Annotated in this window: 49 protein-coding genes and 1 pseudogene (1 of these 50 only partly in view); 23 read left to right on the forward strand and 27 right to left on the reverse strand. The window is 68.2% G+C overall.

Going from position 1 to position 52,408, the window contains the following annotated elements:
- Positions 1–185, forward strand: the end of a protein-coding gene (locus ON43_RS12265; protein ID WP_040807001.1) for a GlxA family transcriptional regulator. The gene continues 751 nt to the left of window position 1, outside the view; 185 of the gene's 936 nt are visible here — the last part of the coding sequence; its start codon lies beyond the left edge, outside the window; it ends in the stop codon at positions 183–185.
- 17 nt (positions 186–202) lie between these two features.
- Here ON43_RS12265 and ON43_RS12270 read toward each other — a convergent pair whose 3' ends face one another.
- Genes ON43_RS12270 through ON43_RS12285 form a run of 4 tightly spaced genes read right to left on the reverse strand, consistent with a single transcriptional unit; the run spans position 203 to position 4,160 of the window.
- Positions 203–1,729, reverse strand: coding sequence for a sodium/solute symporter (locus ON43_RS12270; protein ID WP_051178314.1), 1,527 nt, complete (start codon positions 1,727–1,729; stop codon positions 203–205).
- 23 nt (positions 1,730–1,752) lie between these two features.
- A complete protein-coding gene (locus ON43_RS12275; protein ID WP_051178315.1) occupies positions 1,753–2,118 on the reverse strand; it encodes a hypothetical protein in 366 nt (121 codons plus the stop codon).
- Complete coding sequence (locus ON43_RS12280; protein ID WP_051178316.1) at positions 2,115–2,921, reverse strand: LytR/AlgR family response regulator transcription factor; 807 nt, start codon at positions 2,919–2,921, stop codon at positions 2,115–2,117. Before ON43_RS12280 ends, ON43_RS12275 begins: the two co-directional genes overlap by 4 nt.
- Before the next feature lie 54 nt (positions 2,922–2,975).
- Positions 2,976–4,160 carry a sensor histidine kinase gene (locus tag ON43_RS12285; RefSeq protein WP_040807003.1) on the reverse strand — a complete coding sequence of 395 codons (1,185 nt, stop codon included), beginning with the start codon at positions 4,158–4,160 and terminating at the stop codon, positions 2,976–2,978.
- 230 nt (positions 4,161–4,390) lie between these two features.
- Here ON43_RS12285 and dnaE point away from each other — a divergent pair, with 230 nt between their 5' ends.
- Both dnaE and ON43_RS12295 read left to right on the forward strand, forming a co-directional pair.
- Positions 4,391–7,942, forward strand: coding sequence for a DNA polymerase III subunit alpha (dnaE, locus tag ON43_RS12290; protein WP_040807004.1), 3,552 nt, complete (start codon positions 4,391–4,393; stop codon positions 7,940–7,942).
- 69 nt (positions 7,943–8,011) lie between these two features.
- Positions 8,012–9,199 carry a hypothetical protein gene (locus ON43_RS12295; protein ID WP_051178317.1) on the forward strand — a complete coding sequence of 396 codons (1,188 nt, stop codon included), beginning with the start codon at positions 8,012–8,014 and terminating at the stop codon, positions 9,197–9,199.
- 31 nt (positions 9,200–9,230) lie between these two features.
- Here ON43_RS12295 and ON43_RS12300 read toward each other — a convergent pair whose 3' ends face one another.
- The 6 genes from ON43_RS12300 to ON43_RS12325 all read right to left on the reverse strand — a co-directional run bounded on the left by ON43_RS12300 (position 9,231) and on the right by ON43_RS12325 (position 16,779).
- Positions 9,231–10,916: an ArnT family glycosyltransferase gene (locus ON43_RS12300; protein WP_086007933.1), complete on the reverse strand. Its 1,686-nt coding sequence runs from the start codon at positions 10,914–10,916 to the stop codon at positions 9,231–9,233.
- A gap of 2 nt (positions 10,917–10,918) precedes the next feature.
- Positions 10,919–12,391, reverse strand: a complete 1,473-nt coding sequence (locus tag ON43_RS12305; RefSeq protein ID WP_040807005.1) for a glycosyltransferase — start codon at positions 12,389–12,391, stop codon at positions 10,919–10,921.
- On the reverse strand, positions 12,388–13,899 hold the full coding sequence (locus ON43_RS12310) for a hypothetical protein (protein ID WP_051178318.1): 1,512 nt from the start codon (positions 13,897–13,899) through the stop codon (positions 12,388–12,390). The genes ON43_RS12305 and ON43_RS12310 overlap by 4 nt, the downstream gene beginning before the upstream one ends.
- Before the next feature lies 1 nt (position 13,900).
- Positions 13,901–15,829: a hypothetical protein gene (locus ON43_RS12315; RefSeq protein ID WP_040807007.1), complete on the reverse strand. Its 1,929-nt coding sequence runs from the start codon at positions 15,827–15,829 to the stop codon at positions 13,901–13,903.
- 34 nt (positions 15,830–15,863) lie between these two features.
- Positions 15,864–16,475: an MspA family porin gene (locus ON43_RS12320; RefSeq protein ID WP_083913351.1), complete on the reverse strand. Its 612-nt coding sequence runs from the start codon at positions 16,473–16,475 to the stop codon at positions 15,864–15,866.
- Between the two features lie 85 nt (positions 16,476–16,560).
- Positions 16,561–16,779 (reverse strand): hypothetical protein, encoded by a 219-nt coding sequence (locus ON43_RS12325; protein ID WP_040807008.1) that lies wholly within the window; start codon positions 16,777–16,779, stop codon positions 16,561–16,563.
- An 86-nt stretch (positions 16,780–16,865) separates the two neighbouring features.
- Here ON43_RS12325 and ON43_RS12330 point away from each other — a divergent pair, with 86 nt between their 5' ends.
- On the forward strand, positions 16,866–17,303 hold the full coding sequence (locus ON43_RS12330) for a nitroreductase family deazaflavin-dependent oxidoreductase (RefSeq protein WP_040807009.1): 438 nt from the start codon (positions 16,866–16,868) through the stop codon (positions 17,301–17,303).
- A gap of 132 nt (positions 17,304–17,435) precedes the next feature.
- Here ON43_RS12330 and ON43_RS44350 read toward each other — a convergent pair whose 3' ends face one another.
- Positions 17,436–17,777: a hypothetical protein gene (locus tag ON43_RS44350; RefSeq protein ID WP_157514010.1), complete on the reverse strand. Its 342-nt coding sequence runs from the start codon at positions 17,775–17,777 to the stop codon at positions 17,436–17,438.
- Positions 17,778–18,011: 234 nt separating this feature from the next.
- On the opposite strand from ON43_RS44350, the gene ilvA reads away from it, so the two are divergent.
- A complete protein-coding gene (gene ilvA / locus ON43_RS12340) occupies positions 18,012–19,367 on the forward strand; it encodes a threonine ammonia-lyase IlvA (RefSeq protein ID WP_051178321.1) in 1,356 nt (451 codons plus the stop codon).
- Between the two features lie 108 nt (positions 19,368–19,475).
- Here the strand turns inward: ilvA and ON43_RS12345 are convergent, their stop codons facing one another.
- The gene (locus ON43_RS12345) at positions 19,476–20,156 is read right to left on the reverse strand and encodes a response regulator transcription factor (RefSeq protein ID WP_040807107.1); all 681 of its coding nucleotides are present in this window, start codon (positions 20,154–20,156) and stop codon (positions 19,476–19,478) included.
- Positions 20,157–20,345: 189 nt separating this feature from the next.
- On the opposite strand from ON43_RS12345, the gene ON43_RS12350 reads away from it, so the two are divergent.
- From ON43_RS12350 to ON43_RS12360, 3 genes are all read left to right on the forward strand, one after another.
- A complete protein-coding gene (locus ON43_RS12350; protein WP_040807015.1) occupies positions 20,346–21,497 on the forward strand; it encodes a T6SS phospholipase effector Tle1-like catalytic domain-containing protein in 1,152 nt (383 codons plus the stop codon).
- Between the two features lie 83 nt (positions 21,498–21,580).
- Positions 21,581–22,471 carry a serine/threonine-protein kinase gene (locus ON43_RS12355; RefSeq protein WP_051178322.1) on the forward strand — a complete coding sequence of 297 codons (891 nt, stop codon included), beginning with the start codon at positions 21,581–21,583 and terminating at the stop codon, positions 22,469–22,471.
- Positions 22,472–22,615: 144 nt separating this feature from the next.
- On the forward strand, positions 22,616–23,125 hold the full coding sequence (locus ON43_RS12360) for a hypothetical protein (RefSeq protein WP_218003244.1): 510 nt from the start codon (positions 22,616–22,618) through the stop codon (positions 23,123–23,125).
- 30 nt (positions 23,126–23,155) lie between these two features.
- On the opposite strand, the gene treY is transcribed toward ON43_RS12360, so the two are convergent.
- The 4 genes from treY to ON43_RS12380 form a co-directional block, all read right to left on the reverse strand.
- Positions 23,156–25,564, reverse strand: a complete 2,409-nt coding sequence (gene treY / locus ON43_RS12365) for a malto-oligosyltrehalose synthase (RefSeq protein ID WP_051178340.1) — start codon at positions 25,562–25,564, stop codon at positions 23,156–23,158.
- 11 nt (positions 25,565–25,575) lie between these two features.
- Complete coding sequence (gene glgX, locus ON43_RS12370; RefSeq protein ID WP_040807016.1) at positions 25,576–27,687, reverse strand: glycogen debranching protein GlgX; 2,112 nt, start codon at positions 27,685–27,687, stop codon at positions 25,576–25,578.
- Between the two features lie 34 nt (positions 27,688–27,721).
- Positions 27,722–28,693 carry a bifunctional helix-turn-helix transcriptional regulator/GNAT family N-acetyltransferase gene (locus tag ON43_RS12375; RefSeq protein ID WP_051178323.1) on the reverse strand — a complete coding sequence of 324 codons (972 nt, stop codon included), beginning with the start codon at positions 28,691–28,693 and terminating at the stop codon, positions 27,722–27,724.
- A gap of 85 nt (positions 28,694–28,778) precedes the next feature.
- Positions 28,779–29,708, reverse strand: coding sequence for a phosphatase PAP2 family protein (locus ON43_RS12380; protein WP_083913354.1), 930 nt, complete (start codon positions 29,706–29,708; stop codon positions 28,779–28,781).
- Positions 29,709–29,809: 101 nt separating this feature from the next.
- On the opposite strand from ON43_RS12380, the gene ON43_RS12385 reads away from it, so the two are divergent.
- Both ON43_RS12385 and ON43_RS12390 read left to right on the forward strand, forming a co-directional pair.
- A complete protein-coding gene (locus ON43_RS12385) occupies positions 29,810–30,517 on the forward strand; it encodes a TetR/AcrR family transcriptional regulator (protein ID WP_040807018.1) in 708 nt (235 codons plus the stop codon).
- A gap of 83 nt (positions 30,518–30,600) precedes the next feature.
- Complete coding sequence (locus ON43_RS12390) at positions 30,601–31,713, forward strand: beta-propeller fold lactonase family protein (RefSeq protein ID WP_083913355.1); 1,113 nt, start codon at positions 30,601–30,603, stop codon at positions 31,711–31,713.
- Here ON43_RS12390 and ON43_RS12395 read toward each other — a convergent pair.
- Positions 31,710–32,531 carry an LLM class flavin-dependent oxidoreductase gene (locus ON43_RS12395; RefSeq protein WP_040807021.1) on the reverse strand — a complete coding sequence of 274 codons (822 nt, stop codon included), beginning with the start codon at positions 32,529–32,531 and terminating at the stop codon, positions 31,710–31,712. The genes ON43_RS12390 and ON43_RS12395 overlap by 4 nt on opposite strands.
- 103 nt (positions 32,532–32,634) lie before the next feature.
- On the opposite strand from ON43_RS12395, the gene ON43_RS43340 reads away from it, so the two are divergent.
- A complete protein-coding gene (locus ON43_RS43340; protein WP_083913362.1) occupies positions 32,635–33,249 on the forward strand; it encodes a putative quinol monooxygenase in 615 nt (204 codons plus the stop codon).
- Here ON43_RS43340 and bioD read toward each other — a convergent pair.
- Both bioD and ON43_RS12410 read right to left on the reverse strand, forming a co-directional pair.
- Positions 33,246–33,938, reverse strand: coding sequence for a dethiobiotin synthase (bioD, locus tag ON43_RS12405; RefSeq protein ID WP_040807022.1), 693 nt, complete (start codon positions 33,936–33,938; stop codon positions 33,246–33,248). The two genes, ON43_RS43340 and bioD, sit on opposite strands and share 4 nt — an antisense overlap.
- Complete coding sequence (locus ON43_RS12410) at positions 33,935–35,089, reverse strand: 8-amino-7-oxononanoate synthase (RefSeq protein WP_040807024.1); 1,155 nt, start codon at positions 35,087–35,089, stop codon at positions 33,935–33,937. Before ON43_RS12410 ends, bioD begins: the two co-directional genes overlap by 4 nt.
- A gap of 104 nt (positions 35,090–35,193) precedes the next feature.
- Here ON43_RS12410 and ON43_RS12415 point away from each other — a divergent pair, with 104 nt between their 5' ends.
- Positions 35,194–35,487 (forward strand): hypothetical protein, encoded by a 294-nt coding sequence (locus ON43_RS12415; protein WP_051178326.1) that lies wholly within the window; start codon positions 35,194–35,196, stop codon positions 35,485–35,487.
- 30 nt (positions 35,488–35,517) lie between these two features.
- On the opposite strand, the gene ON43_RS12420 is transcribed toward ON43_RS12415, so the two are convergent.
- The gene (locus tag ON43_RS12420; protein WP_040807025.1) at positions 35,518–36,786 is read right to left on the reverse strand and encodes an adenosylmethionine--8-amino-7-oxononanoate transaminase; all 1,269 of its coding nucleotides are present in this window, start codon (positions 36,784–36,786) and stop codon (positions 35,518–35,520) included.
- Positions 36,787–36,909: 123 nt separating this feature from the next.
- On the opposite strand from ON43_RS12420, the gene ON43_RS42425 reads away from it, so the two are divergent.
- The 6 genes from ON43_RS42425 to ON43_RS12450 all read left to right on the forward strand — a co-directional run bounded on the left by ON43_RS42425 (position 36,910) and on the right by ON43_RS12450 (position 43,288).
- Complete coding sequence (locus tag ON43_RS42425; RefSeq protein ID WP_051178327.1) at positions 36,910–38,130, forward strand: DUF1800 domain-containing protein; 1,221 nt, start codon at positions 36,910–36,912, stop codon at positions 38,128–38,130.
- A gap of 17 nt (positions 38,131–38,147) precedes the next feature.
- Entirely contained in the window at positions 38,148–39,404 is a 1,257-nt protein-coding gene (locus tag ON43_RS12430) for a DUF1501 domain-containing protein (protein ID WP_040807027.1), read from the forward strand.
- A 26-nt stretch (positions 39,405–39,430) separates the two neighbouring features.
- Positions 39,431–40,090 carry a response regulator transcription factor gene (locus ON43_RS12435; protein WP_040807030.1) on the forward strand — a complete coding sequence of 220 codons (660 nt, stop codon included), beginning with the start codon at positions 39,431–39,433 and terminating at the stop codon, positions 40,088–40,090.
- Positions 40,087–41,490, forward strand: coding sequence for a sensor histidine kinase (locus ON43_RS12440; RefSeq protein ID WP_051178328.1), 1,404 nt, complete (start codon positions 40,087–40,089; stop codon positions 41,488–41,490). Before ON43_RS12435 ends, ON43_RS12440 begins: the two co-directional genes overlap by 4 nt.
- A gap of 41 nt (positions 41,491–41,531) precedes the next feature.
- The gene (locus ON43_RS12445; protein ID WP_040807033.1) at positions 41,532–41,999 is read left to right on the forward strand and encodes an SRPBCC family protein; all 468 of its coding nucleotides are present in this window, start codon (positions 41,532–41,534) and stop codon (positions 41,997–41,999) included.
- Positions 42,000–42,145: 146 nt separating this feature from the next.
- Complete coding sequence (locus tag ON43_RS12450; protein WP_040807035.1) at positions 42,146–43,288, forward strand: alpha/beta fold hydrolase; 1,143 nt, start codon at positions 42,146–42,148, stop codon at positions 43,286–43,288.
- 16 nt (positions 43,289–43,304) lie between these two features.
- Here ON43_RS12450 and ON43_RS12455 read toward each other — a convergent pair whose 3' ends face one another.
- The 4 genes from ON43_RS12455 to ON43_RS12470 all read right to left on the reverse strand — a co-directional run bounded on the left by ON43_RS12455 (position 43,305) and on the right by ON43_RS12470 (position 47,386).
- Entirely contained in the window at positions 43,305–44,327 is a 1,023-nt protein-coding gene (locus ON43_RS12455; protein WP_040807037.1) for an ABC transporter substrate-binding protein, read from the reverse strand.
- Between the two features lie 11 nt (positions 44,328–44,338).
- The gene (locus ON43_RS12460; protein WP_051178341.1) at positions 44,339–45,094 is read right to left on the reverse strand and encodes an ABC transporter ATP-binding protein; all 756 of its coding nucleotides are present in this window, start codon (positions 45,092–45,094) and stop codon (positions 44,339–44,341) included.
- Between the two features lie 302 nt (positions 45,095–45,396).
- Entirely contained in the window at positions 45,397–46,428 is a 1,032-nt protein-coding gene (locus tag ON43_RS12465) for a FecCD family ABC transporter permease (protein WP_040807040.1), read from the reverse strand.
- A 373-nt stretch (positions 46,429–46,801) separates the two neighbouring features.
- Positions 46,802–47,386, reverse strand: coding sequence for a TetR/AcrR family transcriptional regulator C-terminal domain-containing protein (locus ON43_RS12470; RefSeq protein ID WP_040807042.1), 585 nt, complete (start codon positions 47,384–47,386; stop codon positions 46,802–46,804).
- 110 nt (positions 47,387–47,496) lie between these two features.
- On the opposite strand from ON43_RS12470, the gene bioB reads away from it, so the two are divergent.
- The 5 genes from bioB (at position 47,497) to ON43_RS12495 (ending at position 50,283) form a co-directional block, all read left to right on the forward strand.
- Positions 47,497–48,534 carry a biotin synthase BioB gene (bioB, locus tag ON43_RS12475; RefSeq protein WP_040807044.1) on the forward strand — a complete coding sequence of 346 codons (1,038 nt, stop codon included), beginning with the start codon at positions 47,497–47,499 and terminating at the stop codon, positions 48,532–48,534.
- 115 nt (positions 48,535–48,649) lie between these two features.
- Positions 48,650–48,865 carry a biotin synthase auxiliary protein BsaP gene (bsaP, locus tag ON43_RS12480; RefSeq protein ID WP_086007938.1) on the forward strand — a complete coding sequence of 72 codons (216 nt, stop codon included), beginning with the start codon at positions 48,650–48,652 and terminating at the stop codon, positions 48,863–48,865.
- Positions 48,865–49,584: a DUF2567 domain-containing protein gene (locus tag ON43_RS12485; protein WP_051178329.1), complete on the forward strand. Its 720-nt coding sequence runs from the start codon at positions 48,865–48,867 to the stop codon at positions 49,582–49,584. The genes bsaP and ON43_RS12485 overlap by 1 nt, the downstream gene beginning before the upstream one ends.
- Before the next feature lie 97 nt (positions 49,585–49,681).
- Complete coding sequence (locus tag ON43_RS45540; RefSeq protein ID WP_167333432.1) at positions 49,682–49,846, forward strand: hypothetical protein; 165 nt, start codon at positions 49,682–49,684, stop codon at positions 49,844–49,846.
- A 53-nt stretch (positions 49,847–49,899) separates the two neighbouring features.
- The gene (locus ON43_RS12495) at positions 49,900–50,283 is read left to right on the forward strand and encodes a VOC family protein (RefSeq protein ID WP_040807051.1); all 384 of its coding nucleotides are present in this window, start codon (positions 49,900–49,902) and stop codon (positions 50,281–50,283) included.
- A 27-nt stretch (positions 50,284–50,310) separates the two neighbouring features.
- Here the strand turns inward: ON43_RS12495 and ON43_RS12500 are convergent, their stop codons facing one another.
- From ON43_RS12500 to ON43_RS12510, 3 genes and pseudogenes are all read right to left on the reverse strand, one after another.
- The gene (locus tag ON43_RS12500) at positions 50,311–50,820 is read right to left on the reverse strand and encodes an HD domain-containing protein (protein WP_051178330.1); all 510 of its coding nucleotides are present in this window, start codon (positions 50,818–50,820) and stop codon (positions 50,311–50,313) included.
- Positions 50,821–50,927: 107 nt separating this feature from the next.
- The gene (locus ON43_RS12505) at positions 50,928–51,662 is read right to left on the reverse strand and encodes a dienelactone hydrolase family protein (protein ID WP_040807054.1); all 735 of its coding nucleotides are present in this window, start codon (positions 51,660–51,662) and stop codon (positions 50,928–50,930) included.
- A gap of 277 nt (positions 51,663–51,939) precedes the next feature.
- Positions 51,940–52,408 (reverse strand): annotated as a pseudogene (locus ON43_RS12510) (Fe-S oxidoreductase); the annotation flags it as partial.

The raw sequence follows: 52,408 nt of genomic DNA on the forward strand, positions 1-52,408 counted from the left end.
CCGGTGCATGGCTGCTGAGTCGCCGTGTGTCCCAGGCCCGCACCCTCCTCGAGGAGACCGACCTCCCGGTCGAGGCCATTGCCGCCCGAGTCGGCCTCGCCTCGCCGGTCAACCTCCGCCGCCGCTTCCGCGCTCAGGTGGGCACCACCCCGGCCGCCTACCGCCGCGCATTCCGCACATCGTGATTCACCGGCGCGGCCGGTCAGGTCGAGTGGAGGCCAGGCTCACGGTCGGCGCTCAGGCCTAGGACTTCGGGGGCGTGGAGGCGGACGAAGATTCGGGCGACTTCGGGGGTGGGCTGGGCTCGGGTCAGGCGGCTGACGGCGATCATGGTCAGGAAAGACAGAGGGACACTTACGGCTGCGGGGTAGCTCAGGATTGCGGCGGGCCAGCCGTTGGCGATTCGGTCCGGGATGCCGCCTGCTACCGAAATTGCTGTTGCTGCACCGGAAGTGAGGCCGCCGGTGATCAAGCCTGCTGCTGCACCTGGGGCGGTGAGGCCGCGCCACCAGATGCCCAGGGTGAGCAGGGGACAGAGGGTCGATGCCGCTACCGAGAAGGCCAGGCCGACTGTGCGGGAGAGGTCGAGGGAGACTACGACCAGTGAAAGGGCCAGGGGGACAGCGCCTGCGATGAGGGCCGCCAGTCGGAAATCGCGGATTCGGCCGCGGAGGAGGTCGGTGCTGACTACGCCCGCGATGCTGACCAGTAGGCCGGATGAAGTGGATAGAAAAGCGGCCAGAGCACCTGCGGCGACGAGCGCGCCCAGCAGTTGACCTGCCAATCCGCCCAGTACTGATTCGGGGAGGAGTAGGACGGCGGCGTCTGAGGCGTCGGAGCCTAGGACCTGGGGTGTGAAGACTCTGGCGAAAGCGCCTAGCAGGGTGGGGAACAGGTAGAAGACGCCGACCATGCCGATTACCGTTGCGGCCGTTGCGCGGGCGGCGCGGCCGTCGGGGTTTGTGTAGAAGCGGACCAGGACGTGGGGGAGACCCATGGTGCCCAGGAAGGTCGCGACGATCAGGGAGTAGACCGCGTAGAGGGGGTGGGGGCCGCCGAAGCCGCCGCCGGGGCGCAGCCAGGGGCCGAGATCGGTTGTCGCCGGGCGGTTGCCGAGGAAGTGGGCGGCCAGCACCAGGGCGGGGAGGGCGACGGCGGTCAGCTTCAGCCAGTACTGGAAGGCTTGGACGAAGGTGATCGAGCGCATCCCGCCGCCGGCGACGGTGGCGATGACGATGGCCGCGACCGCGACCGCCCCCACCCAGCCGGGTACGCCCAGCAGGATTCGCAGTGTCAGGCCCGCGCCCTGGAACTGCGGGATCAGGTACACCGCGCAGACGAGCACCACGACAAGCGCTGCCAAACGTCGCAAACGCAAAGAGCCGAGCCGGAATTCGGTGAAATCCGGGACCGTGTACGCCCCCGAGCGTCGTAGGGGTGCCGCGACGAAGAGCAGCAAGCCCAGATAGCCCGCCGTGAAACCGACCGGGTACCACAGGGCGTCCGCTCCGTATTTGGCGATCAGCCCGGCGACGCCGAGAAATGAGGCGGCGGAGAGGTATTCACCCGAGATGGCCGCCGCGTTCCACCGGGGCCCCACACTGCGGGAGGCGACCAGGAAGTCGGAGGTGGTGCGCGCCAGCCGCACTCCGTACACGGCGATCCCGACTGTCGCCACGGCGGCGGCCAGCAGTGCGATCAGCGTGATAGGCGAGGTGTGCGAATCCATCTCAGAGTCCGGTCCAATCCATCTCAGTCCCTGGTCAATTCGTTGAAGTCGCGTTCATTGCGCTCGGCCAGCCGGGTGTAGATCCTGCCCACGACGTACAACAGCGGATACGCCGCCGCTCCCAACAACAGCCACGGCAGCCGGATTCCGAACACCGTCGCCGTCCCGAGCGGCCCCAGAAAAACCAGCGGCAGCGCACCCAGCACGACCACGGTCACCAACCCCAGCCGCGCCGCCAGCCCGAATTGCGCCCGGATCAACCCCCCGATCAGCACCGCCCCCACCTCGGTCTGCTCGGCCACCTCCACTCGCGCCCGCACCACCCGCGCCCCCCGCCGCTCGGCCAACACCACCCGTTCCCGCACCGGCTTCCGCTGCTCAGCGTTCATCGCCCGCCTCGGGTGCGGGGCGATGCGGGGATGAGGCGTTGCTTGAGTTCGCGGACCTGGCGGCGGGCTACCGGCAACTCGACGGCGGGGGAGGGGCCGACGGCGCGGAGACAGACGACCGTGCTGGTGCCGACGGTGCGGAGGCCGGTGACCTCGCGGAGGGCGACCAGGTAGGAGCGGTGGACTCGGACGAAACCTGCCTCGCGCCAGCGGTTCTCCAGTTCGGAGAGGGGGATTCGGACCAGATGGGAGGCGGATTCGGTGTGTAGGCGGGCGTAGTCGCCGTCGGCTTCTACCCAGTTCACGCTGTCGCGGGCGACCAGGGTGGTGACGCCGCCGAGTTCGACGGGGATGACGGCGTGGGGGTCGGTTGGTTCGGGCTGTGGGCGTTCGGTTGTGCGGGCGGACGGGGCGTGGCCGGTGGCGATTCGGCGGACCGATTCGGCCAGGCGGGCTTCGCGGATGGGTTTCAGGAGGTAGTCGACCGCGCCCAGGTCGAAGGCGGCCACCGCGCGGTCGTCGTGGGCGGTTACGAAAACCACGGCGGGCGGCGACGCGAATTCCGAGAGGATTCCGGCCAATTCCATGCCGTCGAGGCCGGGCATGTTGATGTCGAGGAAGACCGCGTCGACGGGGTGGGCGCGCAGGACGCGCAGGGCCGAGGTGGCGTCGGCGGCCTGGTGGATTTCGCCGACCTCGGGGCGAGTGCGCAGCAGGTAGACCAGCTCGTCCAGAGCGGGCTTCTCGTCGTCGACGGCCAGTACGCGCAGTGCGCCCGGCCCATTCACGGTGGTCTGAGTCACAACGGGGTCATCGTACGGTGCGGTTTGTCCGATAGGAGAGGGGTGGGCGAACCGTCAGGGGTGGATGCCGGCGCGGAATTTAGGAATGCGCATGATGACCTTGGTGCCTGCCCGGGGCGCGGTTTCGACGATCAAGCCGTAGTCGTCGCCGAAGGCGGCGCGCAGGCGGTCGTCCACATTGGCCAGGCCGATATGGGCGGATTCGCCGGAAGGGGCGTCGGCGGAGTTCTTTTCGACGGCATCGAGCGCGCCGGAGCGGAGCAGGTCGGGATCCATGCCGACGCCGTCGTCCTCGATGGTGATGACGCAGTCGGTGCCTTCGTCGGCGGCGATGAGGGTCAAGGTGCCGCCGGACGGTTGCGGAGCCAGGCCGTGGCGGACCGCGTTCTCGACCAGCGGCTGCAAGGCCAGGAACGGCAGGACCACGCCCAGCACCTCCGGAGCTACCTGGAGCCGGACCTGCAGGGCGTCGCCGAATCGGGCGCGCTCGAGCACCAGGTACCGGTCGATGTTCTTCAATTCGTCGGCCAGCACGGTGAATTCGCCCGCGGTGCGGAAGGAATACCGGGTGAAGTCGGCGAAATCGAGGATGAGCTCCCGCGCCCGCGCCGGATCGGTGCGCACGAACGACGCGATCGTGTTCAACGCGTTGTAGATGAAATGCGGGCTGATCTGCGCCCGCAGCGCCCGCACCTCCGCGCGGTCGAGCCGGGCGCGGGAGGCGTCGAGTTCGGCCAATTCGATGTGCCCGCAGGCATATCGGGCCACCTCCGCGACCGCGCCCAGCATCCCTGGATCGGGCTGCCCGGTGACGACCGCGCCCAGCGCACCCGCCATACCCCCGTATTCGGTGGACAGCGGCTGGGCGATGACGGTGTGCGCCCCCGCGCCGGGACCGGCGACCAGCAGCGGTCGCGCGGTGGAAATGGCCCGCCGCGCCGCATCGATGAAGATGTCCGCCAACTCCGGATGCGGCCCCTCCCAAGCCAGCAACGTGCCCTCGGCATCGGCGATGCCCAGCGCCTGCGCCCCGGTCAACGCGCGCAGATGCGGTGCGGCCTCGGCCGCGGAGTCGGCGGTCAATCCCCGCCGCAGCGGGCGCGCCGCCTCGGAGGCGGTGTGCAGGACCGTGTGCACCGCGCGTTCGGCGGGCGTGGTCACCGTGCGCCGGGTGCGCGGCCAGGCCAGCAGCGCGCCCGCGATCAGCACACCCGAGACCAGGATGGCGGCGGTAGTCATGCCGTCCCGCGCGGGCCGGTCATGCCACTCGCGCGCGGGCGATTGCGCCGCAACCTGTTCATGGCCTGATTATCACTGAGCCGTTGCCGCAGTGGCATTCACCACCTCCGGTGCGGAGTTCGCCACGTCCGCCGCCGCTGAACTGGCGACACGCGAGGACGCCACGCCGATCTTGCGACCCGCCCCGCGTGCCTTCGGAACCTGTCGGCGGGTGCACTTAAGATGGCCGGGTGTCAGCCTCGTCGGGATCATTCGTCCATCTCCACAACCACACCGAGTACTCGATGCTCGACGGCGCGGCGAAGATCACGCCCTTGTTCAAAGAGGCGACACGACTGGGCATGACCGCCGTCGGCATGTCCGACCACGGCAATATGTACGGCGCCTCGGAGTTCTACAACTCCGCCAAGAAGCAGGGCATCAAGCCGATCATCGGCATCGAGGCCTACATCGCGCCGGAGTCCCGGTTCAACACCAAGCGCGTGCTGTGGGGCGACCCGTCGCAGAAGTCCGATGACGTCTCCGGTTCGGGTTCCTACACCCACATGACCATGGTCGCCGAGAACGCGACCGGTCTGCGCAACCTGTTCAAGCTGTCGAGCCTCGCCTCCATCGAGGGCCAGCTCGGCAAGTGGGCGCGCATGGACGCCGACATCATCGCCGAGCACGCCGAGGGCATCATCGCCACCACCGGCTGCCCCTCGGGCGAGGTGCAGACCCGCCTGCGCCTGGGCCACGAACGCGAGGCCCTCGAAGCCGCGGCCAAGTGGCAGGAGATCTTCGGCCCGGAGAACTTCTTCCTCGAGATCATGGACCACGGCCTGTCCATCGAACGCCGGGTGCGCGAGGGCCTGCTCGAGGTCGGCAAGAAGCTCGGCATCCCGCCGCTGGCCACCAACGACTGCCACTACGTGCACGAGCACGACGCGGCCAATCACGAAGCGCTGCTGTGCATTCAGACCGGCAAGACGCTCTCGGACCCGACCCGCTTCAAGTTCGACGGCTCCGGCTACTACCTGAAGTCCGCCGAGGAGATGCGCGCCATCTGGGACGCGGAAGTCCCCGGCGCCTGCGACAACACGGTCCTCATCGGTGAGCGCGTCCAGTCCTACGAGGATGTCTGGGCCCACCGCGACCGGATGCCGATCTTCCCGGTCCCCGAGGGCGAGACGCAGGCCAGCTGGCTGCGCAAGGAGGTCATGCGCGGCCTGGACCGGCGCTTCCTCAAGGGTGTTCCGCCCGAGTACATCACGCGCGCCGACTACGAGATCGGCGTCATCAACGAGATGGGCTTCCCGGCCTACTTCCTCATCGTCGCCGACCTCATCACCTACGCCCGCAGCGTCGGCATCAATGTCGGCCCGGGCCGTGGTTCGGCGGCCGGCTCGCTGGTCGCCTACGCCATGGGCATCACGAACATCGACCCGATTCCGCACGGTCTGCTGTTCGAGCGCTTCCTCAACCCGGAGCGCGTGTCCATGCCCGATATCGATATCGACTTCGACGATCGCCGCCGCGGTGAGATGGTCCGCTACGCCACCGAGAAGTGGGGTACCGACCGGGTCGCCCAGGTGATCACCTTCGGTACCATTAAAACCAAAGCGGCGCTGAAGGACTCGGCGCGCGTGCAGTTCGGTCAGCCGGGCTTCGCCATCGCGGATCAGATCTCCAAGGCGCTGCCGCCGCCGATCATGGCCAAGGACATTCCGCTCTCGGGCATCATGGACCCGGAGCACGAGCGGTACAAAGAGGCCGCCGAGGTCCGCGAGCTCATCAATACGAACCCGGACGTCAACAAGATCTACGAGACCGCGCGCGGTCTGGAAGGTCTGATCCGCAACGCCGGTGTGCACGCCTGTGCCGTGATCATGTCCAGCGAGCCGCTGACCGACGCGATCCCGGTGTGGAAGCGCGCGCAGGACGGCGCGATCATCACCGGCTGGGACTACCCGTCGTGTGAGGCCATCGGCCTGTTGAAGATGGACTTCCTGGGCCTGCGCAACCTGACGGTCATCGGTGACGCGCTGGTCAATATCAAGAACAACCGCGGCATCGAACTCGACCTCGACACGCTGCCCCTGGAAGATCCCGCCACCTACGAATTGCTCGCGCGCGGTGACACTCTCGGCGTCTTCCAGCTCGACGGTGGCGCCATGCGAGACCTGCTGCGCCGCATGATCCCCACCGGCTTCGAGGACATCGTCGCCGTGCTCGCGCTGTACCGCCCCGGCCCCATGGGCATGAACGCGCACAACGACTACGCCGACCGCAAGAACGGGCGGCAAGAGGTCAAGCCGATTCACCCCGAATTGGAAGAGCCTCTGAAGGACATCCTGCGTGATACCTACGGCCTGATCGTGTATCAGGAGCAGATCATGCAGATCGCGCAGAAGGTGGCCGGGTACTCCCTCGGCCGAGCAGACATTCTGCGTCGCGCCATGGGTAAGAAGAAGGCCGAGGTCCTCGAGGCCGAATTCGAGGGCTTCGAAAAGGGCATGCTGGAGAACGGTTTCTCCAAGCCCGCCATCAAGGCGCTGTGGGACACGATTCTCCCGTTCGCCGGTTACGCGTTCAACAAATCGCACGCCGCGGGCTACGGCCTGGTGTCGTTCTGGACCGCGTACCTCAAGGCCAACTACCCCGCCGAGTACATGGCCGGTCTGCTCACCTCCGTCGGTGACGACAAGGACAAGGCCGCCGTCTATCTCGCCGACTGCCGCCGCCTGGGCATCCAGGTGCTGCCGCCCGACGTCAACGAGTCCGAGATCGAATTCGCCTCCGTGGGCAATGACATTCGCTTCGGCATGGGCGCGGTGCGCAATGTCGGCGCGAACGTGGTGTCCTCGATCATTCAGGCACGCAAGGAGAAGTCGAAGTTCACCGACTTCTCCGACTACCTGAACAAGATCGACGCCGTGGCCTGCACCAAGAAGGTCACCGAATCCCTCATCAAGGCAGGCGCTTTCGACTCGCTCGGGCACCCGCGCAAGGGCCTGCTGCTGGTGCACTCCGACGCCATCGACGCGGTCATGTCGACCAAGAAGGCCGAGGCCATCGGCCAGTTCGACCTGTTCGGCGGGCTCGACGAGGGTGACGAGTCGATCGCCAGCGTCTTCAATGTGAAGGTCCCCGACGAGGAATGGGAGACCAAGCACAAGCTCGCCCTGGAGCGGGAAATGCTGGGCCTGTACGTGTCCGGGCATCCGCTCAACGGCGTCGAACACGTGCTGGCCGCCCAGTCCGACACCCAGATCCCCGCCATCCTCGAAGGTGATGTCAAGGACGGCGCGCAGGTCACCATCGGCGGCATCTTCGCCAATGTCACCCGCCGCGTGAACAAGAACGGCCTGCCCTGGGCTTCGGCGCAGCTCGAGGACCTCTCCGGTGGCATCGAGGTGCTGTTCTTCCCGCAGTCCTACTCGGTCTACGGCATGGACGTCACCGAGGACGCCATCGTCCTGGTGAAGGCGCGCGTCAGCGCCCGCGACGATCGCGTGTCGCTGATCGCCAACGATCTTGTGGTGCCGGATCTTTCGTCCATCGGCGTGGACAAGCCGGTGTCGGTGGTCATCCCGACGCGGCTGTGCACCCCGGACAAGATCGGTGAGCTCAAGCGCGTGCTGAACCGCCATCCGGGCACCGCCGACGTCCACATCCGCCACGTCGGCTCCCGCGACCGCACCACCACGCTGAAGGTCGCCGACAACCTACGGGTCTCCCCGTCGAGCGCCCTGATGGGTGACCTCAAGGCGCTGCTCGGCCCGGGCTGCCTCGGCGGCTGATCCCCCTGATCTTCTTGGGGTGGGCTCGCCTCCGCGATTCGGGTCGATTGCGGCGGTAGGGTGCGCGGCATGCTGCGTTTGCCGCGTGTTCGCCGAATTGGGGTGCTGCTCGCTGCCGGGCTGCTGGTCGCATCCACGGCCTGCGGGCACAGCGGACCGCATTCGGTCCCGGTGAGCCCTTCGGCCGGCCCGAACGGCCGGGCGGCCGCGCCGATCCCGGAGGGTGCGCCCGCCGCGCCGGCAGCCGTCGCGGCCACGCCGACCGGGCTGCTGCTGTATGGGAAGCCCTGGTGGCCCGCGGGATTCAACGGTCCGCAGCTGGCGACCGACTATGCCGTCAACTTCGGTTGTGGGGCCGAGGTCGACCTCGACGCGTTCTTCGCCAAGGTGCCGGAGCATTCCCTCACCCGTTTCGCCATGTTCCAGGCCCTGGCGGTGAACAAGAACACTGGCGCGCTCGACTTCACCGCGGCGGATGCGGTGTTCGCGGCGGCCGAGAAATACGGCCGCATCGTGTTGCCGGTGCTGGCCGCGCAGACCGGCGACTGCGGTGACGAGATCTTCAAACAACAGCAGTGGTACGCCGAGGACTGGAAGAAGGACATTCTCGTGCCCGGCCGGACCGTCATGAGCTTTCGGGATTGGGTGCGCACCGCGGTCAATCGCTGGCGGGGTTCACCGGTGCTGGCCGGGTGGGAGCTCATCGGTGAGCCGGAGCCGAGCAATTGTCTTGGCAGCCAGTGCGACCTGCGGCTGCGCACCTGTCCCAAGGACGCCGCCCAGGTCCTGCGCACGTTCATGGACGAATCCGGGCAGATCGTGCGGGAGCTGGACCCCCGGCGGTTGATCTTCGCCGGGTACGTGGGCGGAAGCCAGTGCGGCATCGCCGGAGACGCCTTCGGCCATGTAAGCAGATCCCCGAATATCGACGTGGTGGAGTACCACGACTACAGCGAGGACGGCGACCCGCTGCCGGGCGGCCCGAACAACGGGTTGGCGCGCCGGCTGCAACAGGCGCGGGAGATCGGAAAACCCTTGCTGGTCGGGGAGATCGGCGAATATGCCGGATCCTGCGACACACTGGAGAATCGGCGAGACATCATGGACCGGCGCATCACCGGCCAGCGTGCCGCCGGGACGGCGGGCGCGCTGGTCTGGGCCTATGTTCCCGATCCACGCCCGGACCAGTGCACCTACGATGTGGGTCCCGATGATCCGCTCTGGCAGGTCGTGGAGCGGCAGACCACGTTCGGCTGAACCGATCCGGTTCTCGTGCGGGAGAATTCGGTCAGCTCCCGATCACCCGATACAGCCGCCAGTCCGGCTGACCGGCACCGTCATTGGGGATCTCCAGCTCCAAGGTGGCGATCTGCGCGCCGTTCTCGTACATGGTCGGGTAGCGGCGGTTCACCGCGTCGGAGGTGCCGCGGCCGCTATTCGGCACCGACAGAATGTATTTCACGCCGCGTTCCAGGGGGTGGTTCAGGGTATGCACGAAGTCGCGGTCGGAGGGGATGACGAAGCGATCCGGGTGTTTCGAGGCGATCTGCACCGCGAAGCCGTAGACGGTGTCCATGACGATGGAATCGCGCGGCAGGTTCATGGCGTCGATATGGTCGGCCAGGCGGCGTTCGGCGGCGAAGGTGTAGGCGATGTGCTCGGCGTCGAGGTATTTGTCGCTCGTATCCTCCGGGTCCGGGAAGAGCACCGCGCGTAATGCGTACTCCTGCACGGCCATCAGCTGGCTGTTCATGCCGCGCGCCGTGACCGGCAGCGAGACGACGAGCAGCAGGCCCGCCAGGGTGGCCCCGACGGCGCCGGTCACTCGACCGCGAGCGGCGCGCCTCGGGGGAGTGGCCGGATCGGGAGTGCCGCGCTCCTCCGCGCTCGCGAACGCCCCCAGCCTGCGACTGGGCACGACGCCCCGCGCCGGTGCGATAGTCAATGCCAGGATCGCGGTCAGCGGAATCACCGCCACATAGAACCTCAGGAACGCGAAGGTGGAACCGCTTGCGTAACTGAGCATCTGGAACCCGAGCACCGACCCGCACAGCAGCATCGGCACCAGCGGTGTCAGCTCGCGCCGCCGGATGGCCAGCGCCCCGGCGATCGGCAGCAGCAGCGGCAGCGCGGGCGCGAGGATGAGCATCGCCCCGATCGAGTACTGCGCGGCCGCGAGCGGATGGTGCGGGGCGCTCGCCCCCTCCTGCGCCAGGATCGCCGAATTGCCGTACTGCGAGGTGAACTGCTGGAACCCCTGCCCGGTAATGAGCCAGCTGGTGCCCGCCCACACCACGAACGCCAGCGCGACCGGGGCCGCGACCAGCACCAGATCCATTGCCGCACCGCTGAATCGATATTGCGCCGAGCGCCGCCGGTAATAGCTGAGCGCGAACACGAACACCCCCGCGGTGGCGGCGGGCGCCAGCGCGTCATATCGGGTCAGATAGCCCAGCCCCAGCGCGATCCCGCAGGCCACCAGATCGTGCACCCCGTCCGTGGTCACCCAGCGCATGAGCCGTCGCACCGCCCAGCACAGGCAGAACAGGAACAGCGCCTCGCTCATCCCGTTGCCGCCGTAGAACACCACCATCGGATTCAGCGCGAACACGGCGGTGACCAAGGCGCACAACCACACCGGCACACCGCGATCGCGGCCGATGCCCCACACCATGACCACCGCCCCGGCCATGAACAGCGCGGTCATCACCACACCCGAGAGCCCCCACCGGGTAATCGCCGGAACCCAGCGCCCGAGCGCCACGAACGGCAACTGCGCCAGCGCGGTCAGCGGAGTGAACACGAACCCGATGGCCGACAGATGCGGATCCCGGCTGAACAGCGCCGATTCCGTGGCCGAGACGCGACTGAGCGCATCGCCCATCAGATAGCCGCGCCCGGCGGTGAGGTACCCGCCCGTGATCACGTACAGCAGCGTCGAAGCGGCGAAGATCGCGCGCGGCACCCGGTCCATGCTCACTCGGCCGCCTCCGTGGACGTGCCCAGCCCGTGAAATGTCTTCTCCCAGTAAGACGGATTCCGGATCAGCTGCCAGCAGCCCTTGGTCGCGGCGATGGCCATCAACAGCCAGTACGCGGGCGAGAGCAGACACGCCACCAGCAGATCGGGGCGGCCGTTCTCGCGGCACGCGATCAGATTCATGTACACCGTCGTGGCATTGCCGAGCACCAGCGCGACGAGCGCCGGGAAGTACACCGCGGCCGGGAACACCTCCTCGATGATCTGCGGCTGACCGAAGATCCAGGTCAGGGTGACGAACCAGAACAGCAGATTCAGGCAGGCGATGATCGGCGTGCCCGCCAGGAACAGCGTGAACCGCAGGAACGCGATCGGCCCGATCTTGCGCCACAACTGGACCGGCCGCCGGGCGTGCACCAGCCAGCTCTGCAAATAGCCCTTGTACCAACGGGATCGCTGCCGGATCCAGTTGATCGGATCCGGATTGGCCTCCTCCAGCGTGGTCGAATCGATGACGGCCGTGGAGTAGCCGCGCGCCGCGATACGCACCCCCAGGTCCGCGTCCTCGGTGACGTTGTACGGATCCCACGCGCCGATCGCGGTGAGCACATTGCGCCGGAAGTGATTCGAGGTGCCGCCCAGCGGAATCGGCGCGCTGCTGCGCATCAGTCCCGGCAGCAGAAACCCGAACCAGAGCCCGTAATCCATGGTGAACCAGGCCGTGAGCAGATTCTGCCGGGCATTGTGGAACGCCAGCTTCGCCTGGATGCACACCACCGAGCGCGGCAGCTCCTCGAAAGCGGCGACCACCCGGCGCAATTGGAGCGGATCCGGGATGTCCTCGGCGTCGTAGATGGTGACGATATCGCCGGTCGCGGCATGCAGTCCGTAATTGCACGCCTTCGGTTTGGTGCGCGGGTCGGCGGCGGGCACCAGCACGATGGTGATGTGTTCGCTTCCGGCGGAACCGATTCCGGCGGCATGCGCGGCCTCGATGGTCGGGGTGTCGTCCTGCTCGAGCAGCAGCAGTGCCTGCAACCGGTCGCGCGGGTAGTCCAGGCCGTTGAGCGCCGCGATGAGATCGCCGACCACCTCGGGCTCACCGTAGGCCGGGACCAGGATGGTGTAGGGCGGCAGCCGATCCTCCGGAAACGCCCGGGCACGCTCGTCGTCGACATGCAGGATGGCGTCGCGCGGCATACCCCGCGCGAAGATCAGCACCCGGTCCACCAGGACCGCGGTATAGCCGAGCGTGCACGCCGCGACCAGGACGATCAGGGTCCATCGCGGCGCGAACACCGCGCACACCACCGCGACCGCGACGCCCGCGAGCAGCGTATTGCGTTGCCAGGGTAGGAAAGCCACCGCGGCGGAGGCCATCGGGTCGGTCTCGCGCAGCCCTTGCACGGCCGCGTGCAGGGCCCGCGCGCGCTCGGATTCCGTGGCGAGGCCGGGCAGTTCGGCGGTCATCCGCCGACTCCGATCCGGACGATCTCCCGGGCCACGAGGGTGAGCATGTCGCGGTCCTTGTACTCCGATTCCGCGTCGTCCTTCTCCGATTCCGGATCGAGGCTCACCGCATTGCCGCGCAGGATCTGATGCAGCAGGTTCTCGGTATTGCGCGCTACCGAGGGTTGGGGCTGGGGGAATTCCGCGTCCGGCAGGTGGTTGTCGGCGGAGATGAGGCTGACGAGTTCCGCGCCGTCCCGGCCGCGCCAGCGCCAGCTCAACCAGGTCCAGCTCAGCAGCCGCCGATCGTCGACCACGGTGTTGAGCCGCCCGGTGATGCCGTGGCCCAGGTCGATCCGGATCGGCGGGCTGATGCGCGGCTGGATGAGCGAGTACAGCGTGAACTGCGGATGCCGCTCGAGATGGTTGGGGTTGGACGAACGCGCGAAGTCGACCACCATCCGGCGGCGACGGGATTCCTTGTCCCAGTCGGGGTTACCGCGCAGCGCCACCATGGAACGGCGCGTCCACGAGGTGCCCGGTCCGAAGAAGCGCGGGGCCCAGGGATATTCGCGCTCGCTGAATACCTGCCAGCCGGGCGGCACCGCGGGCGCGTCCGCGATCATCAGCGCGGCGAACTCTGGATAGTCGACGCCGTATTCGTGCGGGATCGGAATCGGTGCGATCAAGGCCGTGGCCACCACCGCCGTCGCCAGCGCGGCGCGCGAATGCGCCGCCGTGAGCGGGCGCACCGGCCGGTCCAGCGGCTTCATCGTCGACCAGTTCCGATGGTTCAGATACATGATCGTCGTCGACAGGTACACCGCCAGAATGGTCGGCACCGCCTGATACGCCAGCGGCGACGCGCTCGGGAACCAGCGCCACAGCACCACCAGCGCGACCGCACCCAGCGCGAGGGTGAGGACCGCGGCCACCAGCGCTCGCCTCCAGGTACGGCCGGCCCCGATCGCCGCGGCCGCCGCCCCGAGCAGCAAGGTGACGACGCCGTCGGCGACCTCGCTGCCGCCCAGGGCGGCGACCAGCTCACGGTAGGGCGAGGGGAACGCCGCGAGCAGCAGCAGCCAAGCCGGCCAGAACCGGAACACCGGCCGCAGCCCGAACGCCAGGATGCTCACGCTCATCATGAACAGCGGGGCCGCGACCAGATCCCAATGCAGGACCTCGTATTGGTAGGGGTAGCGCAAGACCAGCAGACCGAGCAGCGCAGCCGTCAGCGCCAGCCCGATCAACCCCACGATGATGTCGGTCTGCCGGTCGTAGATGGGCAGCTCGTCGCGGTGCCGCAGGGCGATCCCGATCGCCGCGAAGACCGCGACCACGGCCAGCACGAAGACATAGCCGATATCGGAGTCGTGCCGCAGGTCGCCGATCAGCTCGAGCCAGGTGTAGCCGAACGCGACCAGCGTGCACAGCAGCACCACCATGAGACGCACCATGGTGCGCCACCCCACCCCGTCCCACAGGTGACGGGCCCGGGCCTGGGCCTCCAGGCTCGCGGTCACGCTCATGTCAGCGAGAACGCTTGCGCGGCAACAGGATCACCAGCGCGGCGAGCAAGCCGACCGCCAGCACGACTGCGCCCGCCAACGCGAGGCGGGCGGCCACCGGGATGGGGGAGTCGCTCTTGTCCGTCGCCGCGATCTGCTCGGCGAGCCCGGCGGCTGGATCGAAGAACTCCGGATCCCGATCGCCGGCCTGCAGCAGCACCGGACCGGAGAGGCGGAAGGACCGATCCGGGTCCGCCAGCAGCCAATTCAGCAGGCGGTCCAGGTGTTCGGGCGCCTGGGTCGAGGTGCCGACCACCACCATGCGCTTACCGGTCCAGGTGGCCTGGAGTGAACCGAACGAGAGCGGCGGCCGCAGCTCGATCTTCGTCTCCAGGTCGGCGTCGTCGCCGTAGACGATCAGGGTGTCGCCGCTGCGGTCCAGCGGCAGCACGATCGAACCCGGGACGCCGCCGTTGGTCGCCACCAGCACGGCCGGTTGGTCACTGCCCGCCGCGGTGTCGAAGGACACCAGCTCGGGCCGCAGCGGCACTGCGGTCAGCCGCTGCACCGCCACCAGAATCTGGGTGGCGCGCACGGTATCGGCGAAACCGGGCGTCTGCAGGCCCACCTGCACTTGCGGCAGCAGCGCCTGTGGCACCGCGCCCAGTCCGCCGGGCACCGGCGGCCGCGCCGCGTCGCTCTGCACCTCGCCGTCGGGCTCGATGGTCAGCGTGACCGGCTGCTCCAACCCGCACCCGTGGGTCAGACCGGCCTGCTGCAAGGTCACCGACACCGTCGTGAACCGCGACAGCAGCTCGTTGGGAATACTGACCCACTGGTCGAATCGTCCCGAGGGATCGACCGGCCACGCCGCGATCTGACGGTCGCCGACGGTCACGGCGAGCTGGCCGTTGAGGGTCTCCGGCAGCGGAGTGTGGTTGCCGTGCAGGTTCACCCGGACATTGCGGGACGGGCGGCCCAGCCGGGTCATATCCAGGGTGAAGTTCACCCGGACGTATCCGACGGCGGTGGCGCTGAGCTGGCTCTGGCCGAGCGCGGCAAGCGATATCGAATCCGGCGCGAGCTGCGGGACGGACGGAACACCCAGTGCCACCGCCGAACCGGCCATGGCCGCACGGGCCAGATCGCTGGTGATCAGGCGGATCTGGATGGGCAGCGACTTCTCGTCACCGGAGATGGTCAACGCGGGCGCGGGTCCGCCGGTGATCCGCAACCCGGGATCGGAGCCCTCACGGATCACCACCTGCCGCTCCAGGAAAGCCGGGGGATGGTCGGGAACCGTTGCGCCCGAATCGATCCGGCGCACCTCCACCGCGACCGGCTGATTGGTGTAGCGGGCGGCGGCAGCCGTGCTCAGGGCGAGCACCGCGGCGCTCTCGGTCCGCGAGGGGCTCGACGGGAGGTACACGGTGAGCTTCTGCAGCACCGGCGGCAGGAACTCGGCCACGGTGCTCGGCTGCTGTTCCTCGCCGAAGTAGGTGACCGCCGCGTCGCCGAGGGTCAGCGGCTGTCCCAACCAGTCATCGGGGCAGATGCCGGGTTCGGGCGAGAGCGCGGAGGTCAGCGTCACCGCGACCGTATTGCCCCGAACCTCCGCGCCCGCCAACGAGATCCGGATGGGGGCGCGCGGATCCCGGGGCAGCTCCACCCGATCCAGCAGCCGCTGCGCCGAACGAGCCTCCAGGGTTCCCCGCGCCAGCTGCGGCGGCAGCTGCACCGTGCCGGTGAGCGCGGCCGGTGTCAGCCCGGGCAGGATCGGCAGGGTCAGCGAGACCTCGTGCGACCGGCCCGGGAACAGCACGCTCTTGCCGAAACCCAAGCCCGCCAGGGGAATCGAGTGATCGCCCGGATCGGCCGTGGCCGATGTCGGAGCGGCGATCGGCGCCAGCGTGGCCACCAGCAGGGTGAGCAGGACAGCACGCACTCTCATGAATGGTCTCCTGTGTGGGCCGAGCGTGACGGTGTCAGAGCCAGGTGGGGTCGCCGAAAACCGCTCCGCTGTCATCGGTTTCGGCGGATTTGGCGTAGATGTAGGTGTACTGGCGGATGGAAACCGGTCCGGCGCACTGGTTCACGGCGATATGGAAATCGCGAATGATGATCTGCACCTGCTTGCCCGGAATCAGGTCTTTGTCCGCGACCGCGAGGTCCTTCACCTCGCCGGGGGCGAGGTTGATGCTCATGGGCACCTGGATATTGGGCCCGATCAGCGTGAGCGAGGGTGTGGGCAGCTGCGCGGTGGGCACGTAGACCTGGGGGATCACGCCGAGGTTGCCGGTGGGCAGGGTGACCGAGCAGCCGACGTGATAGCCGGTCTTGAGCTGGCCGCCCGCGATACCGTCTACCCGGGCGTAGGACATATTGCTGACCATGGCTTCGCGGGTGGTGCCCACTTGGTTCAGGGGCGCGATGCGGTTGACGAACTCGTCGCGGTTGCCGACGGTGAAGCTGCCGAAGGTGGATTGGTAGGTCCGCTCGTGCGGGGCGAGCGTCACGATATCGGCGCGCGCGGGGGGTGTGCAGCACAGCGCGGCCCCGAGAGACAACAGCAGAACGCCGAGGGTGGACAGCCGCATGCGGATCAAGTTAATAGATAAACCGCATAAATCGCCCGAAAGACACGAACAGACTGGTCTGAATTAGCCGAATGGAGACCGGAGATCAGCGGCGGATCATGCCGAGGACCCAGCGCAGCGCCGCGACGGTCGCGCCGCCCAGGATCGCGGCCTGGACCGAACCGGTGATGAGCGCGAGCATCAGGCAGACCACGACACCGGCGAACAAGGCTTCCAGCTTGTAGACCGGCCACGCCGTTCCGGCGATATCCACGGTGGGACGCGCGGCAACCCGCTCGGTGTCCGTAGGGTGAACCACTGCCATACGGTCAGGGTAGACGGCGACCCAAAGTTCGGGCAACCGAACTTGCTGTCGGGAACAACACACGAACCGGAGCGGTTGAGCACGTCATGCCACTAAACGGAGAGTACGAACCCAGCACGTCCGGATGGGCTCGCGAACAGGCCGAACAGTACGACGACTCCAATGGCGCCGAGGGGCACGAACTGCGCGGCGTGCCGATCATCCTGCTCACCACCCGCGGCAACAAGTCCGGCAAACTCCGCAAGACCCCGCTCATGCGCGTCGAGCACAACGGCGAATACGCCGCGGTCGCCTCGCTGGGCGGCGCTCCCAAGCATCCGGTCTGGTACTGGAACATCAAGGCCGATCCGCACGTCGAGCTCCGCGACCGCGACCAGGTCCGCGACTACGACGCCCGCGAGGTCACCGGCGACGAGAAGGCTCTGTGGTGGAAGCGTGCCACCGAGGTCTGGCCGGACTACGACGAGTACCAGAAGAAGACCACCCGCGAGATCCCCGTCTTCGTCCTGACGCCCCGCCCCTGAATCTCGCCCGCCGCGGCGCCGGGAAGCGCGACGGTCGATAAGAAGATGCCCCGGTCACGTTGTGACCGGGGCATCTTCGCGGTTGTACACCTACCGGATCACCGGTGTTGCCGCGTCATGCGGGGCGAGGCCTCAGGGCAGGATCTGCGGCACGACGTCCGGGGCGACCGCACCGGTGACCGCGCCGACGACGCCGCCGACGACCGCGCCGTTGAGCGCCGCGCTGCCCACCGCGGCCGAGCCGATGCCAGGGACGATGATGGCCGGCAGGGAGAGGATCGCGCCCGAGGCGGCGCCGATGCCGGCGCCCGCGGCGGCGCCGTTGGCCAGCGGATCGTGGTTCTGGGCGTCGGGGTTGGTGGCGACCGGCTGCAGATCCAGGGGTGCGGCGGAGGCGGTCGCGGTGCCCGCGGCGATACCGGCCGTGATGGCGGCTGCGGTCAGCGTAATGGCAACGGGCTTACGGAAATTCATCAGGCTTGTGGCTTTCTGGTTGATTCTCGGGTAGAGCAAGCGAATCGACGTTAGCTATCGATTTGCGCTGGTCGCAAAGCGGAGCGGGGACCTCCCCGCCTCAACCTGAACATTCGTCCAGCTCGGCGCGGGGTTGCGAGTTCAATCACGTCCGGCGCTTGGCAAATAAGGTCGAACCCGGCCCTTTTCGGCTCCGAGCGCAGGTCGCCGCATGCCCCCGGCTAGCATGTTCGGGTGTCTGATCCGCTTGCTGTAGCAACGAAGGTGTCCGGTCCGCTGCCCGAACTGACGGCGGATGAGATCGACGCGGCTGCCAAGCGAATTTCGGAGATTATCGAGCCGACGCCGCTGCAACGGATTCCGCGGCTGTCGGCGCTGACCGGGGCCGAGGTCTACCTCAAGCGCGAGGACCTCACCGCCGTCCGCTCCTACAAGCTGCGCGGCGCCTACAACCTCATGGTGCAGCTCACCGAGGCCGAGAAGGCCGCCGGCGTGGTCACCGCCAGCGCCGGAAACCACGCCCAGGGCGTGGCTTTCGCGTGCAAGGCGATGGGCGTGCGGGGCCGCATCTACGTGCCGACCACCACCCCGAAGCAGAAGCGCGACCGAATCCGCGTGCACGGCGGCGAGTTCGTGCAGCTCATCGCCATCGGCGATACCTACGACGCGGCCGCCGCGGCCGCCGCCGACGATGTGGCACGCACCGGGGCCACCATGGTCCCGCCCTTCGACGATCCGCGCACCGCGGCCGGGCAGGGCACCATCGCCGCGGAGTTCCTCGAACAGCTCGGCAGCCAGCCCGATCTGGTGGTGGTCCCGGTCGGCGGCGGTGGCTGCCTCGCCGGCATCGCGACCTACCTGCGCGAGCGCGCGCCACAGACCGCGATCCTGGCGGCCGAGCCCACGGGCGCGGCGTCCATGACCGCGGCGCTGGTGGCCGGGGGGCCGGTGACGCTGCCCGAGATCGATCCCTTCGTCGACGGCGCGGCCGTGCGCCGGGTCGGCGCGGTCGGGTATCAGGCGGTGGTGCGCTTCGGCGGGCAGGTCCGCTCGCACGCCTCGCTGCCCTTACTGACCAGCACCGAAACCCGTTCGGGCGCAGGCTCTTTCCGCATGATGCACGTGGACGAGGGCGCGATCTGCACGGCCATGCTGGAGCTGTACCAGAACGAGGGCATCGTCGCCGAGCCCGCGGGCGCGCTCGCGGCGGCGGCATTGCGCGAGGTCGAGGTGGAGCCGGGCTCGACGGTGGTGGTGCTGCTCTCCGGCGGCAACAACGACGTCTCCCGCTACGGCGAGGTCATCGAGCGCTCACTGGTGCATCAGGGGCTGAAACACTATTTCCTGGTGGACTTTCCGCAGGAGCCCGGCGCGCTGCGCCGCTTCCTGGACGAGGTCCTGGGCCCCGATGACGACATCACGCTGTTCGAGTACGTCAAGCGCAACAACCGGGAGACCGGGGCCGCGCTGGTCGGCATCGAGCTGGGTGCGCCGGACGGGCTCGAGTCGCTGCTCAAGCGCATGGACGAGGCCCCGATCCAGTGCGAGCGCCTGGATCCGAACTCACCCGCGTACCGCTACCTGACCTAGCTCTCGTCATCCCAGCATGTTTTTGGCTGGGATCCATACCCCGGGTGTGGATTCCGGCCAAAAGCACGCCGGAATGACGGGGGTGATGTCGTTGCCCCAGTTGGGGATTCACGCGTGCAGCAGATATCCGGCCGCGGAAGTATGGATGATCTGCGGCTCGCCGAGCTTGCGGTCCAGCCGCGTGATCATCTCGTCGACGGTCGCGGTCGAGCCGGGATTGTCGCTGCAGAACGCGGCGATCTCGGCCGGGGTGACCAGGGTGCCCGCCCGCGCGGCCAGCAGTTCCAGCGCGCAGAATTCGCGGGTGGTCATGGTCAGCAGGATGCCGCTGCGCCGGACCCGGCGGCGAATGCGGTCCACCACCAGGTCGCCGATGGTGAGTACCGGCGTCGGCTGCGGCCGGCTCAGGGAGGACAGCGCCAGCACCCGCGCGGCCAGCTCGCTCAGCGAGAACGGCTTGGCCAGGTAGTCGTCCGCGCCGCCCGCGTAGCTCTCGCTGCGATCGGTGGCGCTCTCGCGGGCGGTGATCAACAATGCGGGTGTGCGATCACCCGATTCCCGTTGCCGCCGAACCAGATCCAGTCCGTCGCCGTCGGGTAGCCCGCGGTCCACGATGAGGCAGTCGTAGAGTCGCGCACCGCACTGCTCGCCGGCCTCGCCGAGATTGCGGGTCAGATCGACGTGGAATCCGGCGCTGCGCAGTCCGTCCGCGACGCGTGCGCCCAGCTGCTCGTCGTCCTCACACACCAGGACCCATACGCTGCGGGCGCTCACTCCATCGTCGGACATGAAACCACGGTGCCACATGGATCGTGAACGATTCATGAGCGATCGCCGAGCGACCGGGAAGTGTTAACGCCGGGCGGGCGGGTACTTGTGGGGGCACGTGCGCGGGTTAACGAGCGCGCGGCGGGGCCGGGATAAACGGGTAGTTCACTACGCGTGAAACCGAATGGTCAGAACGGGAGGCTGGCATTCATGAAAAGGCTGGTGGTGTGCTGTGACGGCACGTGGAAAGCCGAGTCGAGCACGACGGTGTCGAACATCGTCAAGATCGCCGAGACGGTGCGGCTGACCGGAGCGGACCGGGAGGGGAAGTCCGTAGGTCAGCGCGTGTTCTACGTGTCGGGGCCCGGCTCACGGGGATTCATGTCGGACCGAGTGCTGGGCGGGGCCTTCGGGCTCGGCCTCGAGGCCAATCTGTCGGCGGCCTACTGGCAGTTGGCGCTGAACTGGGAGCCCGGGGACGAGATCTACATCTTCGGGTTCAGCCGGGGCGCATACACCGCGCGCAGTCTGGCGGGGATGATCAACCGGCTCGGAATCCTGAAGTACGACGCCATGATTCACGGCATGTACCCCAGGGCGCTCGAGATCTACAAGACCCGCAAGGCGCATCCGGACGATCCGGATCCGGTGGAGTGGGACGAGTTCCGCGACGAGTACTGCTACGCGCAGCGGCCGACGATCAACTTCCTGGGCGTGTTCGACACCGTCGGCGCGATGGGCGTGCCCGGGCTGACGTCGTGGAAGCATCGCTTCCACGACGTGCGGCTGGGTCCCATCGTGCTGTGTGCGCGGCAGGCGCTCGCGATCGATGAGCGGCGCCGGGAATTCGCGCCGTGCCTGTGGGAGGTGCCCGCCGAGCAGAAGGAACTGCACCGCCGCTCCGACCGGGTGAAGCAGGTCTGGTTCGAGGGCGTGCACAGCGATATCGGCGGCGGCTACGCGGATTGCGGGCTGTCCGATATCACCCTGCGCTGGATGATTGCCGAGGCCGAGGCGGAGGGGTTGAGCTTCGACCACGACCGTCTCGACACGCTGCTGCGCGACTGCCCGTTCGACGCCACGCACCTGCACGATTCGCTCAGCCCCGCATTCCGGGTGCTGAATCTGGTTCGCCTGGCGCTGACTTGGCGCAATCCGCGCTTCTACTGGGATTCCTGGCGCAAGCTGCTGCAGCCGGGCGACGAGGGCAGCTACCTGGCCTCGACCGTCCCGGACCGAAAGGGCTACCGCCCGGCCAATATTCGCCGGTGGTGCGAGGACGGCGAGCGCCCGGTGCCGCCGGAACTCATCGAGCCCGTCGAACTGGTTCCACTCCCGGATGTCCGGGTGCTCACGAGCTGATCGCCATGTTGCTCTCCTCTTACCGGACGTTCGCCGCGGCGCTATCCTCGCATCGGCGGACTTCGGGAGGAGGTGCGCGCAGGGTGGTCGCCACGGAGTTGGTCGCGGGGTCGGTGTTCGCGGGATACGTGATCGAACGGCGGCTGGGTGCTGGCGGGATGGGCACGGTCTACCTGGCCAAGCATCCGGGGCTGGAGATGTCGGTCGCGCTGAAGGTGCTCAAACCGGTGGTGGCCGATTCCGCCGGAACCGCGCAGTTCCGCCGCGAGGCGCAACTGGTGGCGAACCTGCAGCATCCGAATGTCGTCGATATCAAGGACTTCGGCGAAGAGGGCGGCACGCTCTGGATGGCCATGCAGTACGTGCCGGGCGGCGACCTGGTCAGCCTCATCGAGGAGAACCCGTGCGGCATCGACCCCGACCGCGCGGTCCGCATGGTGGCCGCCGTCGCCGACGCCCTGGACTACGCCCACGCCAACCAGGTCGTCCACCGGGACGTGAAGCCCGCCAACATCTTCCGCACCACCGGCACCGGCGGCGCGGACTGGGTCCTGATCGGCGACTTCGGCATCGCCCGCAGCCTCGCCGCGGACGAAACCCTCACCGCCACCGGCCGCTGGGCCTTCTCCCAGCCCTACGCACCCCCGGAACAGCAGGTGGGCCGCCCGGCCGGCCCACGCGCCGACGTCCATGCCCTCGCCGTCACGCTGTATCAGCTGGTGACCGGCGAGCTACCCGGCGAACTACCTGTCCCCGTGAAGGATTCGAGGCTGCCGGGCAAACTCGGGGCGGTGCTGGCCAAGGCCACCGCCTGGAACCCGGCCGAACGCCACGCCAGCTGCGGCGAGCTGGCGGCGTCCGCGGCCCGCGCCCTGCATGCGCGCAGATGGAGAGATCGCTCCGCCGGACATATCGGCAGCCGGGACCGCGTGGCCTCGGTGGCGCGGCGAATCACCGGACGAGGCGACCGGTGACGGCGGCCCCGATAACACCCAATCCCCTTGCCGCACGGTCCCGAACTGACCATCGCTCTCCTCGGTCCAGATCTATACGCCACCGTATATCAGGAGTAGCCTCCGATGTATACGGCACCGTATATATCCGAGGAGGCACTTCGCATGACTTCGATCGACACGCCCACCGCCGTTCAGCTGCATACGATTCCGGCGGAGTCGCGCGCCTATGTCACCTTCGCCGAGCCGTACTACATCGACGTGTTCGCGCTCCCGATCGACGCGGTGGCGCAGGGTTCGCCCGAGCAGTGGGCCCGGGCGCTGTTCGAACAGGCGGCGGGGAAGGGCGGTCAGTTCATCTGGGGAATTCTGCTGACCATGCGGCTGGCGCGGCCCGGCACGCCCGGGCATGTGGCGGGCTGGCGGATCGGGGATCGGGGCCCGGACTGGATTCGGCTCGAGGTCGAGGGGTGGATGTTGGACGGGCAGCTCGTGGTTCGCGCCGGGGAGCGGGAACTGATCATGGTCACCGCCGTCCGCTATCCGTTGCCGATCGGCCGACCGGTGTGGAACGTGCTGTCGCGCGTACACCGAAGGCTGACGCCCGGCCTGCTCGCAAACGGGTTCCGGATCATGACCCGGAACCGGGCGGCCGAGGCCGCAGCCGGTCGCTGAACCGGGGTTCACCGCGCGCCGACCGCGCGGTCAGCGGACGAGCAGGGCCACGGGCAGGCGGGCGAAGAGTTTCTCCAGGCGCGCGCGGCCGGAGAAGGTGTGGCCGGTGAGGCGGTCGGTCCAATGTCCTTGGGGGAGATCGAGAACCGTGTCGGCCCAGCCGCCCGCCTCATCGAGGCGGATGCTGTGCCGGGTGACCGCGACGATCACCTCGGGGGTCTCGCCGGTGCGGCCGCGCGCGTAGGAGATCAGGTGGTGGGCGCGGTCGCCGGAGGCGAAGAGTGGGATGTAGGTGCCGCCGACGAAGCAGTCGGGGCGTTCGCGGCGGAGCCAGAGGGCGTAGGCGGCGATCCACATCTTGACCGCGCCGGAGGGGTCGAGATCGGGTGTGCCGGTGAGGGATTGCAGGAGGAGGGAGCGGTGGGTGAAGTCGACCGGGCGGCGGTTGTCGGGGTCGACGAGGGAGTCCTCCCACAGTTCGCAGCCCTGGTAGATGTCAGGGATGCCGGGGCCGCACAGCTGTAGCAGCTTTTGCGCCAGTGAGTCGGTCCAGGCGTGGGTGGCCAGATCGTTGACGAATTCACCCAATTCGGCCCCGACCGGCCCGTCGAGGACGGTGTCGATCCAGCGGTGCACCGCCGTCTCGAACTCGATATCCGGTTCCTCCCAGGAGGATTGGGTGCCCGCCTCGCGAACGGCCTTCTCCGCGAACTGATGCAGCCGCTCCCGTAGCCCGGGCACGGCCGCGGCCGGACGCCCGTCGGCGGGCCAGACGCCGAACATGTTCTGCAACAGGAACAGTGTGGTCGCGCCGTCGGGCCCGGGCGCGATCTCCTCCCAGGTGCTCACCGACCGCGCCCAGATATCGGGCACCTGCGAGAGCATCCCGATGCGGGCGCGCACATCCTCGCCGCGCTTGGTGTCATGGGTGGACAGCGTGGTCATGGTGGCGGGCCAGCGCGCGGCACGCTCGGCATTGGCGAGATGGAATTCGATGACGGAGCAGCCGAAGCGAGCCGGATCCGAGCCCATCTCCTGCAGTGACACCAGCCGCGCGGCGCGGTAGAACATGGTGTCCTCCACGGCTTTCGCGGTCATCGCCCCGCCCACCTGATGGAAGCGGGTGGCCGCCTCGCCGCCGAGTGACAGCGCGGTCACCAGCACCTGCAGCGGCGCGGTCAGCTCGGCATTGCGCCGGGCCACCTCGGCCACCACCGCGCCGACCATCCCGGCCAGCGGCGCGTAATCGGTGCGGTAGACCGGCATGAACGAGAGCACCTCGATGGTGGCATTGGTGAGCGCCATGGTGTCGAAGGCGTCGGCGCGGGCATCGCGCTTGATCGCGGCCACCAGCCGCCGCACCTCGGGCACCAGCATGGTCTCGGCGACCGCGCGGCGAATTCGGTGCTCCTGCTCGATGAACCAGGCGCGATCGCTGCCGTGCCCGGTGAACTGCCGCGACAGCTCGGTCAGGTGCTTCTCGCCGTCCGGATCGATGAGCACGCCGCCGATATCGGCGAGAGCGTCATACCCGGTGGTGCCGTCGATGGGCAGGGTGGCGTCGAGCGGCTCGCGATTGGAGAGCACCTTCTCGACCAGCAGCAGCCGCTGCGGCCCGATGAGCTGGCGCAGCCGCCGCAGATACTCGCCCGGATCGGTCAGCCCGTCCGGATGATCCACGCGCACACCGTCGATCAGGTCGTGCTCGCACCAGGCGGCCAGTTCGCGATGGGTGGCCTCGAAGACGTCCGGATTCTCCTGCCGGATCGCGGCCAGCCCGCCGACGGTGAAGTAGCGGCGATACCCGCACAGCCCGGACTTCCAGTTGACCAGCCGATAGTGCTGCTTGTCGTGGATGCGCAAAGCGTTCTCGCCGTCGGTGCCCGGCGCGATGGGGAAGCGCATATCGTGCAGCGCCAGCATGGGTTCGATGCCCGAGCGGTCCACGGTGAGCGCCGCGGGATCGTTCTCCCCGGCCAGCACCGGCAGCGCGATGCGCCCGCCCGCGCCGTTGCCCGGCGTCCAGTCGATATCGAACCAGGAGGCGTACTTGGACTCCTTGCCGTTCTGGAGGACGTCCCACCACCACTGGTTCTGCCGCGGATCGGCCACGCCCACATGGTTGGGCACCAGATCCACGATCAAACCCATGCCGCGGCTGCGCACCTCGTCCGACAGCGCCTTGAATCCGGTCGGCCCACCGAGTCCGACCGACACCGAGGCCGGGTCGGTGACGTCGTAGCCGTGGGTGGATCCGCGCGCCGCGGTCATCACGGGCGACAGGTACAGATGCGAAATGCCCAGCTGCTGCAGGTATTCGGCGATACCGCGCGCGTCGGCGAAGGTGAGCGCGTCGGGTCGCAGCTGCAGGCGATAGGTGCTGCGCACGGTCGTCTGCCGGGCAATGGGGCCGGTGTGGTGTTCGGGCGAGCTGGTCATGGCGGTATCGATCATGCCGTACGGCGGAGAGCGAGTAGACAGCGTGCGGGCACTTGCACCGTCGAGGCGGCGGGGCGGACGGTCTCGACGGCCGGGCGACCGGTCGGTGTGGAGCAGTCCAGGGCGACCGACCAGGAGTTGCCGTGCGCGGCATCGGGCAGCGTGAAGTCCAACGGTTCGTCATGTGCGTTGAAACACAGCAGGAACGAGTCGTCGGTGATGCGCTCCCCGCGCGGGCCCGCCTCGCGAATGCCCTCCCCATTGAGGAACACCGCGAGCGAGCGGGCGAAGCTGGTTTTCCAGTCGGCGTCGGTCATCTCGGTGCCGCCGGGCGTGAACCAGGCGATATCGCCGGGGTGCCCGTGATCCGGCGCCGGATCGAAGAAACGGCGGCGGCGGAAGATCGGGTGCGCGGCCCGCAGTGCGACGGTCCGCGAGGTGAATTCGAGCAGATCGGCATTGGTATGCATGAGCGTCCAGTCCATCCACGACAGCGGTGAATCCTGACAGTAGGCATTGTTGTTGCCCTGCTGGGTGCGGCCGAATTCGTCGCCGTGCAGCAGCATGGGCGTGCCCTGGGAGAGCATCAGCGTGGCGAGCAGATTGCGGATCTGGCGGGCGCGCAGGGCGAGGATCTCCGAATCGTCGGTCGGGCCCTCGACACCGCAGTTCCAGGAGCGGTTGTAATTCTCGCCGTCGCGATTGCCCTCGCCATTGGCTTCGTTGTGTTTGTCGTTGTAGGACACCAGATCCGCGAGGGTGAAACCGTCGTGCGCGGTCACGAAATTGATGCTCGCGCAGGGCCGGCGACCGGTGGCCTCGTACAGATCCGAGGAGCCGGTGAGCCGGGAGGCGAACTCGCTCAAGGTCGCCGGTTGCCCGCGCCAGTAATCCCGCACGGTGTCACGGTATTTACCGTTCCATTCGGTCCAGGCGACCGGGAAATTGCCGACCTGATAGCCGCCCTCGCCGACATCCCACGGCTCGGCGATGAGCTTCACCTGGCTCACCACCGGATCCTGCTGCACCATGTCGAAGAACGTGGAAAGCCGGTCCACATCGTGCAATTCGCGGGCCAGGGTGGCGGCCAGGTCGAAACGGAAACCGTCCACGTGCATGTCCAGGACCCAGTAGCGCAGCGAATCCATGATCAGTTGCAGCGCGTGCGGGTGGGCCATGTTGAAGCTGTTGCCGGTGCCGGTGTAATCCATGTAATGCTGCGGATCATCGTCCACCAGACGGTAATACGCGGCATTGTCGATACCGCGGAAGCTCAGGGTCGGTCCGAATTCATTGCCCTCGGCGGTGTGGTTGTAGACCACATCGAGAATGACCTCGATGTCCGCGGCGTGGAACGCGCGCACCATGGCCTTGAATTCGTTGACCTCGGCGGCGGGGGAGGAGCCCGCCGCATAGCCGCGGTGCGGGGCGAAATAGCCGAAACTGTTGTAGCCCCAATAGTTTCGCAGGCCGCGATCGAGCAGGATGCGGTCGTCGAGGAATTGGTGCACGGGCATCAGCTCGATCGCGGTCACGCCGAGCTTCCGCAGATGCTCGATGATCGCGGGATGCGCCATGCCCGAGAAGGTTCCGCGCAATTCCGGCGGCACCTCGGGGTGGGTGAAGGTCATGCCCTTCACGTGCGCCTCGTAGATGACCGTCTCGTGATACGGCCGCCGCGGCGCGCGGTCGTCGGCCCAGTCGAAATACGGGTTGATGACCACCCCGGTCATGGTGTGCCCGAGCGAATTCTGGCCGTAGTTGTAGGGCGCGGAGTCGGTGCCGAAATCGCCCTCGAACGCCTTGCCGTACGGGTCGAGCAGCAGCTTGCTGGGATCGCAGCGCAAGCCCTCGGCCGGATCGAAGCGGCCGTGCACCCGGAATCCGTAGCGCTGGCCCGGCGTGATGCCCGGCAGGTAGGCGTGCCACACATACCCGTCGACCTCATCGAGCGCGATCCGCGTCTCGCGGTGGTCGGCGTCGATCAGGCACAGCTCCACGCGCCGGGCCACCTCGGAGAACACCGAGAAGTTCGTCCCGGCGCCGTCGTAGGTCGCGCCCAGCGGGTAGGCGGTCCCCGGCCACACACCGAGCGCGGTGGTGCCGGGGGTCGCGGGAGCCATGCTGGAGACGATATAGCCCGCCGTCGTCGCGGCCCTATCGACCCGGTTCGCGGTCCGGACCGAGGGGGCGCCGCCAGGTCTGACCGACCAGATCCACGCCGAAGCTGTGATGCGGATTCGACTCGGCGAGCGTGAAACCGGCGCGTTCGTAGATGTGGCGGGCGGCGGTCAGCACGCTGTTGGTCCACAGCACCATCTCGCGGTACCCCGCCTCGGTGGCGAAGCGCAGACACTCGTCCACGAGCGCGCTGCCCACGCCCAGCCCGCGCGCCGACGGTTCGACGAGCAGCAGTCGCAGCCGGGCGGTGGTGTCGTCGTCGCGCATGCAGTACACGCAGCCGACCGGCTCGCCGTCGTATTCGGCGATCCAGGCCCGTTCACGTTGCGGGTCATGGGAATTCATCCAGTCGGCGACGATCTTGGCGACCAGCGCCTCGTACTCACCGTTCCAGCCGTACTCCTCGGCGTAGAGCTCGGCATTGCGCTGGATCACCCAGCCGTGCTCGCCCGGGCGGGGTGCGCGCAGCAGGACGCCGGCCGGATCGGCCTCGGAATCGGTGTCGAGGATTCGCTCGATGGTCCGCATAGCGCCGACGAGTCGGGTGCGCACGCCGGGGGAGTGTGGGACCAGCAGGCCGCCGATCTGCTCCTGGGTCCGCTGATTCAGGACCTCGAACGCGGCGCGCCCGACGTCGGTCAGCTCCACCACCTGGCGTCGGCCGTCGGTGTCGGATCTCCGGCGGGCCACGATCCCGCGCTCCTCGAACCGGGCCAGGATGCGGCTCAGATAGCCCGCGTCCAGATCCAGTTCCAGCCGCAGATCCACCACTTCGGCGGCCCCGAAGTTGGCCAGCTCGAACAGGATTCGGCCCTCGGTGAGGGAGTATTCGGTGCCCACCATCTGGCCCTGCAGGACGCCGATGATGCGGGTATAGCGCCGGTTGAACGCGCGTACGGCGTCGATGTGCCGGGCCTCGACGAGGTCGTCGGCAGTGCTGATCGTCATCTCGGCTCCAATCCTTTGACCGAGTCAAAGAATACTCGGGCGGATTGGTCTCCGCTCGGCTTTCGCCGATGACGACGCGATCGGGTCAGGCGGTGTTGCGGAGTGTGGTGCCCGGTTCCGATCTGTCGTCTCCGACAGCGGGATTCGGCCGGACGGGAGCCGCGGCGGGGAGTGTCAGCGGGGCCAGCGGGCTCGAGATCAGTGGGGCGGGAACGCGCTCGCCCATGGTCTCCCACCAGGTGCGCACGCGGATCGCGAGCGCGTCGTAGAGCCGCAGGTACGGTGCGGCGCTCAGCCCGGCCGCGATCATGACCGCCGCGCCCGCGAGACCGTCCACGAGGTAGTGATTGCCCGTTCCCATCACGACCAGCAGGATCAGGATCGGATAGGCCAAGCCCGCGGCGCGGACCGTGCGATGGCGCGCGTAGCGGAACAGCATGAGTCCGCACCACAGCGCCCAGCCCACGTGCAGGCTGGGCATGGCGGCGAAATCGTTGGTCATGGCTTCCAGGCCGCGCGGTGTGCTGGCGTCACCGGCCCACCAGCCCGCGCTCGAGTACTGGGCCATCACATCGGTGAAGCCGGACGACGAATCCAGCAGGCGCGGTGGCGCGGTCGGGAACGTCAGGAAGCCGATGAGTCCGGCGGCCGTCGCGAGCCCGAGTTGGGTGCGGGCGAGTCGGTAGTCCGGTTTGTGCTCGCGCCACATCCAGATCAGCACCAGCGGGGTGACCAGGTAGTGCAGGGTGGCGTAGATGTAGTCCGCGGGCAGTCCCAGCGAAATGTGCTGGGAGAACAGGTTATTGAGCCACGGCTCCGGATTCAGCCGCGCCCAGCCTTCCCAGCGCAGCAGCGCGTTCCCGTGGGCCATCGCCGGATCCGGTGCGCCGTTGGCGAGCAACCGGCTGCCGTCATAGGCGAAGTAGACCACCACGACGAGCAGGATTTCCCGCAGCCATCCGTGGTCTCGCCGCGAGACCTCCGCTTCGGGCAGCGCCACTGCTGCATCGGGCATGTGCCGACCTCCACCTGCACTGTCGTACGCCGTACGGTACGACGTACGCAATACTACAATGGTCTCGGAACCTGCCCTTATTCCGTCGTCGAGGACCAGACATGAAACACGAACCGGACGTGCGGCCCGCACCGCGCGCCCGCGTCGCCCGCAATACCGTCAGCGAGGACCTCGTCGTCGACGCGGCCCTGCGGCTACTCGACGATCAGGACTTCGAGCAGATATCGATGCGCGCGCTGGCCGCCGAGCTCGGCGTCGGCACGATGACCGTCTACACCTACTTCCGCAGCAAGGACGAGCTACTCCAGGCCGTCCGCAACCGCGTGCTCGGCGGCTTCCATCCGCCGGCCGCCACCGGCTCATGGCACGAGCGCGTCGCCGCCTGCTGCCTGGCGCTCTACGAATGGCTCGTCGAACGTCCCGCGGTGCTGCGCGTCCTGTTCGCCTGCCCGCCGACCGAGGGCGATTTCGCCGCGACCGCGACCACCGCCCTCGAACTCATCCTCTTCGAACTGCGCAGGGCCGGACTCGACCGTCTCGACTCCGCGCGCGGCTACGTGACCCTGCTGCAGTACACCTTCGGCGCGGCCTTGCGTCAGCTCTATGCCAACGACGCCGTCGAGAAGGCCGGTTCTGTGCGGGCACGCCTCGACGCCCTGTCCCCGGAGTCGCACCCGACGATCGTGGATCTGGCTCCGGAGCTGGCTCGGACACACGAAAACAGCACCGAGCAATACGTTTTCGGGCTCGACCTGATCGTGACCGGGCTGCGGGTGAAGGCCGCCGGGTTGTCCGGGGAAATCGAGTAGTCGAATACGCGGGACCGGCAGCCGGTATGCCGCCACCATGAACCTCGGCGCAGCAGCGCGTCTCGGAACGAAGGGGCAGGCTCATGCTCGGAGTGACGGCGAGAGTTCCCATGCATCGGGGTCCGGCGGGGGTCGCGGTCACTCCCGACGGGAGATACGCGTATGTGCCGCATTATGATTCGGCCGATGTGCTGGTGGTCGATCTAATCACCCGGGTGGTGACGCAAACCATCGAGGTGGGGAAGAGTCCCTCCGCGCCCGCCGTCACTCCGGATGGTCGCAAGGCTTACGTGGCCCTCTACCAGCGCCCGGCGATCGCGGTGATCGACATCGCGAGCAACAAAGTCCTGACCGAGATCCAGCTCGCGGGGATTCCGTATGCGGTGGCGGCGGATCCCACGGGCGACCGTGTTTACGCGACCTGCTACCACGCGAACGGCTCGACGATCGTGGCCATCGACACCGTCGGCGATACCGTGGACGGGTCGATCCCCATCGCCTCGAACCAAGCGAACCAAATCGCGGTCAGCCCCGACGGATCGCGGGTGTACGTCACCGACGCGGCGGGCAAGGCGAGCGAGGTCATCGATACGGCTGCCCGCGTGGTCACCGCGAGCCTGATCCTCGGAGCGAGCGCGGTGGCCGTACACCCGGACGGCAGCCGCGCGTATTTCGGCCGGGCCAGCGGTGCGACGACCGCGGTGCTGGTCGTCGACACCGCAACACTTTTCGTCACGGCGGTCGTACCAGTTCCGGCCAGTCCGGTGCACATCGCGGTCAGTCAGGACGGCGCGTACGCGTACGTGGTCTGTTCGAACGGTGAGGCCTTGTCGGTGATCGACACCGCCACCAACTCCGTTGTCGCGTCGATCGCGATCAAGGGCGCGCCGATCGGTGTGGCGGTCGGCCCCGGCCGCACTCCGGCGTATGTCACCAACGCCTATTTCGGCATAGACGACCTCGAATTCGTTTCCGAGGTGGTCACATTGCCGCACCCGGGTCGGGACTATCTGGTCGGCAAGCTCTTCGGCGGCGTCGCCGTGGACGGGGGCGGCTGGATCGTGATCGGCAACCACATATTCAAGGTGCCCCCGCGACCGGGCGATGCGGCCGCGTTCGTCGACGCGATCGCACCGTTCCTCGAGCAGTCGATCGAAAACCCGGAACTCGGTGCGCGACTGCGCGATTCCTTCTAGCGTCCGGCGAGCTCGGCGACGACCGGAGCGAACCGCTCGGCCCAGTCGGCGCCGATGACGAAGTAGGAGAAGCCGATTTCCTCGCGCCGCCGCTGGATCTCGTCGATAGCGGCCGCCGGATCCTCCGGCAGCACGGTCACCGCATCCGCCGCCCGCCACTCCGCCGGATCGGTGCCGGGTCCCGCCATGTGCGCCGCGACCGTATCGCCGATGACCGGAACCGCCAGCGCGAGTTCGACATCCCGGCCGGTGAGATCGGTCTGGGCGCGGAAGTCACGCGCTAGCTTCTCGACTTCCCCGCGCGACTGCGGACCCAGCACGAAGGTCACCGTATCTGCGATCTCCGCCGCCAACGCCCGCGCTTTCGGCCCGTAGACAGCCATCGCCACCGGCGTATGCACCTCGGTCCCGTCGTATTCCCGCAACCGCCTTACGGTCTCTCGGATGTCGTCCAGCCGCTTCCCTGGCGACGGCGCCTCGGGCATCCCATACCCTCGCACCTCCTCCTCGATCCCCGGCCGCCCCGTCCCGATCCCCATCTCGAACCGCCCCTCGGTCAGCCGTGTCAGCGAATGCGCCTCCCAAGCCGTCTGCCACGCCGCCCGAAACGGAGTCGCATAAACCCAACTCCCCACCCGCAGATCGGTAATGGCCGCCACGGTCGCCAACATTGCCGCCGGCGCCGGCTGCGTCATCGGAAAGTCCGGCACCAACAACGTCGAATACCCGCAGTCAGCAACCCTCCGGACCTTCTCCCGCCAAGCCGCCACATCACTCATCAGCGGAGCAACCACCCCGAACCGAAACGCCTTAGTCATCCTGTACTCCTGTCATCCGGTCATCCAGAGGTACCGACGCCACCCGCCCCCAAAACTAATCGGAATGGGAAGCAATCCCCATCCCCCAGGGTTGACCCCACCCATGACACTCACCTCCATCTCCACCCTGCAAGCCCGCCCCGGCAAGGAACCCCAAGTCCGAGCCCAGGCCCTCTCCCTGATCGACCCCTCCCTGTCCGAACCCGGCTGCCTGTCCTACCAGCCCTACCAACACCCCACCGATCCCTCCCGCTGGGTCGTCATCGAATCCTGGTCCACCCGAGCCGCTTTCGAGGCCCACCTGCGCAGCCCCCACCTACAGGAGGCCTTCGAAGCAGGAGCCGAGTTGCTCACCGGTCCACCCCAGGAACAGCTCTTCGAACTTCCCGACGCCCTTGGACCGCAATCGGTGAGGGAAGCAATCGAGGAAGAAGGGGCGCAGGTACTCGACTCTCGGGGCAACTACTACTTGACAAAAAGGGAGACGCGAAGGTTTCCGGCCCTGAGCATCCAGGGTGACAGCCTCCATATCTTGCGAAAGGACTTGGAGGAAGCGGAATCTGAACTATCCGGCGGAAGCGTCGAGGATGCGCTGTTCTCCCTCAGAGAGGTGCTGGAGACAGTCGTCGGTATGGATCTCTCCTACCAGGAAATGATGGAGAACCAGGGCCTGAAACTGCCCTATTTCGACTCCGGAGACACGGGGGCGGATCGTTAGGCGTGCGGGTGGAGGTGGCGGGCGGTCCATTCGGGGGTGAACCAGGTGGGGGCGGTGGACTGGAAGGTGGGGGCGGGCAGGGTGCCGATATTGGCGGGGATGGTGGCGATCAGGTCGATGCCGGTTACGGCGGGGAGGTCGATGCGGTTGCATTCGGAGGCGAGGTCGGGGGTGGTGGGCCAGGAGCCGATTACGAGGCCAGAGCATTCGACGCCTGCGGCCGACAGTGCGCGGGTGGTTAGTTCGGTGTGGTTGAGGGTGCCGAGGCCCGCGGCGGTTACGAGGAGGACGGGGGCGTTCATCTTCTGGGCGAGGTCGAGGAGGGTGAAGTCGCCTATGCGGACGAGGAGGCCGCCTGCGCCTTCTACGAGGACGAGGTCTGCGTCGGCGCAGGATTCGATGCCGGCGACGGTTTCGGACAGGGTCAGCAGGGGTTGGCCGGAGCGGCGGGCGGCGGTGTCGGGGGCCAGGGGGTCGGGGTAGCGGGCCAGTTCGAGGGTGCGGGTGACGCCGCTCAGGCGGGTGATTTCGGCGAGGTCGCCGGGTTCGCCGGGGGCTACGCCGGTTTGGGCGGGCTTGCAGACGGCGACTTCGAGACCGGCCGCGCGGGCGGTTGCGGCCAGCGCGGCGGTGACTATCGTCTTGCCGACGTCGGTGGAGGTGCCGGTGATGAACAGGAGGCGGGTCATGCCGGAACGACCTCTCGGGCGCGGGCTTCGGTGAGGACTTCGCCGAGAATGGTTGCGATGGTGGCGAGTTCGGCTTCGGTGAGGTCGGCTCGGGCGGTGAGGCGGAGGCGGGAGGTGCCTTCGGGGACCGATGGGGGGCGGAAGCAGCCGACGGAGAGGCCGCGGGCGCGGCAGGCCTGGGCGGCGTCGTAGGCGACCTGGGCCTCGCCGAGTACGACCGAGACGACGGCCGAATCCGGTTGGGCGACACCGGCGATGCGGGCGAGATCGGCGGCGCGGTCCAGGACTCGCTGGGCGATTTCGGGTTCGCGACGCAGCAGGTGGAGGGCGGCGCGGGCCGCGCCCACGGCTGCCGGGGCCAGGCCGGTGTCGAAGATGAAGGTGCGGGCCGTGTCGATGAGGTGGGCGCGGACGCGTTCACTGGCCAGCACCACACCGCCTTGGGCGGCAAAGGCTTTCGACAGGGTCGCGGTGATGATCAGGTCCGGTTCCCCGGCCAGCCCGCACTCGTGCACCAGCCCGCGCCCGCCCGCGCCGCGCACACCCAGCCCGTGCGCCTCGTCCACGATCAGCACGGCCCCGTTCGCGCGAGTCACCTTGTGCAGCTCCACGAGTGGTGCGAGATCCCCGTCGGCGCTGAACACCGAATCCGTCAAGACCACTGCACGGTCCTCGTGGCGTTCGGACAGCAATCGATCCACCGCCGCCGGATCGCGATGGGCGGCGATCTCCACCCGCGCCCGCGACAACCGGCAGGCATCGACCAGCGACGCGTGGCTACCGGCATCCGAAACCACCAGCGTCCCACGCCCGGCCAGCGCGGTGACCGCGCCGAGGTTGGCCGCGTACCCGGAGGCGAACACCAATCCGGCCTCCGCGCCGACGAATTCGGCCAGTTCCGCCTCGAGCTGTTCGTGCTCGGCGGTGGTTCCGGTGACCAGGCGCGATCCCGTCGCACCCGCGCCCCAGCGCCGCACCGAGGCGATGGCCCCCTCGATCACCTCGGGGTGGCGCACCAGCCCGAGATAGTCGTTGGAGGCCAGGTCGATGTCGACCGTGTCGGCGGTGCGGGCGCGCAGTTCACGGCGCAGCCCGGCGTCCACGCGCTCCGCGGCGCGTGCGTCGAGCCAGCTCAAGGGATCGGCAGTCACAGCTCGGAAGCATACTTGAACGGCGTTCAGGAGACCATGGGTGTCGGTGAGCGGAGCTATGCTGGCAAGCGTAAGGAGGCTGCGCGATGCCACGATGGGCAATAGTGGTCGAGCAGACGACCGGCTTCGGCGACAGCAAAACCTGGAGTCCGAAGGTTCTGACCGAGGTGGTGGGCACCCGCGAACAAGCCCTCGCGAAGGTCCCCGACCTCGTCTCGAAATTCATTCCCGATCATCCGAAGTTGATCAGCCGCCGCACCATCCTGCGCGACGGCGACACCTTCATGTTGATCGCACGCGGGTGGTCCGACGACTACCACTGCGTCTTCAAAGTCTGGGAAGTCCTGTCTGACAGCGACAATTCAGACAAAGTGCGCGAAAAACGGGCCAACCGCTAGGGAATCCGGCATCCCTTCGGCATCCTCCGATCAGACCGCAGCAGCCGCGAGCATGGCGGTGGTGATCCGATGGACGTCCGCGGAGGTGCTGATGAACGGGGGCATGGCATAGACCAGGTTGCGAAAGGGCCGCAACCACGTCCCCGCGTCGACCGCGGCATGCGTCGCCTTGCGCATGTCCACGGGATGATCGAGCTCGATCACGCCGATGGCGCCGCGAATCCGGACCTCGGCCACACCGGGCAGATCCCGCGCCGGGGCGAGACCGGTCTTCAGCTCGTCCTCGATCCGCCGCACCTCACCCTGCCAGTCACGCGACAGCAACAGCTCGATCGAGGCCACCGCGACCGCGCAGGCGAGGGGATTGCCCATGAAGGTCGGCCCCTGCATGAGTCCGCCGTGCGAGCGGCTGATGGTCTCGGCGATCTCGGCGGTACACAGCGCGGCCGCGAGGGTCATGTAGCCGCCGGTGAGCGCCTTGCCGACGCACATCACGTCCGGCCGCACCCCCGCCTGCTCGGCGGCGAAAAGCGTTCCCGTGCGCCCGAATCCGGTCGCTATCTCGTCGAAGACGAGCAGCACGTCGTGCTCGTCGCAGAGGCGGCGGAGGTCGGCGAGATAGCGTGGGTCGTGGAATCGCATCCCGCCCGCGCCCTGGACGACGGGCTCGACGATGACGGCCGCCAACTCGTGAGCGTGCTCGGCGATCACTCGCTCCAGCTCCGAGACATACTGCGGCTCATAGTCTTCCGGGGGCGCGCTCGCGAAGACCTGCGGCACCAGCACATCGGTCCACAGCGAGTGCATGCCGCCTTCGGGGTCGCACACGCTCATGGGCGTGAAGGTGTCCCCGTGATAGCCCCCGCGCCAGGTCATCAGCCGATGCTTCTCCGGACGGCCCAGCGCCCGCTGATACTGCAGGCACATCTTGACCGCGACCTCCACCGACACCGACCCGGAATCGCAGAGGAAAACCTTGTCCAGCCCCTCGGGCGTCAGCTCCACCAACAGCTGTGAAAGCCGCACGGCCGGCTCGTGGGTGAGCCCGCCGAACATCACGTGACTCATCTTCCGCGACTGCGCCAGCAGCGCCGCGTCCAGCACCGGGTGCTGATACCCGTGCACCGCCGCCCACCACGAACTCATCCCGTCCACCAGCTCCCGGCCATCGGCGAGCGTGAGCCGGGTGCCCGATGCCAAGGCCACGATGAGCGGTTCCGTGCTGGCCGGAAATCCGCCGTAGGGATGCCACACATGCGCCGCGTCGAGTTCGGTGATCGCGTCGGGAGCCAATGCCATGGGAAGTCCTTACGAGGAGCAGGCTTGAACGCTGTTCAAGTTACCAGCTGTCGAGGCGATGACCCGATCGGGGCCGGAGTGACGCTCACAATTTCCTAATGGGTGCGCTGCCATCTTGGGGATATGGATGAGTTGGCGGGGGTGGCGCATGTGCTGCGCCGCACCACGTTCGGGCCTTTCCCGGGGCGGGTGGAGACACTTCGAGGCAAGGGCGCGAGCGGGGTTCTCGATCTGGTGCTGGCCGCGGAGCCGGTGACACCTACTGCGCCTGTGTTCGACGAGGAGGCCGATGCGGCGGCCGACGGGCCCGTGGGCCGCTGGTTGAAGGCCATGTCGGATCCGGCGGCCGGGGTGCACGAGAAGCTGGTGTGGTTCTGGCACGGGCATTTCACCTCCAGCCACGACAAGGTCGACACCTGGGAGCTGATGTGGCGGCAGCACCTGGTGATCCGGCGGCATGCGCTGGGGAACTTCCGGGAGCTGGCGCAGGCGATGACCGTCGACGGGGCGATGCTGCAGTGGCTGGACGGGGCGGGATCGGTTGTGCAGGCGCCCAATGAGAATCATGGGCGGGAGCTCATGGAGTTGTTCACGCTGGGCCGCGGGAACTACACGCAGCAGGATGTGAAGGCCGCGGCTGTGGCGTTGTCGGGGTGGAGCGTCGACGAGTACGGGGCGGTGAGCTTCGACGCGGAATCCGGGAACCAGCGGGCCGTGGAGCTGCTGGGACGGCGGGTGACCACGGTTCGCGACGCGGTGGACGTTCTGTGCGACCGGCCGGAGTGCGCGCGGTTCATCGCCGCGAAACTGCATCGGTACCTCGTCGGCGAGGAGGCCTCGGGGGATCGGCTCAGTGAACTGGCGGACGTATTCACGCAGGCGCGGTTGGAGATTCGACCCCTGGTGGAGGCGATCCTGCGGCATCCGTCGTTCACGTCGGCGGTGTACACGCGGCCCCGGTATCCGGTCGAATGGGTGACGGCGGCGCTGGCGGTTTGCGGGATCGACAATGCGACAACGGCTTTCGAGACAATGACCGCGCTCGGTCAGTCGCCGTTCTACCCGCCGAACGTGGCCGGGTGGCCGCCGGGTAATCGGTGGGTCGCGCCCGGCACCACGGTCGCACGGGCCGCGCTGGCAGTCGGCGCGCCCGCACTGGGCGAGATCGCGGGCGCGAAGGACCCGGTCGAAGCCGTATTCACCCGTGCCTCGATCTATGACCCGACTCCCGAAACCCGCACCGCGGCACGCGATCTCGCCTTCGAGCTGCGCCGCGAACCCGACAAGGCGGCGACGGCCCTGCTGGCGCTCGCCATCACCGCCCCGGAATTCACGCTGGCATGAATCGGAAAGGACAAACCATGGTCTCGGTGAATCGCCGCACCGTCTTGCGGGCCGGGGTCGGTGCGGGCGTGGTGGCCGCGGTCGGCGGGGTCGCCGGGTATCGGCTGCTGGGCGCGTCGGACGCGCCGAAGCGTTGGAGCCCACCCGCGCCGATCAAGGCGGCCGCGCTCGACCAGCGACGCTTGGTCGTCATCGAAATGGCCGGTGGCAGTGACGGATTGTCGATGACCGTGCCCTACGCCGACTCCCGATACCGGGATCTGCGGCGCGGCGCCGCCATCGCGGCCGAACGGGTGCATGCCATCGATGACACCCTCGGCCTGCATCCGGAGCTGGAAAGGCTTGCCGCATCGGGCGTCTCGGTGATTCCCGGCGTCGGCATCGCCAAACCCGACCTCTCCCATTTCGAGATGCTGCATCGCTGGCAGACCGGCGACCCCGAGGGCGCCACCCGACCGGACACCGGATTCCTCGGCCGCCTGTGCGACCACCTCGGCGACCCGGCCACACCCGCGGTCGGGGTGTCGCTGGGGACCGGTTCGTCACGGGCGTTGGCCTGCGAGCGGGTCACCACGCTGTCCGTGGACGCCGGAAACGACGGCCTGTTCCCGGTTTTCGACGACGAGAACGTCCGCGGCGCGTGGCTGGCGGCCCAGCGGGCCATGGCGCATCCGGACCGCGCGGACACGCCCCTGTTCGCCGCCGCCCGCGCGAGCAGCGCCGCCGCCCTGCGCTTCTCGGATATGGCGGCCACCCTCCCGGCCGCCGCCGACGGCTACCCCGACAGCGACCTGGCCATCCAATTGCGTTTGGCCGCAAGGCTGCTCGCCGATGACAATCACGGCCTGCGCATCGTGCACGTCCCCATGGGCGCGGACTTCGACACCCACACCGGACACCCCGCCCGCTACGCGCTGCTCATGCGGGAACTGGACGCCGCCCTCGCCGCCTTCCGCGCCGACCTGGCCGCCCGCGGCATCGCCGACCGCGTCCTCATCGCCGCCTACAGCGAATTCGGCCGCCGCGTACCCGTCAACGACTCCGACGGCCTGGACCACGGCGCGGCCGGAACCGCCCTGCTCCTCGGGCCCACCAGCCCCGGCGTCTACGGAGAGGTCCCGTCCCTGCGCAACCTCGACGCCGACGACAATCTCCGCGCCACCGTCGATATGACCGAGTTCTACGCCACTCTCGCCGAGAGCTGGTTCGGTATCCACGCCGGTGACATTCTGCCCGGCAACCCGCGCCCGCTGCCCGGGGTCGTGGTCGGATGACCGGACCGGATGCTGTAATTGCGCAGGTGAGGGTACTCGTGTGCGAGGACGACAAGAACCTGGGTGACGAGGTCGCCGCCGGGCTGCGAGCGGCGGGGTTCGCCGTGGATCTGGCGCGCGACTACGCCGACGCCGATCTGAAGATCGCCGTCAACACCTACGACTGCCTGGTCGTCGACCGCGGCCTGCCCGACGGCGACGGCCTGGATCTGGTGCGCGCCCAGCGCGAATCCGGGCAGCGCACCCCGGTCGTCATGCTGACCGCCCGTGACGCCCTCGCCGACCGACTCGACGGTTTCGCGAACGGCGCGGACGACTATGTTGTCAAGCCCTTCGCCATGGACGAACTCGCCGCCCGGGTGCGCGCGCTGTGCCGCCGTCAGGAGCTGCCCGCGGCCACCCGCACCGTCGTCGGCACCCTGGTGGTGGATCGTCCGCGCCGCCGCGTGCATCGCGCGGGCACGCTACTCACGTTGACCCCCAAGGAATTCGGCGTCCTGGAACTGCTGGCCGCACGCGCCGGAACCGTGGTGAGCCGCGCCGAACTCATCGAATGCTGCTGGGACGAAATGGCCGAACCGGCCTCCAATGTCGTCGACGTGGTGATCGCCCAATTGCGCCGAAAACTGGGCGACCCGCCGCTCATCGACACCGTGCGGGGCGTCGGCTTCACCATCGCGCCATGAGGCTACGAAGGCTGGGCGGATCCGGCGCGCGGCCCGGCGGCACCGCGGAGGAGCCGGGGCAGGTCGGTGCCGAATCCGAAACGGGCGGGGGAGATCCCAATCGAGGCGTGCGCGGGGTTGTATCCCGCCTGCGCAGGCGGGCGGCGACGCGGCCGACCACGCCCGGCCGGCTGCGGCGGACCCGTTGGCTGCTGACCGCACTCTTCACGGCGCTGACCGCGGTCTGTCTGATCGTGCTCGGCTCGATCGCGGCGGAGATCGACGGGCACTCGCGCGAGAAAGCGCTCGACGCGGAGGTCAATCGGGTGGTGACCGGGCTGGCGCGGGAGGTGTATTGGAATCCCGACGACGGCGCGGTCGATCTCGAAACCGTCCGCACCGACGACGATCTGGCGAGCGGCGCCATCGCGGTCGCCGTCCTGGTCCGGGATCCACAGGGTAGGTGGCAGGAACGGTTCGTGCACAAGCGATCCGAGCTGCCCGCCGCACTGACCGGGATCGCGCAGCAGGTGGCCGACGAGGAGGATACGCAGTGGCACGGCCTCACCGACCGCGACGGGAAGCCCGTGCGTATGGCGGCCGCCCCGGTGTGGGACACCGATTCCTCGGTCGGCGCGGTCATTTTCGCCGGTGGCGATCCCGCACCGGAGGCGAAGGATCATCGCCGCCTGGTGATGGCGCTGTGGGGCGGCGGGCTGGCGCTGGTCGCGCTCGCCGCGCTGGCCGGGCATCTGCTGTCCGGGGTGAGCATGCGCCCGGCGGTGCGGATGCTGGACGAACAGGAGCGCTTCCTGTCCGAGGCCTCGCACGAATTGCGCACGCCGCTCACCACTCTGCGCCTGTATCTCGATGCGGCGCTGCGCGATCCGGCCGACACTCGGCGCGCCATCACCGACGCGCGCTCGCTCACCGATCGGATGGGGCGGATGGTCGCGGGGCTGCTGGCCCGCACCCGCGCCGAAACCGGTATCGGTGAACTGGACAAGCAGCGGCTGCATCTCGATCAACTCGTCGAGGGTGTGGTGGCCGAATGTGGTGGGGAGATCACGCTCACCACGGAACCCACTGCGGTGCACGCGGATCCGGATCTGCTGGCCCTGGCGGTCCGCAATCTCATCGACAACGCGCAGGTGCACGGCCGCCCGCCGATCGAGGTGCGGGTGGCGGCCGGGCAGGTCGTGGTGCGCGATCACGGCTCCGGCCTGGACCCGGCGCTGTCCGACCCCTTCCGGCGCGGCGCGATCGGGACACGCGGGCAGCACGGCATCGGCTTGTCGCTCGTGCGCTGGGTCGCCGAGATCCATTCCGGTTCCGCCACACTGACTTCCGCGCCCGGCGGCGGCACCCTGGCCACCCTGACCCTGCCGGAGGCGCCACCGGACTCGCCGAACGGCGCGTGAAGTTGTCGTGATCTTCATCACATGCGGCGTAGGGTGGCGGCGTGCCCTCCACCCATGTCGAGAAGTTCGTCGGTGCCCCGCGTCCGAATGTCTTCCGGGCGCTCCTGGATCCCCGTTCGGTGCGAACGTGGATGGTCCCCGACGGAATGACCAGCCGCATCCACGAATTCGATCCGCGCGTGGGCGGCCGCTTCCGCATCTCGCTCACCTACGACCTGCCCACCGAGGCCGGTAAGACGACCGCGCACACCGACACCTTCCACGGTGTGTTCGCCCGGGTCGTCCCGGACCGGGAGGTGGTGCAGACCGTCGAATTCGAAACCGAGGACCCGGATCTGAGCGGCGAGATGACCCTCACCTACACCCTGGTCGACGCGCCCGGCGGCACCACCGTCACCGCGCGCCACGAGAATCTGCCGCCGGGACTGTCCCCGACCGATAACGAGGTCGGGTTCCGGATGTCGCTGGCCAAGCTCGCCGAACTCACCGAACACGCCGCCAAGCACTGAGAGTTCAGCCTCGGAGCGCATCCTGTTGAGCGGTGCCGTGCCCGCGCCGACTTCCCCGTCCGCGCCCGCATGACCGGTGCCGTATCAGGAGATGGCCGCCAGGACAAGCCTGGATGAACGGCCGGAAATTCGTACTCTTGATTGGTATGGCGCTGCCGGGTTTTCCGAATCCGTCCGGTGTCGCCGCGTATGACGACCGACTGCGTCGAGAACGCCTGCGCGCGACCCGGCTCGGCGCCGGGTGGGTGCGCTGGCGGCGTACCCGGGTGCTGCTGATGCGGCTGAGCCTGGTTCCCCTCGTCGCGCTGGGCGTTTTTGCCGAATACCTGGGCGTGGACGTGCTGCACGAACAGGAGCGGCTGGCCCAGACCGAGCCCGCGGTGCTGCCCATCGCGGGCCCCTCGGATCCGAAGGCGAACGATACCGCGGTCTTCGATCTGGTCGGGCTCGGCGTCCTCGACGCCAGCAACACCGCGCGGGCGCTGCCGTCGCTGTCGCGGCTCGGCTCGGTGTGGGCGGTGCGCTACGACAACACCGGTATCGACACCAAGGTCATCGCCGACCTGATCGTGAAGGTCACCGAGGCCGCCAAGGTGCCGAACGTGGTGCTGGCCGGGCACAGCATGGGCGGGGTGATCGCCCTCGAGGTCGCCAAACACCTGTACACCGACAGCGCCGAGAAGGTGCAGGCGGTGCTGCTGGACTGCACGCCCGTGGATCTCGAGGCCGTCCGGCCCGAGAGCCGGGATCAGGGTGAGGAGATGCTGCGCTGGATGGGCTGGGTGCCCGGGGCGCGCGAGAGCCGGATCCTGCGGCTCACCGTGGAAATGTATGCGCGCCATGACCGTTTCGTGGGCGGGCCGTACCTGGTCCGCGGCACCGAATTCCGGGAAACCATGCGCGATGTGCTGCGCAACAAGATCCTGAACACCGACGCCGCCAGCAACGGACTGATCGAGGCGCAGTTCAAGGCGATCGTGGCGGGCGGCGCGGTGGACGATCTGCGCGCCCTCGCGAAACCCGTTGCGGGCAAACCGCGTCCGGCCATCGTCTTCATCCGCCCGCACGACCCGTACCACGATCCGATCGTGGATGTGGAGTACTCGCACCAGGTGCTGGTCGATCAGGTCGGCGGGGTGGGCGGGACGCTGCTGGTGGTGACCACGCGGACGACCGGGCACGCCAATCCGATCGAGCGGCCGCAGGAGTACAACACGGTGATCGAGAATCAGGTGGTGCCGTTCGTGCGGGAGTTACAGCGGGAGCACGCGGCGGCCACGGCCCGCTGAATCCCCGATCTATCCCTCAGTGCACGATGTCGTCGGAGGCGGGTCGAATTCCCGAGGGCGGCACCAGATTCCAGCGCTCCAGCTGGGCCCGCACCTGCTCTGCGGCATCGATGTTCAGCGGACCGCTGGTCCACAACGCGTACGGCAGATTCAGGAAACGGCCCTCGCGCACCGCGCGCAGATTCTGGATGCCGGGCTTGCCGCGCAGCAGATCCACCTTCTGCTGGAAGCTCTGCGGTGGATAGTCCACGAACACGATGGCATCCGGATCGGCGGCCGCCACCCGCTCCCACGATACCTGCGACCAGGTGTCGGAGACGTCCTCCAGCGCGTTGCGCGCACCCGCAGCCTCCAGAATCACCTGCGGCGCACCGAATTTACCGCTGGACATGACGGTGTCGGAAGCGCTGTCGAAGACGAAGACGGTGGGCCGCTTATCGGCCTGTGGCGCCGCCTGCAACGCGGACAGCCTGCGATCGAGCTCGCTGGTCACCTGCGTCGCCCGATCCTGATGGCCCGTGATCGCACCCAGCGCGGTGAGATCCGTGCGCAGCGCCGTCCACGGATCCACCACACCCCGCTCACCGTCGGGTCGACGGCAGCTCTCGGTCAGCACATACGGTGCGACCCCGGCCGCCCGCAGCGAATCCGGCGTCAGATTGGCCGACTCCGAATACCCGTAATTCCACCCCGCAACCATCACATCCGGCCGCTGCGCCAGCACCGTCTCCCGCGAAGGATAATCCGGCGCAACGGAATTCAACTTGTCGACGGCGTCGCCATAATGCTTGCGCAAGGTCTCCGCATCCCGCTTCAAACTGGAAACCGCAACCGTCTGCTCCTGCGCCCCCAACGCCAGCACCATCGAGATCAGATTCCCGTCATTGACGAACATCCGCTGCGCGGGCGACGGAAACTTCTGCTCCACACCACAATTCCGCACCGCCAGATTCCCCGACGCCGCCTGCGGCGACCCGCAGGCCGCCAGCCCACCGGCCGCCGCCGCGACCGCGAGCACGGTCCGCATCGTCCGGTTCATCGAAACCTTGCTCAAGAGTGTGCCTTTCGTGCCGTGATCACCAGATGTGTTCCGTCGGAGTGTGGATCCGCCATCCGATGCGCCCGCACCCCGAACACCGCGTCGAGCACCTCGGCGCGTAACGCCGTCACCGGCGGTTCGAGCGGATGAGCCCGGCCTTCGTGAACCACCAGCACCCGATCGCAATACCGATCCGCCAACGCCAGATCATGCAGACTCATCACCACCGTCTGCTCCAATTCCCGAGCCAGCGCCAGCAATTCGAGCTGATGCGTGATGTCCAGATGATTGGTCGGCTCATCCAGCAACAACACCGGCGTCTCCTGCGCCAACGCCCGCGCCAGCAGCACCCGCTGCCGCTCCCCACCGGACAGACGCCCAACCGCGCGCTCCTCGAAGCCCGCGAGATCCACCAGCCGCAGCGCCCGCTCCACGGCCGCGCGTTCCTGCGGTCCGCCCGCACCCCACGGCGGCAGATACGGACTTCGCCCCAACGCCACCAGCTCCCCGACCAGCAAATCCGCGGGCGGCTGCTCATCCTGCCCAACCAAACTCACCAGCCGAGCACGGTCCCGCGCCGAAACCGCATGCAGCGGAACGTCGTCCACCAAAACCTCACCCGCACCCGGCGTGATCAGCCCCGCCAGCGTCCGCAACAGCGTGGTCTTCCCCGCCCCATTGGGCCCCACGATCCCGACGGTCTCTCCCGGCCGCACCTCGAAGTCCACACCGCTCAGCACGCTCCGCCGCCCCGCCACGCAATCCATGCGCCGCACCCGCAGCGATCCGCCGGTGCCCGCCGCGCTTCCCCGCCTCGTGACATGCGCGGTGTCCGACCTTCGGTCGCGGGCATCGTTCCGTTCGGGACGCGGCCCGAACCCCCACCAGCGACCGGGATGCGCTGGCGCCGCCACTGCGTTGGTGTCGACTGGCGCCGGCTTCTCGCCTGCGTCGCCCGGATTCGCGCCGTCGCGCGAACCCGTCGTACCGCTGGCGCAGGTGGTCCGGGTCGGTACCGGGTTGGCTGGCATTTCGTCCGCAGCCGCTGTCGAAGGTGGATTGTCGGGCCTCATGCGGCACCGAAGTTGTAGCGGCGCCGGCCCATGAGCAGGAGGAAGGCCGGGGCTCCGATGAGGCCGGTCAGGACGCCGACGGGGATCTCGGTGGGGCGGACCAGGACTCGGGTAGCGGCGTCGGCGACCACCAGGAACGCCGCTCCGCAGAGGGCGCTCGCCGGGAGGAGGGCGCGGTGGCGGGGGCCGACCAGTAGCCGTGCCGCGTGGGGGACCACCAGGCCGACGAAGCCGATGCCGCCGGAGACCGCTACCAGGACTCCGACCAGGACGGCGAGCAGGATGAACAAGGCGATTCGCAGCTCGCGCACGGGAATTCCGAGGGAGGCGGCAGTGTCGGGGCCGAGCTCGAGGGCGTCGAGCCAGTTCGCGGCGAGCAGCAGAGCCGTCAGCGCGGCGGCAACCACGGTGGCGGGAAAGAGGATTCGGGTCCAGTCCGCGCCTGAGAGGCTGCCGAGGAGCCAGAACAGGACGGATTGGGCGGCGGCGGGCTCGCTGCTGCGGAAGATCAGATAGCTGCTGAAGGCGGCGAAGGCGGAACCGAGAACGGTTCCGGTGAGCACCAAACGCAGTGGGGTGAGCCCACCTTGGGCCATGGCGATCAGGAAGACGGCCGCGGCGGCGGCCAACGCCCCGGCGAGCGCGCCCGCCGACAATGCCCACAGTCCGGCCCCGGCGAACAGACCGGAGGTGATGACCGCCGCCGCGCCGACACCCGCGCCGGAGGAGACGCCCAGCAGGTAGGGATCGGCGAGCGGGTTGCGCACCAGGGTCTGCATAGCCGCCCCGGCGACGGCCAGCCCGGCCCCGACGATCGCCGCGAGAATCGTTCGCGGCACCCGCAATTGCCACACGATGGTGTCGAGCCCGAGATCCGCGGACACTCCGCCGCCGATCCGATGCGCCAGCACGCCGACCACATCGCGCACCGGAATGTTCTCCGACCCGAACCCGGTCGCCACCACCATGGCGGCGAGCAGCGCAATCCCCATGACGGGCAGGGCGATCGATGCGCGCGCACGCCTCATCGATGAACCTCCACAGGCAAATCGCGGCCTCTCCAGAGTTCTACGCGGCGGGGGAGGTCTGACTCGCACGGCTCGAAAGCCGTACTCACAGTGGCGCGACCGTCCCGGAATTACACCGGATTCCCACACCCACCGACGATGACGCCGAAACTCTACCGTCCGGAATCTTTACACCCTCCAGCCGCCCGGGGCTCGAGACATTCTCGCCATCCGGCTGCCCGTGCTTCGCGGTAGTTTGGTGCGCATGAACGTGGTTCGCGGCCTGGTCGGCGTCCTCACCGCCGCGGTGTTCCTGGCCACCGGGCTGACGTGGCAGGCGGCGGACGACGGGGCCTGGACGGGTGCACCCTCTACGTCATGCCCTAGGCCGATTTCAGCGGACGCGGCTGCCCAACAGGTGGCGGACGCCGCTGATGAAGAGTTGGAGGCCGAAGTCGAAGCGGGAGGTGGCGTCGGTGGTGTCGTACAGCGGGGAATGTTCTTCCGCGAGTGCGCCTACGGAGTCCATTTGGATGCGGGACTGTTCGTCGACGGTTTGGCCGAGGACGTAGTAGAGCAGGGTGTAGGCCGAGAGGTCGGCTTCCTCGCGGGTCATGCCGGCGCGAATCGCGGCGCTGGCCAGGCGTTCCCGGCCCTTGCTGGTGGTGAGGCGGGACGCGTAGGTGGCCGAGACCAGTTCCGCGCCGTCGCGGTAGGCGAGCAGGCATTCGCGCAGTCGATGCGCCAATTCGGTGATCTGCTTGGACCATTCGTCGGCGGCGACCGGCTCGTCCATGGGCGCGAGGATGCGGTCGGCGACCGCGCCGAGCAGCGCCTGCTTGTTGGGGAAGTGCCAGTACAGCGCGCCCGGCTGGACGTGCAGTGACGTCGCCAGGCGGCGCATGGTCAGATCGGCCAGTCCGTACTGGTCGAGAATGGCGATTGCCCCGTCGACCACGTCCGTGCGGTGGAGTTGCACTGAAAAACCCGACCCTCTCGTGTTCCCGCTCACGTTCCGGACTGCTAGCCTACCCTGAACACCGTTCAAGTTGCTCGGCCACACGGCCGCACGAAGGGATTCGCACGGACATGACCCAGGCAGCCGTCACCACCGAAGCCGCTAGCACCGCAGGCGATGACATTCTCGCCATCGCCCGCGAGCAGGTGCTCGAGCGCGGCGTCGGCCTGACCCAGGAGCAGACCCTCGAGGTGCTGCGGCTCGGCGACGACCGGCTCGAGGAGCTGCTCGGCCTGGCCCACGACGTGCGCATGAAGTGGTGCGGTCCGGAGGTCGAGGTCGAGGGCATCATCTCACTCAAGACCGGCGGCTGCCCCGAGGACTGCCACTTCTGTTCGCAGTCCGGCCTTTTCCAGTCGCCCGTGCGCGCCGCCTGGCTCGACATCCCCTCCCTCGTCGAGGCCGCCAAGCAGACCGCGAAGACCGGCGCCACCGAATTCTGCATCGTGGCCGCGGTGCGCGGTCCGGACGAGCGCCTGATGGCGCAGGTCGCCGCGGGCGTGGAGGCCATCCGCAATGAGGTCGACATCCAGGTCGCCTGCTCGCTGGGCATGCTCAACCAGGAGCAGGTCGATCAGCTGGCGGCCATGGGCGTGCACCGCTACAACCACAACCTCGAGACCGCGCGCTCGCACTTCCCGAACGTGGTCACCACCCACACTTACGACGAGCGCTGGGAGACCCTGCGCATGGTGCGCGAGGCCGGCATGGAGGTCTGCTGCGGCGGCATCCTCGGCATGGGCGAATCCCTGGAGCAGCGTGCGGAATTCGCCGCCGACCTGGCCTCGCTCCAGCCCGACGAGGTGCCGCTGAACTTCCTCAACCCGCGCCCGGGCACCCCGTTCGGCGATCTCGAGGTGCTGCCCGCGTCCGACGCGCTGCGCGCCGTCGCCGCCTTCCGCCTCGCCATGCCGCGCACCATCCTGCGCTTCGCCGGCGGCCGCGAGATCACCCTCGGCGACCTGGGCGCCAAGCAGGGCATTCTGGGCGGCATCAACGCCGTCATCGTCGGCAACTACCTGACCACCCTGGGCCGCCCGGCCGAGTCGGATATCGATCTGCTCGGCGAGCTGAAGATGCCGATCAAGGCGCTCAACGAAACCCTCTGAGATATAACGGGGTGCGGGGGTTCGGCCGCCGCACCCATCCCATAACGTAGTGGGTGGGGGGTTTGCCCCAGGATGCTGCCCGAGTTCGAGACACGAAGGATCCATCGAGGTGGTCGTGGAGATCGAGGAGCGCTACAACCCGTTCACCGGGAAGCGGGTCGTGCCGGGTCTGGAGGATCCGGTCCCGCCCGCCGCCGCATTGGGCTTGGAGCCGCCGCGTTTCTGTGAGCAGTGTGGTCGCCGCATGATCGTGCAGGTCAGTCCAGACGGCTGGTGGGCGAAATGCTCCCGCCACGGGGTGCTCGACTCCACGAGCCTGGAACACCGCTAGTGGCAACCGCACTCACCGCCGAGCCGGGCGGGCTACGCGTCGCTGTCGTGATGCGGGAAGTGCGCGCGGCGGCGGTGGTGTTCGCCGCGCTGGCCGCGGTGAGCGCGCTGGCCGGTGTGGTCTGGGCGTTTCTGGCGCCCGCCGAGCAGTTGCTGGTGGTCGAGCCGGACCGCGGCACCGCCCTGACCGGTGAGAGCATGCACCGGTTCGACGCCCTGGCGATCTTCGTGCTGATCGGCATCGTGCTCGGTGTGGTCGGGACGGCGGCGGTGTGGCGCTGGCGCAAGGTGCGCGGCCCGATTCTGTTGCTGGGCATCCTGTTCGGGTCGCTGGTGGGTGCGTTCCTCACCAAGGTCGTGGGTGAGGCGGTCGCCGAGCAGCTGCACACCCGGCCCAAGCATCCGGCGGTGCACACCATCGTGGAATTCGCGCCGTCGGTGGAGGGGTGGGCCGCGCTCATCGCCCAGCCGCTCGCGGCTTCGGTGGTGGTGCTGCTGCTCACCGCGCTGAGCACCTCCGATGATCTGGGCACCGGCGAATACCTGCCCCTCGGCGGGCAGCGACCGGAACCGGTGATCATCGCACCGCCGCAATACGGTTCGGCCATCAGCTACGGCCCGTACCCGGGTTCCAACGGCGGTACCCAGTTCACCCCGCGCGATCCCGTCGTGCCTTTCGAGTCGCCGGGCTCGGTCCCGGAATCCGACACCACTCGCTGAGCCTGTACTCCGGGCCTCGGCAATATTCGCTGGAGCTCCGGCGTTGTACCCCTTACCGTGTTCGAGTTCACCGAACCGAATCACCCTGGGGGACCCCATGAAGACCGCACCCGCCGATCGCGGCGCGCCCGCACCGGCGGAGCGCCCGGATCTCACGGCCTGGCGCCAACGCCACGAACTCCGCAGATCCAATGCCGCCCAGCCCATCCCGAACGGGCGCCGCTACAAGCGCACCACCAAGCATCGCAATCGCGACCAGTAGCGTCCTGACCTGCGCATAGCTTATTTCGGTGGCCGTGGACCGTCATAACGGTCATGACCAAAGCCATGTGCACGTCGGTGCTGACCATCGCCATTCCCGTCTCCGACCAGGATCGGACCAAGGAGTTGCTCGAGGCGCTCGGACTGAAGACCCGGCTCGACGCCGAACTCCAGCCCGGATTCCGCTGGGTCGAACTGGAATTGCCCGGCGGCGGCGCCTCGCTCTCCCTGGTCCGGGCCGACTCGAACCTGCCGCTGGGCATCGACACCGGAATCCGCCTGGCCACCCCCGACGCCCGCGCCGTCCACGCCGCCCTCTCCGATCTCGGCTGCCGCGTCGGCGAGCTGCTCGAGTGGGAGACCGCGCCGCTGATGTTCGCGTTCACCGATCCGGACGGGAATCGCTTCTACGTCACGCAGGACGACGCTGATCGGTAGCCGAAACAGCCCCTCGGCGAAGAGGTTTCACCGAGGGGCGTCCAGGCTGATCGCCGCGTCCAGGCGGCTCCACATGCGCGCGACCGTCTCGTTTCCGGGGAGCAGGCCGCCGAGTCGTCCCCGGAATTCCAGATACTCGGCCTGATACATCGGCAGGAAGCGGGTTCCCGCGCTCGCTTCGACATTGGCGATCCGGTCAGCCAATTTGACGATGACCGCCGACGGGTAGAGGCCGATCTTGCGATAGATCTCTCCGTTGCGCTCCTGCCGGTTCTCGCCGATTCCCGTTACGGCCCAGACGAGTTCGGTGACGGTCTCCCCGAACGCCGCCTCGAGCTCGGTCTTGGTGACGTCCGTGTCCTCCAGCACGTCGTGCAGCCAGGCGGCGACTCCGAAATCGCCTTCGATCCCGAAGTCCGCCAACACGGCGCGCACCGCCGTCAGATGAACCACGTACGGTTGTCCGCCATACTTCTGATCCCCGTGTGCCGCTTCGGCATAACTACGAGCGATACCTTCGATTCCCCCGATATCCATGCCGCCGAACCTACCGGACTCCGGGATGACCTACCCGGCAATAAATTTCGGGGTGGGGGGCGGCGCCACCCACCCCGCTCGAGCCTCGGCCGCTCAGCGGCCGGGCCTCACTTCAAATGTCGGGCGAAGAACTGGTTTCCGGCTTCTCCCGCCCACGGCGGAACGCCGGTGTGCCCGCCCATATTCGCGTTCAGCGCTTTCTCCTTGGAGCCGAAGGCGTCGAACAGATCCAGGGCCATCTGCCGGTCGTTGCCTTCGTCGTCCCACTGCAGCAGGACGTGTAGCGGGATGGTGACCTGCCGGGCCTCCTCGAAAATCACACGGGGAACGTAGCTTCCGGCGAACAGGACGGCGGCCGAGATACGCGGTTCGACCACGGCCAGCCGGGTGCCGACCGAGATCACCCCGCCCGAGTATCCGACCGGGCCGCCGATCTCGGGTAGTTCGAGCAGGGCGTCCAGGGTGGCCCGCCATTCCGCGACCGCGGGATCGAGCAGTGGGAGGACGAGCCGGTCGACGATGTCGTCGGTGACCGGCTCGCCCGCCGCCAACGCCCGGTGCAGGTCAGCGACGGCCTGGTCGACCACGGGAATCCGGGGCCGGTCTCCGTTGCCGGGGAGTTCGATGGTGGCCGCGGCATAACCCTCCGCGACGGTGTGCCGCGCCCGGCCCGCCAGTCGCGGGTACGCCTTGCGCAGTCCGAGGGGAGGGGGTCCGAGCAGGATCAGCGGGACCGGAGCGGAGACGGACGCAGGCGTCCACAGGATGCCGGTGATCTCGCCGAGAGTGAATTCGCGCTCGACAACCCCGTCATCGAACCGCTTCTCAGAAATGAATTGCATGGTCGTGCCTTTCAGGAGTGCACATGAACGGCGCTCCCGGACGACCTACCGCCCGACCATGACCCCAGAGAGGAGCACCCACGTCGATACAGCATTCACGGGTACCACCTCCTCGTTCTCTTGCACGGCCTCGGGAACCGTAGCAGCACCCTCCACCCTCCGCCAAGCCATTTACAACCAGCTCACAAGATCAACCGGCCTGAGCCGACACTATCGCCGCGTAGATGGCGAAAATCGCAGTTGAACGGCGAATAGTGTGCGCTCAGGCCGGCTCCCACTACTTCTTGCCCGGCACCTTCATACCCGCCTTGAACCCCAGCCCACCCACCTTGGCAGCGGGCGGCTCGGTCACACCGTTGCCGTCGAAGGCGTCGGTCGCGGCGGAGATGCCATTGCTCCCCGAATCCCTCGGGCCGGGTCGCTTCAGTCCGGACTTCATGGCCAGACCCTTGGCCGCGATGGCCGGCTTGACCGCGGCGGCGGGCGCGGTCTGAGCGGGAGTCGTGGCGGCGGAAGCGGATTCGTCGGCCTTCGCGCCGGGAGCCTTGGTGGCGCCCTTCATCTGCAGGCCCTTTCCGCCGGGTGCCTTGAGCCCGCTCTTCATACCGAGTCCGGCGGGCTTGGCGGTCGGACTCGGGTGAGCCTTCTCGGCGGCCGGGGTGGATTCGGTGGGAGGTTCGGCGACCGCGGCCTCGGCCTTGACGGGTTCGGGTGCGGCAGTATCGGATTCGCGGCTCGCCGCGGCC

Source organism: Nocardia concava NBRC 100430, from assembly GCF_000308815.1.
GTDB lineage: Bacteria > Actinomycetota > Actinomycetes > Mycobacteriales > Mycobacteriaceae > Nocardia > Nocardia concava.

Coding starts and splice junctions, on each gene's coding strand:
- ON43_RS12270 (WP_051178314.1), bottom strand. CDS start 1,729: ATGGATTCGCACACCTCGCCTATCACGCTGATCGCACTGCTGGCCGCC.
- ON43_RS12275 (WP_051178315.1), bottom strand. CDS start 2,118: ATGAACGCTGAGCAGCGGAAGCCGGTGCGGGAACGGGTGGTGTTGGCC.
- ON43_RS12285 (WP_040807003.1), bottom strand. CDS start 4,160: ATGACTACCGCCGCCATCCTGGTCTCGGGTGTGCTGATCGCGGGCGCG.
- ON43_RS12295 (WP_051178317.1), top strand. CDS start 8,012: ATGCTGCGTTTGCCGCGTGTTCGCCGAATTGGGGTGCTGCTCGCTGCC.
- ON43_RS12300 (WP_086007933.1), bottom strand. CDS start 10,916: ATGGACCGGGTGCCGCGCGCGATCTTCGCCGCTTCGACGCTGCTGTAC.
- ON43_RS12305 (WP_040807005.1), bottom strand. CDS start 12,391: ATGACCGCCGAACTGCCCGGCCTCGCCACGGAATCCGAGCGCGCGCGG.
- ON43_RS12310 (WP_051178318.1), bottom strand. CDS start 13,899: ATGAGCGTGACCGCGAGCCTGGAGGCCCAGGCCCGGGCCCGTCACCTG.
- ON43_RS12315 (WP_040807007.1), bottom strand. CDS start 15,829: ATGAGAGTGCGTGCTGTCCTGCTCACCCTGCTGGTGGCCACGCTGGCG.
- ON43_RS12320 (WP_083913351.1), bottom strand. CDS start 16,475: ATGCGGCTGTCCACCCTCGGCGTTCTGCTGTTGTCTCTCGGGGCCGCG.
- ON43_RS12325 (WP_040807008.1), bottom strand. CDS start 16,779: ATGGCAGTGGTTCACCCTACGGACACCGAGCGGGTTGCCGCGCGTCCC.
- ON43_RS12330 (WP_040807009.1), top strand. CDS start 16,866: ATGCCACTAAACGGAGAGTACGAACCCAGCACGTCCGGATGGGCTCGC.
- ON43_RS44350 (WP_157514010.1), bottom strand. CDS start 17,777: ATGAATTTCCGTAAGCCCGTTGCCATTACGCTGACCGCAGCCGCCATC.
- ON43_RS12345 (WP_040807107.1), bottom strand. CDS start 20,156: ATGTCCGACGATGGAGTGAGCGCCCGCAGCGTATGGGTCCTGGTGTGT.
- ON43_RS12350 (WP_040807015.1), top strand. CDS start 20,346: ATGAAAAGGCTGGTGGTGTGCTGTGACGGCACGTGGAAAGCCGAGTCG.
- ON43_RS12360 (WP_218003244.1), top strand. CDS start 22,616: ATGACTTCGATCGACACGCCCACCGCCGTTCAGCTGCATACGATTCCG.
- treY (WP_051178340.1), bottom strand. CDS start 25,564: ATGACCAGCTCGCCCGAACACCACACCGGCCCCATTGCCCGGCAGACG.
- glgX (WP_040807016.1), bottom strand. CDS start 27,687: ATGGCTCCCGCGACCCCCGGCACCACCGCGCTCGGTGTGTGGCCGGGG.
- ON43_RS12375 (WP_051178323.1), bottom strand. CDS start 28,693: ATGACGATCAGCACTGCCGACGACCTCGTCGAGGCCCGGCACATCGAC.
- ON43_RS12380 (WP_083913354.1), bottom strand. CDS start 29,708: ATGCCCGATGCAGCAGTGGCGCTGCCCGAAGCGGAGGTCTCGCGGCGA.
- ON43_RS12385 (WP_040807018.1), top strand. CDS start 29,810: ATGAAACACGAACCGGACGTGCGGCCCGCACCGCGCGCCCGCGTCGCC.
- ON43_RS12390 (WP_083913355.1), top strand. CDS start 30,601: ATGCTCGGAGTGACGGCGAGAGTTCCCATGCATCGGGGTCCGGCGGGG.
- ON43_RS12395 (WP_040807021.1), bottom strand. CDS start 32,531: ATGACTAAGGCGTTTCGGTTCGGGGTGGTTGCTCCGCTGATGAGTGAT.
- ON43_RS43340 (WP_083913362.1), top strand. CDS start 32,635: ATGACACTCACCTCCATCTCCACCCTGCAAGCCCGCCCCGGCAAGGAA.
- bioD (WP_040807022.1), bottom strand. CDS start 33,938: ATGACCCGCCTCCTGTTCATCACCGGCACCTCCACCGACGTCGGCAAG.
- ON43_RS12420 (WP_040807025.1), bottom strand. CDS start 36,786: ATGGCATTGGCTCCCGACGCGATCACCGAACTCGACGCGGCGCATGTG.
- ON43_RS42425 (WP_051178327.1), top strand. CDS start 36,910: ATGGATGAGTTGGCGGGGGTGGCGCATGTGCTGCGCCGCACCACGTTC.
- ON43_RS12430 (WP_040807027.1), top strand. CDS start 38,148: ATGGTCTCGGTGAATCGCCGCACCGTCTTGCGGGCCGGGGTCGGTGCG.
- ON43_RS12440 (WP_051178328.1), top strand. CDS start 40,087: ATGAGGCTACGAAGGCTGGGCGGATCCGGCGCGCGGCCCGGCGGCACC.
- ON43_RS12450 (WP_040807035.1), top strand. CDS start 42,146: ATGGCGCTGCCGGGTTTTCCGAATCCGTCCGGTGTCGCCGCGTATGAC.
- ON43_RS12455 (WP_040807037.1), bottom strand. CDS start 44,327: ATGAACCGGACGATGCGGACCGTGCTCGCGGTCGCGGCGGCGGCCGGT.
- ON43_RS12460 (WP_051178341.1), bottom strand. CDS start 45,094: ATGGATTGCGTGGCGGGGCGGCGGAGCGTGCTGAGCGGTGTGGACTTC.
- ON43_RS12465 (WP_040807040.1), bottom strand. CDS start 46,428: ATGAGGCGTGCGCGCGCATCGATCGCCCTGCCCGTCATGGGGATTGCG.
- bioB (WP_040807044.1), top strand. CDS start 47,497: ATGACCCAGGCAGCCGTCACCACCGAAGCCGCTAGCACCGCAGGCGAT.
- ON43_RS45540 (WP_167333432.1), top strand. CDS start 49,682: ATGAAGACCGCACCCGCCGATCGCGGCGCGCCCGCACCGGCGGAGCGC.
- ON43_RS12495 (WP_040807051.1), top strand. CDS start 49,900: ATGACCAAAGCCATGTGCACGTCGGTGCTGACCATCGCCATTCCCGTC.
- ON43_RS12500 (WP_051178330.1), bottom strand. CDS start 50,820: ATGGATATCGGGGGAATCGAAGGTATCGCTCGTAGTTATGCCGAAGCG.
- ON43_RS12505 (WP_040807054.1), bottom strand. CDS start 51,662: ATGCAATTCATTTCTGAGAAGCGGTTCGATGACGGGGTTGTCGAGCGC.